37 protein-coding genes (1 of these 37 cut by a window edge) are annotated in these 47,888 nt (G+C 48.5%); 16 read left to right on the forward strand and 21 right to left on the reverse strand.

The genetic code is table 11. From position 1 onward, the window contains the following. The 6 genes in view from D7V92_RS06740 to D7V92_RS06760 are tightly spaced (at most 53 nt apart) and all read right to left on the reverse strand, a layout consistent with a single transcriptional unit that may run on beyond the window. Positions 1-51, reverse strand: partial view of a hypothetical protein gene (locus tag D7V92_RS06740; RefSeq protein WP_233572807.1) — the 5' end (the start) only. It extends 1,050 nt beyond the left edge of the window; only the first 51 of its 1,101 coding nucleotides appear in the window; it begins with the start codon at positions 49-51; the stop codon falls past the left edge of the window. Positions 52-104: 53 nt separating this feature from the next. Further along, on the reverse strand, positions 105-632 hold the full coding sequence (locus tag D7V92_RS22435; RefSeq protein WP_233572808.1) for an MG2 domain-containing protein: 528 nt from the start codon (positions 630-632) through the stop codon (positions 105-107). 10 nt (positions 633-642) lie between these two features. Next, positions 643-1,803, reverse strand: coding sequence for a DUF4249 domain-containing protein (locus D7V92_RS06745; RefSeq protein ID WP_008780321.1), 1,161 nt, complete (start codon positions 1,801-1,803; stop codon positions 643-645). A gap of 12 nt (positions 1,804-1,815) precedes the next feature. Beyond that, positions 1,816-4,569: a TonB-dependent receptor gene (locus D7V92_RS06750; protein WP_121772549.1), complete on the reverse strand. Its 2,754-nt coding sequence runs from the start codon at positions 4,567-4,569 to the stop codon at positions 1,816-1,818. Then, positions 4,566-5,258, reverse strand: coding sequence for a hypothetical protein (locus tag D7V92_RS06755; RefSeq protein WP_005855955.1), 693 nt, complete (start codon positions 5,256-5,258; stop codon positions 4,566-4,568). Before D7V92_RS06755 ends, D7V92_RS06750 begins: the two co-directional genes overlap by 4 nt. A 38-nt stretch (positions 5,259-5,296) precedes the next feature. Then, positions 5,297-7,027, reverse strand: a complete 1,731-nt coding sequence (locus tag D7V92_RS06760; protein WP_121772550.1) for an ATP-binding protein — start codon at positions 7,025-7,027, stop codon at positions 5,297-5,299. A 165-nt stretch (positions 7,028-7,192) separates the two neighbouring features. Here D7V92_RS06760 and D7V92_RS06765 point away from each other — a divergent pair, with 165 nt between their 5' ends. Continuing rightward, the gene (locus D7V92_RS06765) at positions 7,193-7,537 is read left to right on the forward strand and encodes a hypothetical protein (RefSeq protein ID WP_005855952.1); all 345 of its coding nucleotides are present in this window, start codon (positions 7,193-7,195) and stop codon (positions 7,535-7,537) included. A gap of 119 nt (positions 7,538-7,656) precedes the next feature. After that, positions 7,657-9,813 (forward strand): BT4734/BF3469 family protein, encoded by a 2,157-nt coding sequence (locus D7V92_RS06770; protein WP_121772551.1) that lies wholly within the window; start codon positions 7,657-7,659, stop codon positions 9,811-9,813. A gap of 301 nt (positions 9,814-10,114) precedes the next feature. Here the strand turns inward: D7V92_RS06770 and D7V92_RS06775 are convergent, their stop codons facing one another. Next, positions 10,115-10,336 carry a DUF4248 domain-containing protein gene (locus D7V92_RS06775; protein WP_005868065.1) on the reverse strand — a complete coding sequence of 74 codons (222 nt, stop codon included), beginning with the start codon at positions 10,334-10,336 and terminating at the stop codon, positions 10,115-10,117. A 141-nt stretch (positions 10,337-10,477) separates the two neighbouring features. Here D7V92_RS06775 and D7V92_RS06780 point away from each other — a divergent pair, with 141 nt between their 5' ends. Together D7V92_RS06780 and D7V92_RS06785 are read left to right on the forward strand one after the other, a co-directional pair. Beyond that, the gene (locus D7V92_RS06780; protein WP_005855948.1) at positions 10,478-10,936 is read left to right on the forward strand and encodes a hypothetical protein; all 459 of its coding nucleotides are present in this window, start codon (positions 10,478-10,480) and stop codon (positions 10,934-10,936) included. Between the two features lie 41 nt (positions 10,937-10,977). Next, a complete protein-coding gene (locus D7V92_RS06785) occupies positions 10,978-11,475 on the forward strand; it encodes a glucosaminidase domain-containing protein (RefSeq protein ID WP_005868062.1) in 498 nt (165 codons plus the stop codon). A 453-nt stretch (positions 11,476-11,928) separates the two neighbouring features. Here D7V92_RS06785 and D7V92_RS06795 read toward each other — a convergent pair whose 3' ends face one another. The 6 genes from D7V92_RS06795 to D7V92_RS06820 form a co-directional block, all read right to left on the reverse strand. After that, positions 11,929-12,300, reverse strand: coding sequence for a hypothetical protein (locus D7V92_RS06795; protein ID WP_005855944.1), 372 nt, complete (start codon positions 12,298-12,300; stop codon positions 11,929-11,931). 141 nt (positions 12,301-12,441) lie between these two features. Then, entirely contained in the window at positions 12,442-14,220 is a 1,779-nt protein-coding gene (locus tag D7V92_RS06800) for a RagB/SusD family nutrient uptake outer membrane protein (RefSeq protein ID WP_121772552.1), read from the reverse strand. Between the two features lie 39 nt (positions 14,221-14,259). After that, positions 14,260-17,550 carry a TonB-dependent receptor gene (locus D7V92_RS06805; protein WP_121772553.1) on the reverse strand — a complete coding sequence of 1,097 codons (3,291 nt, stop codon included), beginning with the start codon at positions 17,548-17,550 and terminating at the stop codon, positions 14,260-14,262. 381 nt (positions 17,551-17,931) lie between these two features. Further along, positions 17,932-20,238: a beta-galactosidase gene (locus D7V92_RS06810; protein ID WP_370036072.1), complete on the reverse strand. Its 2,307-nt coding sequence runs from the start codon at positions 20,236-20,238 to the stop codon at positions 17,932-17,934. A gap of 120 nt (positions 20,239-20,358) precedes the next feature. Further along, positions 20,359-22,002, reverse strand: coding sequence for a diphosphate--fructose-6-phosphate 1-phosphotransferase (locus D7V92_RS06815; RefSeq protein WP_036650726.1), 1,644 nt, complete (start codon positions 22,000-22,002; stop codon positions 20,359-20,361). A gap of 358 nt (positions 22,003-22,360) precedes the next feature. Beyond that, the gene (locus tag D7V92_RS06820; protein WP_121772554.1) at positions 22,361-27,352 is read right to left on the reverse strand and encodes a type ISP restriction/modification enzyme; all 4,992 of its coding nucleotides are present in this window, start codon (positions 27,350-27,352) and stop codon (positions 22,361-22,363) included. A 421-nt stretch (positions 27,353-27,773) separates the two neighbouring features. Here D7V92_RS06820 and D7V92_RS06825 point away from each other — a divergent pair, with 421 nt between their 5' ends. The 8 genes from D7V92_RS06825 to D7V92_RS22610 all read left to right on the forward strand — a co-directional run bounded on the left by D7V92_RS06825 (position 27,774) and on the right by D7V92_RS22610 (position 34,400). After that, the gene (locus tag D7V92_RS06825; RefSeq protein WP_008771781.1) at positions 27,774-28,898 is read left to right on the forward strand and encodes a TlpA disulfide reductase family protein; all 1,125 of its coding nucleotides are present in this window, start codon (positions 27,774-27,776) and stop codon (positions 28,896-28,898) included. 18 nt (positions 28,899-28,916) lie between these two features. After that, on the forward strand, positions 28,917-29,363 hold the full coding sequence (locus D7V92_RS06830; RefSeq protein WP_121772555.1) for an OsmC family protein: 447 nt from the start codon (positions 28,917-28,919) through the stop codon (positions 29,361-29,363). Then, positions 29,353-31,308: an alkyl/aryl-sulfatase gene (locus D7V92_RS06835; RefSeq protein WP_121772556.1), complete on the forward strand. Its 1,956-nt coding sequence runs from the start codon at positions 29,353-29,355 to the stop codon at positions 31,306-31,308. The genes D7V92_RS06830 and D7V92_RS06835 overlap by 11 nt, the downstream gene beginning before the upstream one ends. A 124-nt stretch (positions 31,309-31,432) precedes the next feature. After that, positions 31,433-32,125 carry an iron-sulfur cluster assembly scaffold protein gene (locus D7V92_RS06840; protein WP_005855907.1) on the forward strand — a complete coding sequence of 231 codons (693 nt, stop codon included), beginning with the start codon at positions 31,433-31,435 and terminating at the stop codon, positions 32,123-32,125. Further along, entirely contained in the window at positions 32,118-32,309 is a 192-nt protein-coding gene (locus tag D7V92_RS06845; protein ID WP_005855905.1) for a hypothetical protein, read from the forward strand. Before D7V92_RS06840 ends, D7V92_RS06845 begins: the two co-directional genes overlap by 8 nt. A gap of 9 nt (positions 32,310-32,318) precedes the next feature. After that, positions 32,319-33,320, forward strand: coding sequence for a GGGtGRT protein (locus D7V92_RS06850; protein ID WP_005855903.1), 1,002 nt, complete (start codon positions 32,319-32,321; stop codon positions 33,318-33,320). 94 nt (positions 33,321-33,414) lie between these two features. Next, complete coding sequence (locus D7V92_RS06855; RefSeq protein WP_121772557.1) at positions 33,415-34,275, forward strand: nitroreductase family protein; 861 nt, start codon at positions 33,415-33,417, stop codon at positions 34,273-34,275. After that, on the forward strand, positions 34,272-34,400 hold the full coding sequence (locus D7V92_RS22610; protein ID WP_255348933.1) for a hypothetical protein: 129 nt from the start codon (positions 34,272-34,274) through the stop codon (positions 34,398-34,400). Before D7V92_RS06855 ends, D7V92_RS22610 begins: the two co-directional genes overlap by 4 nt. 12 nt (positions 34,401-34,412) lie before the next feature. Here the strand turns inward: D7V92_RS22610 and D7V92_RS06860 are convergent, their stop codons facing one another. After that, positions 34,413-34,589, reverse strand: a complete 177-nt coding sequence (locus D7V92_RS06860) for a DUF4250 domain-containing protein (protein WP_070103480.1) — start codon at positions 34,587-34,589, stop codon at positions 34,413-34,415. 163 nt (positions 34,590-34,752) lie between these two features. On the opposite strand from D7V92_RS06860, the gene D7V92_RS06865 reads away from it, so the two are divergent. From D7V92_RS06865 to D7V92_RS06875, 3 genes are all read left to right on the forward strand, one after another. Next, on the forward strand, positions 34,753-35,205 hold the full coding sequence (locus D7V92_RS06865; RefSeq protein ID WP_121772558.1) for a copper resistance protein NlpE: 453 nt from the start codon (positions 34,753-34,755) through the stop codon (positions 35,203-35,205). Positions 35,206-35,505: 300 nt separating this feature from the next. Continuing rightward, complete coding sequence (gene abc-f, locus D7V92_RS06870; protein ID WP_121772559.1) at positions 35,506-37,125, forward strand: ribosomal protection-like ABC-F family protein; 1,620 nt, start codon at positions 35,506-35,508, stop codon at positions 37,123-37,125. Next, positions 37,122-37,832: a phosphatase gene (locus D7V92_RS06875; protein WP_005855893.1), complete on the forward strand. Its 711-nt coding sequence runs from the start codon at positions 37,122-37,124 to the stop codon at positions 37,830-37,832. Before abc-f ends, D7V92_RS06875 begins: the two co-directional genes overlap by 4 nt. 208 nt (positions 37,833-38,040) lie before the next feature. Here the strand turns inward: D7V92_RS06875 and D7V92_RS06880 are convergent, their stop codons facing one another. Beyond that, positions 38,041-39,768 (reverse strand): tetratricopeptide repeat-containing serine protease family protein, encoded by a 1,728-nt coding sequence (locus D7V92_RS06880; protein ID WP_121772560.1) that lies wholly within the window; start codon positions 39,766-39,768, stop codon positions 38,041-38,043. A gap of 125 nt (positions 39,769-39,893) precedes the next feature. On the opposite strand from D7V92_RS06880, the gene D7V92_RS06885 reads away from it, so the two are divergent. Continuing rightward, the gene (locus D7V92_RS06885; protein WP_121772565.1) at positions 39,894-40,619 is read left to right on the forward strand and encodes an MBL fold metallo-hydrolase; all 726 of its coding nucleotides are present in this window, start codon (positions 39,894-39,896) and stop codon (positions 40,617-40,619) included. Here D7V92_RS06885 and D7V92_RS06890 read toward each other — a convergent pair. The 6 genes from D7V92_RS06890 to D7V92_RS06915 all read right to left on the reverse strand — a co-directional run bounded on the left by D7V92_RS06890 (position 40,611) and on the right by D7V92_RS06915 (position 47,707). Further along, positions 40,611-41,819: an ABC transporter permease gene (locus D7V92_RS06890; protein ID WP_005855888.1), complete on the reverse strand. Its 1,209-nt coding sequence runs from the start codon at positions 41,817-41,819 to the stop codon at positions 40,611-40,613. The two genes, D7V92_RS06885 and D7V92_RS06890, sit on opposite strands and share 9 nt — an antisense overlap. Then, positions 41,803-42,978 (reverse strand): ABC transporter permease, encoded by a 1,176-nt coding sequence (locus tag D7V92_RS06895; protein ID WP_005855886.1) that lies wholly within the window; start codon positions 42,976-42,978, stop codon positions 41,803-41,805. The genes D7V92_RS06890 and D7V92_RS06895 overlap by 17 nt, the downstream gene beginning before the upstream one ends. A 125-nt stretch (positions 42,979-43,103) precedes the next feature. Beyond that, positions 43,104-44,090, reverse strand: coding sequence for an HlyD family secretion protein (locus tag D7V92_RS06900; RefSeq protein ID WP_005855884.1), 987 nt, complete (start codon positions 44,088-44,090; stop codon positions 43,104-43,106). A 34-nt stretch (positions 44,091-44,124) separates the two neighbouring features. After that, positions 44,125-45,567, reverse strand: coding sequence for a TolC family protein (locus tag D7V92_RS06905; RefSeq protein WP_005855881.1), 1,443 nt, complete (start codon positions 45,565-45,567; stop codon positions 44,125-44,127). Positions 45,568-45,628: 61 nt separating this feature from the next. Beyond that, complete coding sequence (locus D7V92_RS06910) at positions 45,629-46,828, reverse strand: MFS transporter (protein WP_121772561.1); 1,200 nt, start codon at positions 46,826-46,828, stop codon at positions 45,629-45,631. A gap of 339 nt (positions 46,829-47,167) precedes the next feature. Further along, on the reverse strand, positions 47,168-47,707 hold the full coding sequence (locus D7V92_RS06915; RefSeq protein WP_005868017.1) for an FHA domain-containing protein: 540 nt from the start codon (positions 47,705-47,707) through the stop codon (positions 47,168-47,170). Between the last annotated feature and the right edge of the window lie 181 nt (positions 47,708-47,888).

Raw genomic sequence — 47,888 nt, forward strand, 5'->3', positions numbered from 1 at the left:
CATGCTTTGTTTCCAATCAACGATACCGCTCCGGGCGGAAGGTTTATACAAGTCAATCCCGGCGATAGAGACCGATAGGGTCTGTAGATCCGGGGGCAGGCCGTTTATCCGGATCTCCCCCCTGAACGGGTATCATAGGTCATACGGTCCGGCGATACGGAGACCGTGCCCCCTTGTCTCGTAAAAGAGTAAGTGGGCAATAAAGTATCCGTCAGCAGGGCCTCGTTCGTCACGAAGGTGTTCACCACCGTCAGCGGCTTCTCAAAGAAGACCTCCTCCCCCTCGTTCCGCATATAACGGGTATAGGCAACCAGCCGGTAGTTTCCGGTCGGCAAGGTAGAAGGCAATTGCAGGCAGCCATTCCCTACCCCCTTCTCCAGCACGAGTCGGGCTTGCACGACCGCCGAGGCGCTATCCAGAAGCTCCACATATCCCACCTTGCTCACGTCGGACAACCGTTGGTCCAAATCCGTGGCAATGAATTTCATCCATACAAGCTCGCCCGACAGATAAAATTGCTTATCCGTTTGCAGATAAACCCGCTCTCGCAATTCCCCTGCGAGAACCGTTTGCCCCGCCCATAAGAGGCAGAGGAGCGACAAGATACATTGTTTTATCATAGACTTCTTCATAGCAACTAAATTATAAATGACTGGTAGGCCACCAAGAGGGCTTCTGTTTCGAACCAAAACGGCCGCAATCCATACAACGTTTCAGCGCATACGTATTACTCGCCGCATTCATCGGATTATAGGAAACATATCCGTAATCCGGATTATTATCATATTCCGATCCCTGTACGATCGTGCTTGCGCAGCCCGTAACCTCGGCCTCATATACCTTCTCTATCTCCGGAAAGAAACGCTTGAGGCGAGTCACTGTCGCTACTTCCACGAAACCGATCACCGGAACCTCCGGGTCCGTCACGCAGCGGATATTCCCTTTCATCTCGGAAGGAATAGGGGCAAACAAGCTACCAGACTCCTCTATGTTCTTCTGCAAATTAAAATAGTAGTCGTAAGCCTCCCGGTGCAACGCATATTGTTCCACCTCCGCATGATACAACATCGAGAAACGGCGATCGCTGGGATGATACGAGGCGATACTTTTGTTAGCGATCACGTTCTGCGTCAGCCTATCGGAACTGCCTAGGGAGATCACCTTCGAGCTGTCCTTCCCCCAGCAATAATACCAATTATTCGATGTAAGTAAATCATATATTACGACCGTATTACCCATTTTCTCGGCAGCCATGAAGATCTCCGCCTTCACCTCCCAATTCTCCTTATACATCCAGCGGAAATAAGAGGATCGATCCGGGGCATTATGCGTAGACACACAGAGACGGACCTCCTCTCCCGGCCCCTTCTTCAGCAAGGAGAGAGAGTCGATCGGAGGCGTTATCTCCGGTCCCAGATAGTCCGACTCATACTCCAGCCCATCCAGCGAGATATGTAGCCGGTACCGGCTACCCGGGTCCAGCTCTCCCATATCCACCTTATACTCTCCCTTCCCGGAAGAATTAGCGCAAGTGAAAACAGCTCCATCCTCACGCTCCACCACCACCTTGGCGTTATTCACGAACTCATCCTCCGTGAAATCGTCGGTCAGGCCCACGCTTCTCCGGAGCTTTATCGTAGTCTCGCCATTCGTGATGATACCATCCACGACCAACAAATCCCGTACCTGCTCCAAACCCTTCGGCTCGTAATCCGTGACACAGGCGGACAATAACAACAGCAAAGCCCCCAGCCACCAATGAAAGCCTTTTATAGAATCTTTTATCTTCGCTTCTTTCCTCATCTCAACTCCCCCCTAAAATTTAATATTATAAGAGACAAACGGGATAGGCACCCCGAATATCGCCATCTTATATCCCTTTAATTTCCCGTTCTCCGATATATAATACACCGAGTAGGCGTTCTTTCGCCCCGTCAGGTTATAGACTCCGAAAGAGATCGTGCTATGCGTGAGCAACGTCAGGTGGTGGCTCGGCTCGATGTTGAACGAGGCGTCCATCCGGAAAAAGTCCGGGATACGGTATTGATTACGGTCCGAATAGTAGACAAACTCCCCGCCCCCGTAATGATATTTGGAGACCGGCAAGGTGATCGGCCGTCCCGTGCTATAGTCGCAATTCAGCGAGAAGCTGAAACGATGCGTGAACTTATAGTTGCCCACGAACTTCAGGTCGTGCGGCTTATCGAAGTCGGCGGCGTACCAATCCCCCTTGTTCACGGGAGTGACGATCATCGGGTCGTTCTGCCGCAGTTGCGTGCGAGAGTAGGTATAGCTTACCCAGCCGTTCAACTTCCCTTGCGTTTTCTTCACCATCAGCTCCACGCCATAGGCACGCCCCTCGGTCCTCAGCACGTCCGTCTCGATGTGGTGGTTCATCAGCAGCTCGGCGCCGTTCCGGTAATCTAGGTAATCCTTCATCGTCTTGTAATATCCCTCCAAGGAGACCTCGATCGTATTGCTCAAGAAATTCCGGTATAGCCCGGCGGCCACTTGCATACCCGTCTGCGGCTTGATGTTAGCGTCGCTCAACTTCCACGTATCCGTGGGCGACATGATGGTCGTGTTGGATAGCTTATGGATATTCTGCCGCATCGTATTAAAGCCGGCCTTCACGGAGAAGTCCTCGGTAAAGGCGTAGCGGGCGGATATGCGGAACTCGGGCCCGTGGTAGGTCTTGAACGCCCCGGTCTTATCCACCGTGCCCGTCACGGTAGCCAAGGAAGGCAGCTGGTCGTCGGCATAGAGATTATAGGTACGGGGCCCCAATACGTTAAATATGGAATAACGGACTCCCACGTTCAAGGAGAGTTGGGAGGTGATATCCCAACGATCGCCCACATAGATAGCGGACTCCACCGCTTTCTCCTTCTCCATCCGGTCCTCCTTCACCAACGACTCCTCGCCATAGGGAAGGTATTTCCCCGGCTCCAAGCCGTAGAACAACGAGCTGGCGCCGAAATCCAGCGTATGCTTATCGCTCAGGTAATGCGTGAAGTCCATCTTCCCGTACATCTGGTCGATACGGAAAGCGAGGGAATAAGCGTTCACCGGGTTATCCGTATTACGGGTATTGTAGCCATAATGGTCGTAGCCGGCGGTGAGGACCCCCGTGAAACGATCCGAGAAGATATGCCTCCATTTCACCGAGGCGTTGGCGTTCTCGTAGGCATACCGCTCATCCGCGTTAAAGCGGAAACGGTCGTGGCTGTAGTAGCCATTCAGATAGAGGTTGTTCCGCTCGTCGAATTTATGGTTGATCGTGGCGTTCAGGTCGTAGAACCCGGCGTTGCCATCCTTATAGCCGCTCTTCTCGGGGAGTTTCTTCAAGATCCAGTCCGAGTAAGTGGTACGTCCGCCCACTATAAAGGAGGTCTTCTCGGAGAAGAGAGGCCCCTCCAAGGTAAGGCGGCTGGTCAGCAAGCCGATGCTCGCCGATCCCTTGAACTCCTTCTTGTTACCCTCCCGGCTGTTGATGTCGAGCACGGAGGAGATACGTCCGCCATACTTGGCGGGGATGCTGCTCTTGTACAGCTCCATGTCCTTCACCACGTCGGGGTTGAAGACGGAGAAGAAGCCGAACAGGTGGGTCGGGTTATAGACCGTGCCGTCGTTGAAGAGGATCAAGTTCTGGTCCGTCGCCCCGCCCCTCACGTTAAAGCCGCTAGAGGCCTCGCCCACCGCCTTCACGCCGGGAAGCGACATGACTACCTTCATGATATCCACCTCCCCGAACGCCATCGGGATATTCTTTATATCCTTCACCTTCAGGCGTTCCACTCCCATCGTCGTATTCCGCACGTTGGCGATCTTCTCGGAGGAGATCGTGACCTCCTTCAAGGTGTAGACCTGTTCCTCCAGCTCTATATCCAGCTTGCCGTCGGAATAAAGCATGATCTGCCGCCGGGTGTCCTTCATGCCCATGCCTTGGATGTACAGCTCGTGTCGTCCGGGAGGGAGGCGCAGCGTATAATAGCCGTAAGCGTCGGTAGTGGCCCCGATCATCGGGTCCTTCACGAATACGGCCACGCCCACCATCGGCTCGCCGGTCTTGAAATCGCTGATATTGCCGGTCACCGTGACCCGGTCCGCCGCCTTGCCCGAGGCGTCACCGATCTCGTAGACCTTGTTCTCGGAGGTAGCCTTCTGCTGCTTCCGGCCCGCCATCAGGGAGATACCGGAGCCTTCCTCGTCGCCATCGCCCTCTCTCCGCTTCTCCCGCAGGAAGAAGTTCTCGGGCAGGGAGGTCATCAAGGTGTTATCTCTCAATACAAAGAAGGCGCCGCCATACGAGGATACTTGGAAGGGAGTCCCCTCCAACGCACGCCGCAACGCCACCAAGGGCTCTTCCTTCTCACTGTGTACGCTAACGACCATGGAGTCCGTCTCCAAGGGTTGCCGATAGACAGGCTGGCCGGTCTGCCGCTCGATAGCGTCGAACACGACATTCAAGGTTACTTGCCGGAAATCCAGATCGACCGTCCGCTGCGCCCTCACCGTCCAGCCGGACAGCAGGCACATCATCATAACGATATATAGGCTCTTTTTCATGGGATCTCGTTTAACTGTTCATACTGTCTCACCACGGCTACGATGGCTTCCTCGGGAGCGTGCTTGAAATCCAGCTTTCGCCGCTTGATATACCGGGCCAGCTCTTTTTTCTTGGACTTGAGGACCTTCAACACGGAGCCTTTGCTCCTCACGGTATAGTAAACACCCTCCTTCCGGATATAATATTTTACGGACTGATCGAAGGATTCATCGACCTGCATATCTTTTATCGTCTTAGATAATATACAAGACCATTTCCCCAGCACGGTACACTTCCCTTCATGCAACCGTAGGTAATAGCCTTCCGGCAGGTTACCCGACCGCTCGTCCGGATACCTGTAGAAGATATCGTACCCATGAAACTCAGCGTAGTCTACCCGATCGCTCGGCAAGACGATATTATAGCGATTGTCCGGAGAGAGCAGTAATAACTCATTCTTGTACAGGTCTAAGCGCATTTTCACGCCCTTGTAGAGAATGCCTTCGAAGCTAAGATCCCCGGGTACGTATTTCTCGCTCTTCAAATAGGGGTGATTTCTTATCGAGGTGGGATATTTTAATTGCTCCTTCCCATGGTAGATCACGGATTGGCCGGCGGCGGAAGAGACATAGTCATCCACCGCATCTTGTGCCCTAGCCGTAACGATAGCCAACGCGCATACGCATAAAAACCCCAGAAGCTTTCTCATAAGATCCAGATTTAAAGTTTCATGCCAAATATAGGCATTCAATCACAAGCCACCAAATCCCAGCCTTTAAATATCAGTGTTATCAGGCGAAGTTTCGTATTTCCCTTCGTCTCTCTCACTTTAGGATCTTCGGCATAACGTTTCAATTGCCCGGCAGCCTCAGTCCTCAGCGATTCTATCTCCGGGGCGGAGGCGTCACGACGGGCATATTTTACCTCTACGATATAACTATAGACGATTTCCGGTTGATGCAACAAATCGGGCATCATGTAGAAGTCCGCATATCCCTTATTCGCCTCATACTCCGGATGAATTATATAAGTACGGGTCAAGCCCAAGTAAGCCAACAAAAAGCCCTTTACGTGCGCCTCACCCTCGATAAACTCACGGATAGAGCTTTGTCGCTTCAATTCAGAGGCGAAGTACTCAAAGACAGGTTTCCAGTTTCCCTCGTAGGCCATGCTAGCCACGAGCATCCCCAGCCGATCCATCTCGAGGGAAAATAAATCGGCGCTCCGGTAAGCCTCCACTAAATAGGAGTACAACTGCTCACGAACCGTCAAGTTAGGGATCGCCAGTAGGGTACTCCCCCATTTAGTACCCCGTATGGTAAGCAGCCCGAAATAATAGAGCAGGCTCTTAAAATTATCCGGTTTTGCCAGATCCTCGGCGGGAAAAGCCGTCTTGATGGTACCTATGGTCTCGCCATTCGTCACGATGTCTTGGATGATAGAGGTGTTCATGCCCATTTTCTTGTCCAAGCGAATCAAATGACGGAGCTTATTATAATCCGTACGGATGTTGTTATCGATCATGTTCTCCGGAACTTTTTTCAACGGAAGATAATGATTCAGGAAATACAGCACCATATCCGAGTTATACATCGGCTCGTGGAGCGAATCTCTCGAGAAACAGTAATTATCGTACCATGGCTTCATCACGCCGATCACCTCATCTACCTCTCCGGCCAGCATATCCACGTCTTTATAATAAGACAACATATCACGTACCTCCCGCTCGCTAAACCCGATAATCCCGTTAAACCGGGGATCGGTGCTCATATTGGCACCGATATTGAATCCACTTGTCACGTCATCCATGGTGACCGGAGAGACTCCCGTGATGAACATACGCTTGATCGGTCCGTTTCCCGTGGCACCTTCTTTCAGCTTATTAAAGAAATAGCGGAAGAACCCCGTGCCATGTGTCAATTTACGGTAATGCTCATTCCCCACATTGGCGAGTATGGCGTTCGTGAAATTATCATACTCATCGATGAACAGGTAGATCGGAAGATCCAGTAACGTAGCCTGCCCGATCAGGTAGTTCAATTTCTCGTCCGCGTTCTTGAGCCTTTTCAATTCACTGGCGAAACCGGGATTGAACATATGTCCGTAAAGCCCGGCGAAAAGATCGAAACGCATCGAGCAATTATCATTGAACGAGGCCAGCAATCGATCCGGGTCCGGATTCACGCCGGCGAAATTAAAATCGAGCACAAGGTATTTCCCTTGCTCCGCCGTAGGATGCGAACCGATATACAGCCCCTCGAAGATTTCCTTGAAACGATCCCGCCTATAGATATCGTAATACCATCTAAGCATGTTGATAAACAAAGACTTTCCAAAACGCCTCGGACGGATCAAGAAGAAGAAATTGGCAGATTCCTCCAACCACTCGATATAATGAGTCTTATCCACATAATAATACGGCTCTTTCCTAATCCTCTCAAAATCCGTCAGTCCATAAGGGATCTTCTTTATTGCCATAGCGATCTTTGTTTTTATGAGTAATTACAAATATAGGCATATATATCCGGCAAAGCAACAACTTCCGAGGAATTATCACGCGGATAATGTACCTTTGCGACGTTTTTAACTTTAACAATTAATCATATATGAAAAAAAATCAGTTTCCGGGAAGCGGAAACAAGCGTGAGAAAGCTGCTGGATAGTTTGGAAAATGCCCAAAAGGCATGGGTGGACTTGAAAAAAGACGCGAAAGGGGCGCATAAGTTGTTTAAAGACTACCAGCCGGAGGAGGATCTGGTTAAACGGGAGAAGATCATCTACACGGGCTCCGTGAAAGACTTCGTGCGGCTGACGCTGCCCATCCTCGATGACCAACGTTTCCGGGTGAACGGGCAGACGAACCGGGAAGCCATGATACGGGCGCTGGACGAGGTGTTCGAGATACACCCCAACGGCTGCCCGGAGCCAAGGAGCTTCCGGAGCATCCTCTCGACGGCGCAGGAGGAATACGGGAAAGCGCATGAATAACAAGCTTCCCGTTTTTCACAACAAAAGTTAAAACTTGGGAGGCGTCCCAAAGCGCCTCCCTACCTTAGCGCCATCAAGCCAGAGACACTGGCTCTTTTTTTATCACTTAAAAACATAGTATGATAAACACATCATTATTCGCCCTTTTCGGACGATACAAAGGAGACGCCTCGCTAGCGGGCGTACTGGAAAACATCCAAAGAGGAACGTACAAGCAGTTCATCGACGAGACGCGGGAGGCGCTGGCGTCGGGCGATAAGGAACTGGCCGCCAAACTAAAGAAAAAACTGCCCGCTTTCACCCCACAGGCCACCTACTCCGGGAAACGCCTCGACCCTCACATCACCCGCTATAACCAATTGGTGGTACTCGACATCGACCACGTAGGGGAACGGGAGCTGGAGCGTATCACCCCGCTCGCCACGGAAGCGCCCTACACCGTGGCGTATTTCCGCAGTCCCAGCGGCGACGGGGCGAAACTCATCGCCTACGCCGCCACGGACGAGACCGCCACGCCGGGTAATCACCGGAGGGTCTACGAGGCCATGAGCCGTTGGTACGCCGCCCGGCTCGGCGTGGAGCTGGATACCTCGGGCAGCGACATCGGGCGGCTTTGCTTCGTATCGGACGATCCCGCCCTATACTTCTCGCCTGCCTACCGCCCTTGGCTGGAGGGTACCGGCGAGCTACCGGAGGGCCTCGCCCCGCTACCCCTTACTTGGAAGGAGGAGGTTAGCGAGACGGCTCCCGGGGCGAAGGAAAGGAAGGTGGCCTCGCCACTGGAGAAGGCACGCCGGACCGCCGAGCGGAAAGGCGCCTACGCCGAGGGCAACCGCAATAACTTCATCTTCGTCATGGCCGCACGGGCGAACCGGCTGGGCGTGAAGCGGGCCGAGATGGAGGCTTACGCCGCTACCGCCTTCGCCGACTTGCCGGCGGAGGAACGCCTCGCCGCCATCGAGAGCGCCTACAGCCACGTGGAGGAGCACGCCGCCGAGACGAGCGCCGCCACCTCCCGGAAAAAGGGCGGGGGCCCGCTGGACGTGGTCGCCGTGGAGAATTATATATCCGAGCGTTTCCTCACCCGCAAGAACGCCGTGAGGGGGTACGTGGAGGTAGCCACGAAGAAAAAGCGGAACGGTCAAAAGCCGGTCTTCAAGCCGGTGACCGACTACTGGGTGAACTCGCTCTGGCGGAGTCTCCTGAAGGACGGCCACTACTGCTCGCATAACGACATCCGGGCCATACTGATGTCGGACTTCAGCGAGACGTTCCACCCTTTCCGCTCGTATTTCGAGGGGCTGGCCCCGTGGGACGGGGTGACGGACTGGATCGGGCAGCTGGCCGATACCGTGGACACCACCCGGCCCGCCTTCTGGCGGGGTTGCCTCAAGCGCTGGCTTATCGCGCAAGTGGCCGGCTCCATGGAGCTAGGCGTGGAAAACCATACCATCCTGCTGCTGGCCGGCGGGCAGGGGCTGGGCAAGACCTCGTGGCTGCGGAACCTCGTGCCGCCCGAGTTGCGGGACTATCTTTTCACGGGCAATGTCAATCCGTATAGCAAGGGTTTCCCGCAGATGATGGTGGACTGCCTCTTGATCGTCATCGACGAGATGTCCGGCCAGAGCTACGCCGATCTGAACCGCCTCAAGGCGCTCACCTCCACCGGGGTCATCTACCTGCGCCGCCCATACGGACACTATGCCGAGACGCAGATACGCCACGCCTCCTTCGCCGCCACGGTGAACGACTTGCAATCGCTGCCGGACGATAACGAGTCTCGCCGCTTCCTCTGCTTCGAGGCCACACGGATCGATTACCAGTCGCCCATGCGACACGCCGACATCTACGCCCAAGCTCTCGCCCTCTTCCGCCGGGGCGAGAAATACTGGTTCTCCGGCGAAGACATCCGGAAGATCAACGAGAACAACGAGACCTTCCGCCAGCGAAGCCCCGAGGAGGAATTGTTCTTCACCTATTTCCGCAAACCGGAGCGTTTCGACACGCCACAGTATCTTACGGCGAGCGATATTATGACGAAACTAAGTGTATTTACACGTATCACGCCGACACGTTCCAATATAGTTACGTTGAGCAAGGTGCTGAAAAAACACGGTTTTAAGCTCACGAAAACTAGAGGAAAACTACTGTTTGAGGTCGCCGAGATCACCTCGGAACAGGTAAAAGCCAATTTTTTGCGCCCTAGGCAAGAGGAAGAGGATAGAGCCCAAAAGGAGAATGATATCTTTAAGGGTCAAGAAGATAAGCCGGAATAAAAACTGACTTTATAAAATGAGCAGGGCGCAAAAGGCGCAAAAAACAGTGTCTGGAAAAACATTTTACAAAAAGATAAATATATATCACACTATAGCAGTGTGATGAAAAAATATATTTACAAGAAAAGTTTTATATAGGCACGTAAAGATGCGCCTTTTGCGCCCTAACCCCGGCACCGATATTCGTCGGGATTAAGAAACATGACCGGAAAACCAATGAGATACGGATGCTAAGTCAATGGAATCCGTCTTGCGTTCCATTGACTTAGCGCCCCTATTCCACCCGGATACCATCCGGCTCTCACGGCTCGCCGAGCGACTCGATGATGGCCCGCACCATGGCGGGCGAATAGACCCGCTCGCCCTCGTGATAACCCAGCGAGAGGAGGCGACCGGGCAGGCCGGGATAGATCGTTATCCAATGTTGCAGCTTGCGGTGGGCCGAGCGGGGATGCAGGTCGGGCAGGTAGACCTCGGCCAGCTCCATCCGCCCGTATGCTCGTATCTTGAATGTCGTTTCCATATCCTAAAGATAGTGAATCTCCGGCATATATCCATCATTTTCCGGAGAAATAATTCACCCGAAATCACCCTAAGTCACCCAAAGCGACAAAGCCCCCATGCCCTGCCGTATCTTTGTATCAACATTAAAAAACAACACATTATGATCCGCTACAAGAAGTATCAAAACAAGAACGAGAAGAACGTGACAACCTTCAACAAGTGGTACGCCCGTGCCGTATGCGAAGAGACGGTAGACATCGCCGCCTTGGCCGAGCACATGTCCACCCACAACACCCCCTTCTCCACCGGCGCCATCCACGGCATGCTGAAGGACATGGTGAATTGTATCAAGGAGCTGCTGATGGACGGCAAGAACGTGAAGATAGACGACCTCGGCATCTTCAGCGTGGGCATCCGCTCGAAGGGGGCCGTCACGCCGGAGGATTTCTCCACGCAAGGCAATATCATCGGCGTACGCCTTCGTGCCCGTGCCACGGGCAACCTCTCCAGCGCCTCGCTCAAGCTGACGGCCAAGCTCCGTGAGTACACCGAGTACTCGAACGGAGAGGTGACCCCGGGAGGTGGCGGAGGCGATTCCGAGAGCCCGGACGAGATTTAGGGAATTGAAAATTGAGAATTGAGAATTGAAAATTAAGTGGTATGGAGATTTCTGTTTTTATACGTGAATACGCTCCGCTGGCTGGGGAGGCCGGGCGGGCGTTCCGGATCGATCCGGTGGTGATCTTGGCACAGGCGGCCATCGAGACGGGTTGGGGCGAGAGTACGCTCTGCCGGGAGTATCATAACTTTTTCGGCATCACGGCCTACGGGCTGCCCAACGTATGGTGGACCGGCCGGTGGACGGAGCTGTCGCCCCGCTCGCTACGTTTCCGGATCTACCCGGACGATAAGTGCTCGTTCATGGATTACTGCCGCCTGCTTCGCTCGGCCTATCCCCGGGCGGCCGACATGAGCGCCAACCCTACGGCCTTCGCCAAGGAGATCGCCTACAGCCCCTACATCAGCGAGGTGAACGGCGACAACCGGGAAGCCTATCGTAAGCTGATCGTCCAGCTTTGCCGAAAAATCAGCTCGCAACTATCAATCGTTAATCAAAAGGGCGGGCAGATGCCGTCCCTATCATCAACTGTCAACTAAAATGAAATACCTTGAACTCATCCTCCGTTGCCTCACGGCGCTCCTCCGGGTCATCTTCCCGCAGCATCCCCCTGTTCCCGAAACGACAGACGCTACCGGCGCTGTTCCTTCTCCTGCTAGCCCTCCTCTCTCTCCTCATGCGGGAGACGGAGGTGACGCTAGCGGCGATCGGCGCCTCGCTGACGCTCTTCCGCCACCACGATCCCCCTCCTCCCCACCGCCCCCGGGGCGGACTGGCTGGGTATCTCCGGCTACACCCTCCTCATAGCGGGGTGCACAGGGTGCCTCTTGAAGTACTGGGGTTATTAGAGGAAATGGGAATTTGAAGAATACTATTTTCTTCAAGCAAAAAGGGTATGCCGTGATGCATACCCTTTAACTTTTATTAAACCATCTATTCCTTTTGTGGTTATAAAAGAACATATAACCATCAATTATTCAAGACAAACTCTTCTATGGCATAACCGTTATATAAGTTGTCACTCCATCTACCCTAACTCCATTAACATATACATCACAAACTAGTCGATAAGAACCCGGAGAATATACGTTAATCGAACAATAATCACCATTCGGATAACAATAACAATTCCCAGAACCTACAATACTCCATCTAAATTCAGCACCACTAGGAGCATTGAACAGTTGGTAAGACGACCCTGCGTAACCACCACTAAACTTCAAAGAAGTTTCCCCCTTAATATACATAGCAGCAGCAACTGCCATTATATCTACATTATCGTTTTCCACTTCTACAGCTTGAATTGTAGAAAAAGAACACACAGAAAGGCACAAAATAATAAAACAGCATAATAACTTCTTCATAATTTTAAAATTTAATTGAGTTTCAATAAAAAAGAATTCTAAAATATAAGAAGACAAACTCTTTAAGAGCAAGAATCTGTAAGCACCATTCAAAATAAAAACGATAAGGAAGTCCCCTGCCTTCCTTATCGCCATAAACCTTTAGTTTCTCCAAGCTTCCGGCTGTACCAAGTACGGAGTACCTGTTTCCGGATCTGTACCCAAAGTCAAGATCTCATCGTCAGGAACGGGCAACATTGTCTTTTTCGATGACAGATAAGAAGCTCCCGCAAACTTAGAGATATACTGTTTCTCATAGTCCACATAGGCTTTCAACTCACTAGCCATCACATCACCACCCCAACGGGACAAATCGAACCAGCGCTCACCTTCCATAGCCAACTCTAACTTACGCTCCATGCGAATCGCCTTGATACAAACATCTTTGTTTGAGAATGCGGCATGTGAAGAAGGATATTCGGCAATCTTATAATTAGCGGCTGGAGTCCCATCATCTAACTTAACAATATTAACATCCAAAGCCGCACGACGACGAATCTTGTTAACCTGCTCCATCGCACCTTTCAGATTCCCAACGTTAGCCAAGCATTCAGCATATAATAAAGTTAAGTCACGAACACTTAAATATTGCAAGTTCATAGCAGAACCCGGTGCCCAACCACCATATAACGCTTTCATACCAGCCGCATCCTCAGCCTTGCTATATACATGCTTTTTCGGCATGAAGATACCGCCATTCGTAGCATCTCGTACCCAACCATTCTCTGGGAATCCCCAATCCTTATAAGGAATACCAAAACGACCTACAGCAAAATCCAATCGAGGATCGACCGCAATGTTATTATCGTTAACGGCTAGCACAGCATCTTGGGAACTATCGGAGTTACGAACAGATACACTTTTCTTCGTACGATATTCACCGTTCAAGTAAGGAAGGCCATTCGCATCTACTTGGAACGAATTCACCAACTCAAAAGAAGGCTGGTAGAAACCACAACATCCACCGGGGCCTGTATTATGCGGATAAGCTAAACAGAAGGGAGCACCCCCCATATTCTCTGCCGCATTTGAGTATTGTACCGCAAAAACGGATTCCTTACCATTTTCTGTCAAAGCATTGAAGTTATTGTCCAGATCATCTTCCAGTCCATAAGCCATACCCTTAGACGTAACACCATTTGTCAACACATCCGCTAAGATAGGTTGCGCTTCCGCCAAATCACCATGCCACATCAAGATCTTAGCCTTCAAAGCCTTCGCTGCGGATTTATTCGCCCGACCAACCTCACCAACAACCTTAGGATCATCCGATAAATTTGCTATAGCATCATCCACGTCGGCAACGACCAAGCTATAGATATCTTTGTCATTATGCACCTTTGGGTCATTCTCTTGATTAGTCTCATCAATATAGGGGAGATAAACACCAAACACACGCATTCCCTCGAAATAAGCCAAGGCTCGTAAGAATTTCAACTCGCCTTTACGCATTTGGCGAATTTCTTCCTTCATATCCTCCGCATTTTCCAAGACCTGAAGAGCCAAGTTAACACGTTTGCTCATTTGATACACCCAAACCCATTTTTGCTTGATATAGCCATTGGTCGACAATGTATTATACAATTCTATCTCATTCACCGTAGATTGGTCGTTAGGGTCTGATCCCTTGTTGGCATCACCCCCATAAATACCACCCCATACCCAGTTAAACGGAGAAGCTTGATAGGGATCGTATCCTTCCACAGGAGAGGCTAAACCCGCATAAGCACTAGTAACCAGCAACTCCACACCTTGAGCATTCGCCAAAGCCTCCGGGGTCAAAACTCCTTGCGGCTCCTTTCCCAAGAAATCATCGCCACAAGACCCTAAAGTCAGCATACTGGCAAAAGCCAACGCTAATATATATTTGTTGTGTTTCATAATAAAATTCATTTTAAAAGTTAATCAAATCCCTAAACATTAGAAAGCGAAATTTACACCGAACAAGAAACGCATCGTTGAAGGCCATCCACCCATATCAACACCTCTCTGTAGGTCTCCCCCACTTTCTTTGCCCATATCCGCATTCGTATATTCCGGATCCAATCCAGAGTAACCGGTAATAGTCAGCAAATTCTCGGCTTGTACATACAAACGTAAGTTTTGGATACCCACCTTAGATAACACGCTCTTCGGAAGCGTATAACCCAAAACCACATTCTTCAAACGCAAGAACGAAGCATTCTCTACGTAATAAGAGTTCGAGAATTTACCAGAATAACCATCGTTCGAATCCAAGATCGGCAAAATGGCATTGCTATTATCAGCACCGGGAGTCCAAGATTGATCACGCATACGCTCAGACTTGTTACCGTTGAACATCCAGAAGTCCGTAAAATATTTCGTATTGTTAAACAGGTCATTGCCGATAGTTGAATACCAGAACATCGTGAAGTCCCAGTTTTTCCAAGTAACCGTAGCGTTTAAGCCAGCGATCAAATCAGGATGGGGAGAACCGATGAATGTACGGTCTCTTTCCGTCAACTTACCATCCTTATCCACATCATCAAACTTAAATTTACCGACCCAAGCCTTGGCGGACTCAGCGTTCAATCCGGATTGTCCTAGAGGCGGCAAGGCCAAAACCTCGTCAACGTTCTCATAGAAACCATTCACCTTGTAACCATAGAACTCAGAGATAGCATGTCCTTTCGTCGTACGGGTCACGTTTCCATCCAAGCGAGTTCCCGCTCCCCACAAGGAGGCATCATCCGACTCCGAGATACGCAGTACCTCGTTCTTATAATGGGAAAGGTTCAAACTTACGTCCCAAGACCAATCACCTTTTGAATCTCTATAATTCAAGTTCAAATCGACACCCGTATTCTTGATATCACCGAAATTGATATATGGTTTCTTGATCTCCGGGTTAGCAAACGCTGAATATTGAGCCTCGATCAACATATCCGTTGTCTTCTTCCAATACCACTCAGCACCAATATTGAATTTACCATTTAAGAAAGTAGCGTCCACTCCGACGTTCCACATCTCTGTAGACTCCCACTTGGTATCCTCGTTTCCATATTTATCTAAGATGAAACCTGTTGTAGTAGAATTATTCTGTCCGTTCAAATCGTAGTCAGAACGTTTCGGGTAAGTTGCAAGTTCCATAGCATAGTTCGTAATACGAGGAACCTCAGAGTTTCCTGTCTGTCCATAACCGACACGCAACTTCAAATCGTCCAACCAATCTCTCGTACTTTCCATGAAATCCTCTTGGGAAATACGCCAACCTAAAGAAGCGGATGGGAACACACCATAACGATTAGATTTTGAGAAACGAGATACACCATCCCGACGGATGATACCTGTGAACAGGTATTTATCATTGAAAGAATAATCTACACGGCCGAACAAGCCAAACAAAGCAAACTCACCCTTATATTCGGAATTCGCCAAACGCTGGTTGTTATTCTCACCCATATTCAGCACCCAACTATTCGTATTATCCTCAAACAAATAATTGTAACGACGACCGGTCAACTTGCGTCCCAGACCGTCACGGATAGCCTCCGTACCCAACAGAACGGTAAGTTTATGGATATCATTAAAAGTCTTGTTATAGGTCAACGTATTCGTCCATACCCAACGATAATTAAACTCACTTTGTTCCTCAAAGTTATTCTGTCCCATAGACTCTGAGAACTCCGGATTTTTCTTTTCCATGCGATAATAATATCGGTTCGTATAGTCAATACCGAAATTCGTACGGAATGTCAAGCCCTTGATAATATCAGCCTCAGCCCATAAGTTACCAAAGATACGATTACGAGTATAATAATTTTCCTTATTACGGACTTGATTGGCTATCGGATTTTGGAAGTTACCCGTACCGGAGAACTTTGATCCAGCGAAATTACCAGCGATATCATATACCGGAACCCAAGGAGAAGCACGATATGTCCACGAATAAGGATTAGATTCCGCCCCATTAGCACTCAAGCCGTTATCTTTCGTAAAAGCATATGTTAAGTTCTCACCCACACGTAACCAGTCACGTACATCGAAAGAAGTATTCGCACGCACTTGATAACGCTGATAGTAAGAATCAATTACCGTACCGTCTTGTTTGAAATAGTTTGCGCTTAAGTTATACTGTCCCTTTTCCGTACCACCGGACAAGCCGACTTGATGATTTTGAATCATGGCGGCACGATCTAACTCATCCCACCAGTCCGTATCTGAGAATGGTGCGTAAGTTGTAGTAGGATAATCATAGTCACTCGGATCTATTGTTGTAGAACCCTGAGCACCTGATTGTGTCAAGTAATTCGGGATAGAAGGTCTATCCCCCGTACCAAATTGAGGATTACTTGGATAACCTCCGATATCACGCATAGCAATATTATTCTTCTGCGCCTCCCAATCTAGGTTCAAGCGATCCATAGAATTCAACACGTCATATTTCTTACCCGTCTTCTGGACACCAATATAACCGTCGTACGTTAATCTCGGTTGCCCGCTCTTCGTACCTTTCTTCGTCGTGATCAAGATAACACCGTTCGCGGCCTGCGCACCATAGATAGCGGCAGAAGAGGCATCCTTCAATACCTGCATACTCTCAATATCGTTCGGATTCAAAGTACTTAGATCCTGATTACGTGTTGACACGCCGTCAATTACGTATAATGGGCCGTTATCATTAACCGTATTGATACCACGAATACGAACCATTGAAGGAGAACCCGGAGAACCGGTCTGACCGATATATACACCGGCAGCCTTACCTTGCAACTGCTGGGTAGCGGAAGATCCGGAAGATGCCAAAAGGTCTTTCGTATCGACTACCGCCACGGAGCCTGTGATATCTTTCTTCTGCTGCGTACCGTAACCTACTACTACGACCTCATCAAGGTTTTGCGTATCTTCTTTCAATGTCACATTTACCACTTCTCCCGAAGCAGGAATTTGCTGGGATACATAACCAATGTAGGAAACGACTAAAATGGAGTTGGGCTCAACTTCCAAGGAATACTTACCGTCAAGGTCGGTAATCGTACCGTTTGTAGTACCTTTTACTACAACATTTACACCCAAAAGGGGTTCACCCTTTGCGTCAGTTACCGTACCGGTAACTTTCTTAGCTTGTTGGGAGATGGACACATTCGCATTAGACGCATGGATTGGAGGGGTTACACCCGCACCGACCATAAGGAAACAAAGTGCCAAACCCAGCCCGCTTTTAACAAAAGCCAACTGTTTGTTCATCATAACACAAAAATAGGTTAACATTAATATTTGTACCCACTCTTCGGATACCGGGACAAATATAAATTATTATTTTCATAAAAAACAATATTATGCATGTTTTTTTTACATTTTCTTATTTTTCCTAGACATATGCGCACGCAAACAAGCATTGAATATCTAAGAAGAGTTGTTCTTATTAACAAAAAGACAGCAGCACAAAAAGCGACAAAATGTTAAATAATATATTTAAAATACATCATCTATTCCTAATTTTTCCAAATCCATTTTACAGAATTATCAATATCTACCCCGAATAATGAGCTGACAGCCCCCTATAAAACAAAAGAGGACGCCGTTTTACCGACATCCTCCTAAGCTCTTATCGCATTAGATCCATGAGCCTTACCGGCTGCCGGCTATCGATTTACTCACGATATTCGTTACGGCCTCTTGCATCTTCTCGATGACGCCGCTGTTTTCCATCCCGTATTCGGAGGCGATCGTCTCCAGATTCGGGGAACCGATCCAAACCTTGCCGTCCGCATCTTCCCAAACGGAGATACGTAGCGGCAGCTCCAAAGAGATAGACGGATCTTGCTGCATCAATAAAGTCCCGACTTTCGGCGAGCCGAAGACGATCACCTTATTCGGAGGCAGCTTCATCCCTACCTCGCTAGCGTTTCGCCCATGATCGAACACGGCGAACACGGAACCTCCTTGAGACTTGATAATCTCCTCGATCCGCCGCATCGTCTCATCCACGCTAAACGGGCTTACCGCTTTATCCATCAAACGATTCTTTTTCTCCATGGCTGTAATTTTCTTTAGTTTTGTCAGGACAGGAGTCTTGACCGTCCGTACACTCGACTTCCGGTCATTATTCAGCTGCTCATAAATAACGATTTTATTCTCTCCTTTGTTCAGCCATACGCCCGGTATGTAAAGCGTTTGCTGAGGGCCGGCGTACCAATAGCGACCGATATTGATACCATTGATGAAAATAATGCCCTTTCCCCAATCCTCCATATCGATAAACGTATCGCCGGTATCAGACAGGTGGAAGGTTCCCTCGTAGAGAACCGGCTTATTCCCCAACGCCGCTACCTCGGGCGAGCCATTCTTATAGACATAAGGCTCGCCGGAGGCCAAAGCCGGCATCCGGTCCATCGGGAGCTTGTACATCTTCCAGTCCGATATCTCGCTGCCGTTAATCTTGACCGGGCTGATGATCCCCTTCGTATTGCGGACGATCTCCTCGCCATAATTGATACGCCCCATGTTCTCCACCAAGATGTCCAAGGTAGCGTTGAACGGGATATCGATCTCCATCGCATATTGGTTGAAACAACGGTTTAACTCGCCGACACGCTCGCCATCCACGTAGATCGTAGCGTAATCACGCAAGCCCGGTATCTCCAGACGGCCTTTCAGGGGTTGGTTGAAATGGGTTGAGTACAAGACGTAGCCGTATCCTTGGTTCAATTGCTCGAACGTGAGAGGTGTCGTGGACGCTACCGGTTCCCCTTCTTTCGCCAAGGCCAACACATCGGCTACCTTCGTCAAGGAGATCGACGGGACCTCGATCAGCGGTATAGGAGCCGGAGCCTCGGGGACGTCATAGGTGACGTATTTCCGGATCACGTTGCGGATCGAGTCGAACTTCGGGGTCACCCAACCCGCCTCGCTGATCGGGGCGTCGTAATCGTAGCTGGTCAAGTCCGGCTGGATATCATGCTTCTTGTCGTAATTGGCGCCACTGGTGAAGCCGAAATTCGTACCGCCATGAACCATATAGAAATTGAAAGAGACATCGTTTTGGAGGTACGTCTCCGTCTGCCTCGCTATGCCGGAATCGCTTATATCGGGGAATGGTTCCGCCCAGTGCATCAGCCAGCCGGGATAAAACTCGGCTACCATATACGGGCCTACCCCCCCGTGATACTCGTTCACCACCTTTTTCAAGTTCTCCACGTTACTCTCCCCGTTCGCCGTAGGCAGCGCTCCCGGGGTGGAACCGCCCTCGAACAACCAGCTTCCGTCCGAGGTGAACAGAGGCACGTTGAAACCGGCGTCCGCCAATTGCCGCTTGATCTTGGCGTTGTAGCGGCGATGCTCCTCCAAGGGGATATCCTTACGTTGCGCCACGTAAGAACCGAACTCGTTCTCGGCCTGCACCATGATGATAGGGCCGCCTTTCGATACCTGCAAGTCGCCGACCTGCTCGTAAAGCTTATCGATATAAAGCTTCGTGCGTTTCAAGAACTCCGGGTTATCCCGGCGGATCTCCATGCCCGGTATATTCTGCAACCACCACGGATAACCGCCGAACTCCCACTCGGCGCATACATAGGGGCCGGGACGGAGGATCACCATCAATCCCTCCTCTCCCGCTATCCGGATATACTCGGCCAGATTCTTGTCTCCCTCGAAATCCCATTTACCCGGCTCCGTCTCGTGCAGGTTCCAGAAGACATAGGTAGCGACCGTATTCAAGCCCATCGCTCGCATCATCCGAAGGCGATGCCGCCAATATTGGTGGGGGATACGAGGATAATGCATCTCACCCGAAAGGATCGGGGTTACCTTCCCGTTTACATAAAAATGACCGTCCTTGATCTCGAACGTACGTTTCTCCTTGGCGAACGAGCCGACAGGTATCAGCATCAAAAGGAGCAATAGATAGGCGATTTTCTTTTTCATGGAATCCATGTGTTATAAAGATTTATTTTTAGGTTTAAGATCTCGTGGCAAATGTATGTAAATAAAAAGAGGATGCCAAATAAATGACATCCTCCCTAGCTTATATATTATATAATGTATAAGTCTGTATTAAGCTTGCTCCAACTGCAAAGTCTTAGTCGGCTGGTCGCAAACCTCCGTCGGGCCGAAGTACTGGATCGGACCCGGATATACATAGCTAGTAGTCAAAGCCCACTCGTCACGGTTAGCGGCGAACGCCTTGAAAGGAGCGCCGTCAAGCTTAACCAAAGCCTTCTGGATAACCGGCTTCATCTCGCCATGACGTTTTTCCATGTTCATCATCATAGTAACAGGGATACCACCGGCGATCCATTGATCAGCGGGAGCGGTCGTGTTACGTACGGAAGACATATAACCTGTCTTACCGGCGGCGATCAAGCAAGATGCCGTGTAACCCAAAGAGTAGCAGTAGTCCGCATCGTAGTTAGACGGAGCGGCGCAACGACCCTCGTAACCGAAGAAGTGGTGTTGTGCGGCGAACTTGCCTACGTACTTGCCCTCGGCTTTCCACTCAGCCAATTTCTTGCCAACCATCTCGGACAATAACTTCTCGGTCTCGATCAAAGAAACCTGTACGTTTCCGTGCGGGTCACGGTCCAAAGACAACTGACGAGCTACGCCCTCCGGAAGAGAAGCGTACAGATCAGAGTTCTCCTTCGTCAACTTGCTGATGATATAAGCACGTTGCTCGCTCTTCTTGATCATCTTGAACTCAGCGTCGTGCTTAGCCAAGAAGTCGTTCAACTCGGCGATCAAGCGTTTCATAGCCGGAACGAACTCGATCAAGCCCTCAGGGATCAATACCGTACCGAAGTTATTACCCTCGGCGGCACGTTTAGCCACGATACCAGCCACGTAAGTAACGATATCGTCCAAAGACATATTCTTCTCCTCAACCTCCTCGGAAATGATACAAACGTTCGGTTGAGTCTGCAAAGCGCACTCCAAAGCGATATGAGAAGCGGAGCGACCCATCAATTTGATGAAGTGCCAGTATTTCTGAGCGGAGTTACAGTCACGTTGGATGTTACCGATTACCTCGGAGTAAACCTTACAAGCCGTGTCGAAACCGAAAGAGGTCTCGATCTGGGCGTTCTTCAAGTCGCCGTCGATCGTCTTCGGGCAACCGATTACCTGTACGCCGGCGCCAATAGCCTTGTAATACTCAGCCAATACGCAAGCGTTCGTGTTAGAATCGTCACCGCCGATAATAACCAAAGCCTTGATATCAAGTTCTTTCAAGATCTGAAGACCTTTATCGAATTGTTCCGTAGTCTCTAATTTCGTACGTCCGGAACCGATCATATCGAAACCGCCCGTGTTACGGTACTCGTCGATAATATCAGCCGTCAATTCCATATATTTATGATCGATCAAACCGCCCGGGCCCAAGATGAAACCATACAGACGAGAATCTGCGTTGTGAGCCTTGATACCGTCGAACAAACCAGCGATCACGTTGTGACCACCGGGAGCCTGACCACCGGAAAGGATCACACCAACGTTCATGACAGGCATAGCCTTCTCCTCGTTACTCTTCTCGAATGTAACGATCGGCATTCCGTAAGTGTTCGGGAACAATTTCTTGATTTCTTCCTGATCGGCTACTGATTGAGTATACTCGCCGTCAACGGCTTTCACTGCACCTTTCAACGCAGCGGGTACCTTCGGTTGGTAAGCTGCTCTTGCGATTTGTAATGCACTCTTTGTCATTTCTTAATTGATTTATTTAGAAATTATTTGATACGTGTTCAAAAGTGACGCGAATATAAGGAAAAAAATCCGTATTAATAAAAGAGAAGGGGGATATGTTAATTGAAAAATCACCCTAAAATTGGTTCCGAAGGAATGATTAACACTTTACAAGCCGATTTCCTAAAACAGGTCTGACAATATAGATCAACTCCTTCATCGTCCGCCCCAAATACATAATACTTTATCGTATAAACACACCTTTTTAGCTCCTTTACATAAAGACTTTATATGCATGCAAGCTTTATCCCTAGGTGTATCTCTAGATTATAAAATAATAAATATCAATTCCTCACAAGAAGCCCCTTTTACTATTTTCTTATTCCAACTTTAAATCCGGTAACTTTTTGACTATCTCCATGGTTTGTACGCTCACGTTGATTACGGAGAGTAGCAAGTCCAAGATATAACGGGGGTTATCATGCTCACGGCTCCAGTCATTCGGATCGTTCTTGATCAAGCTACTTGGATCGGTTTTCACTTGATAGCGCTCCATGATCCATTCGATAGCGGATTTACCGTTCACGATGTACTCATACGCCTCATCGGGTATGTTCTCTATACGAATCGAGCTGTTATAGATAATCGTATCCTTTTGCCCCTTTTTCGGGAATCGCATTTTCTCTACCTCATAGTATTTATAATCCACCTTGACCGCATATAGATCCGTAGTTCCGGCAATCATACGACCATCCGGGGCCTCCTCCTTTTGCCTGTCGCCAATGACAGTCACGCCCTCATACGCAGGTATTTCCTCATAATTCAGATGCAGATTAGCCAGTTGCTTACCCGCATAGGAGAAATCGAGGAAAGCGTCTATATCTTCCACGATCGGGATACGTGGTAAGGATTTCTTCAGATCGGCCGCGAAGGCTTCCCGGTATTTCGGGGAATGAAGCAAGCCATACACATAGTAGAAGATGGTTTCTTTCGTGATCTTCCGGGCATTACCGAAACGGGTACGGACTTCTTTCAGTATCCAGTCGGTGATTCCGTCTCGACGGATGTAATCATCGTTTGATTCGGTATCGAATAAGGACAAGGTTTGCTGCTTGTTCTTGTTTTCTTCGTACCAGTAGAGAGGGAAGCATTGACCATTAAAAATAACCTGAAGATCAGGAATGCAATCAACAATTAGACAAGAGAAATCTTTATCTCCGATTCCTTTCACGCAAATCACTAAATTCTGATGAATAGAAGTCGGAAACATATTAAAAACAGGTCCTACATCATTTAAAACAGTCTTATCAAAATATAAATTTTGCTTTGAAAATGGGCGATACAACCCTATAGAGGCATATTTAACATCATAAAAATGCTCTCTATTTTTTTCTACATCTTGTCTATAAGCTCTACTCCAACTTATTTTTAATGGGTCATTGTCAATAAAACTCACAACATCAATATTCGGATTATACCTTTTATACTCTTGATATTTTAATCTTTGCTCATTATAAAACTCATTTGATCGTTTCATTGACTCAAGCATTTTTTGTCTCGAATAGTTATAAGCCCATGAATCGCGGGAAGAACCTATGCCTCTTGCATAAACAGCATTAAATAGAGTCTGCTTATTAGCTTTATTATCCTTATCACCCAAAAGTATCAAAGAATCAAACACATCCCCTCTCTGATTAATCCAATCCCCTTTCTCATTCGGAGCAACAATCTCCCATTGTAATTTACTAGAATCAACGGAACCAAACTCACTTATCTTTTTAAGCTTCTGCTCACGAGATAAATAATCACCAATATCATGATACAGAATCGTCGCTTTTCCTTTCTTTTCCGGGTTCTTTATTAAAAAGGTAATTGATATAGGCGTACGAGAACCTGAACCAAATATTTTACCGCCTTCTTTACGAGATAACTCACCACTCGTACGTTGGTTCCCTCTCAAATTCAATACATATACACTCGAATATTCGTCCTCAAGACATTTCCTAAATCCTTCTTGAGCATTTCCATCAATCCAAGCCCCATTACTAATGAAAGCTACCACACCCCCATCCTTGCAATCCGCAATACGATCACTCGCCCAACGAAACGCCTTAATATAACTATCATAAAGAGAGTTCTTATTAGTCGCTTGAGCGGCTTTGGCATACGTCTCGGCAATCCGTTTATCCAAATGAGCGTAACTCAAATTCTGCGCATTATCATTCGCCGATTTCTGTCCGACCGAGTACGGAGGATTACCCATTATAACCCGTACCGGAGCTTTCTTTTGCTTATCCACATTCGCCGCATTCTCGGGAAACCAAGTCTGATCCAAGACATTCTCCTCGTTCTCGGTTGTCTGGAAAGTGTCCGTTAAGCAAATGCCCTCGAACGGCAAATAAGTATCTCGCTTTACGAGACTATGAAAGACGCTCTCGATATTGACATCAGCGATATAATAAGCGAGCAAGACCAACTCATTGCAATGAATCTCATTCTTATATTTACGTTCCAGATCTTCCGGACGGATCAAACCGCTTTGTAACAAACGGGTAATGAAAGTACCCGTCCCCGTGAAAGGATCTAAGATATGTACATTCTCATCCGAAAGGCTGCAATCAAATTCCTTGCGCAAGATATCGTCAACGGAATGAATAATAAAATCCACGCATTCCACGGGTGTATAAACGATACCCAGCTTATCCACGGTCTTCGGGAAAGCACCCTTGAAGAACTTCTCATACAGATTTTTGATAAGCATCTGCTTTCCTTCCAGATTGTCAATATCGCCCACGTTCATGCGCACGTTCTCATAGAATTTATTCAATACCTCCGTATCCTTTTCCATGGCCTCGCTCTCCAGTAGCTCCAACATACGTTGCATACTACGGCTGACCGCATTATTCTTGACAAACTGATAGTCCTTAAACAAGGCATCGAATACCGGACGTGTAATCATATGCTGCGCCAGCATCTCCACCGCTTGTCCCTCGTCAATGGAAGGGTTCAAGTTCTTTTGCAAGCCATTCAAGAATTCAACGAAAGCCTCTTTGTGCAATCCCTCTTTCACGACACGGGCGATGCGCTCTATAAATTTCTGGGCGATCAAACCGATCTCCCTCGCCCAGTTCTCCCAATACAGGCGATCTCCGACCTTCTCGACCATCTTCGCGTAGATCCCATCTTGCAAAGAACCGAAACGAAGTTCCAACTGGCGAGCGATCTCCTCATTACTTAGCTCGGTCGCCCCCATCTGTTGATCCTGCGGATCGGGCATCCAATCCTTCCCGTGCATCCGGCCCGAGCCTTGCGGTATCCCGGCGACAACCACCTTGGGAGGCTTCACCTTATTCAAATGTATCTTATTGACCGTAGCGTTAAACTCATCGTCGTGGGCACGCAAGGCATTCAAGATTTTCCAGACCACGGAAAAACGCTCGTTATCCTCCATCGCCTTCTCCGGCTCCACATCCGCCGGAACGACTACCGGGACAATGATATAACCATATTTCTTCTCATCCGAAGCCCCCTTGTGGAACGTACGCATCACACGCCCCACGCTCTGCACGACATCCACCTCGCTATTACGGGCGGCTACAAAAAGAACAGCGTCCAAAGCCGGCACATCCACCCCTTCGGACAAGCAACGCACGTTCGATAGAATACGACACTCGTGCGGATTGCCGGTCTCCTCCTTCAGCCAAGCGATCTTCTCCTCCCGTGTAGCGGCATTCATCGCCCCGTCGATATGTTGGACCTCGATATCCACGACCTCTTCCCGTACTTCCTCCGACAAGGATTCCTTATATTTTCTCACCATCGTAGGCATCACGGCAGCAAACCCCTTGGAAGAGATACCGCTCCCCCGCTCACTCGGATTAATGGTCGAGCAAAACGCCACGGCCCTCCGCATCAATACCGGGTCCGCCTCCTTCGTAACCCCCTTATCTCCTTTTATACGTTTGGACAAGCCATTGATACAACCGATGAGCTTACTGGCGTCGTCCATCTTTATTTCCTTTTGTTGCTTATCCTTGACATCCTCTAGGATAGAATCCGGGATATCATCCTCGCTAATCGTCAGCACCAATACCTTATAGTCCGTCAGCAGTCCCTCACGCACGGCACGTCCGAATCCGATCCGGAAAAACTCCTCGCCATAATAGTCCGGGTTATTCATGCTCCACAACACTAAATCCTTGTCTTTAGCCGTCGCCTTGGCATTGTCATTATAATAACGTGGGGTAGCCGTCATGTAAAGACGCTTTTTCCCCCGGATCAAGTCATTGTCATGTATTTTAGTAAAATGACTCTCATCACGACCTTTTTGCTTAAAACCGGTTGTCCGATGCGCCTCGTCGCAAACGATATAATCGAATATACCATAAGACGGATCAGCCTCCAATAGCGCTCGCTGCGCCTCGGCCAAGACATCTATACTTTGATAGGTCGAGAATACGACAACCAGTCCGTCCGTATCCTTATAGCCTAATAATTGCCGTTTTATCGAGTTGATATTTGTCGTGGCGGGCAATGGGTTATCGATGATACTCGTCTCGTCATTATCGAAATCGTTCCTTTTGGAAGCCTTGGAATCCGAGCAAATACAAACAGCCTTCATCCTGTATTTCGTATCTGTCATCCAAGCATTCAGCGATTGTCCTAAAAGAGCGATACTGGGGACCATGAATAAAATCAGTCCCTTGCCCCCGGTCTCTTGCTCTATGATCTCCAAGGAGGTGTACGTTTTTCCCGTTCCACAAGCCATGATTAGTTTTCCCCGGTCATGTACCCTGAAATATTCATGAGCCGCTTTCATCGCTTCCAACTGATGCTTGCGAGGCTGTTTACCTTCCCGTAAAGCCGCTTTTCCCGTATCCCCTTTCAAGAGTTTATCCCAATCAACCGGAGAAGCCTCCAACTCATGCATATTGATACGAGTCACCGAAATGTCTTGACCTTTCAACGTCTCTTCCGCATTCGCTCCCCAGCGCAAGGTGGTAGAAACCCAGATCAGGTTACTGAAATACGTGGTCTTCAAGGTTAAATCATCTATAAACGCACGATGAGCGGTGGATATAAAGGAGTCTACGACCGCCTTGCTTATGACGGCCTTCTCGTCATAGCATTTACACTGGATGGCCCAATAATCACCCAAATCAGTTTTCGCCACCAAGTCTATACCTAGATCTTTCCCGCCGAAATCCTTTTTTCCCGGAAATTCCTCCCAAAGCCAAACCTCCTGCAATTTATCCGCATAGCGAGGGTCCGTTTGGAACCATCTCTTCATCAGTTTCTCAAACTTCGCTCCCTTTTCTCTTTCGGTAAAAGATCCGGTACGGAATCTTTGAAGTACTTCTTTAAATGTCATTGTCTCAATCGTCCGTTGTTTAGTCCTCAAAAGTACATAAAACTCCACTTATTTCAATAACTCGGACAGATTTTCATTGGAGACATAGCCGACCTTCTAAAAGAAACATCTGTTTCTTCCGATAGAAACAAGAGTTTTATACGGGAGAAACTCTTGTTTATTCATAGGAAAACTTTTGTTTTCCCTAGAAGAAACTAAAGTTTCCTAAGCATAAAAAACAACAAAACTGCAATAAATTGAAAAACAACACTATACTTAAAAATTCACTCTTCTACAGATAAGATAAGCGAGAATATTTCTTTTTTCGGAGCAAAGCCTTATGTAAATGTCATCGGGCAACGTTTTTTCCCAAAAGACTTCGTATATTCGCGAAGTCAATATTCCATATTTTAATACATTACTTACATAACACAAATACAAAATGAAAAAGTATCTTACTCTTGCCGCATCAGCTCTGCTCCTAGCCGCATGCAGCGAAAAACCGGGTTACGAGATCAACGGTACCGTAGCGAACACCGATCTAAACGGAAAATACGTTTACCTGTATGAATATGGCGTACAAGACGCCGCCCCAATGGATAGCGCATTGGTGCAGAACGGCACGTTCACGTTCAAAGGAACACAGAACGCCCCTGCCCTACGCAAACTCGCCTTCGCCGAGGATGTCGTGGAACCCAAACGTGCCGCTTCCGGCGAGAACGCTCCTTTTACAAGCGTATTCGTACTGGAGAACGGTAAATTACAGGCTGTTCTTGACGAGGCCGCTTCCGCCGTTTCTGGAACACCGGAGAATGACGGATTGAAAGCCCTGCAAGCACAAATGAAGACTTTGCGTGCGGATTTGGAGAAGCTTTCCGCCGACATGAAATCTGAGGACAAGGAAGTCGTAAGCGCCGCCGAGAAGAAATATGACGAGATCGACCAAAAGGTAACCGATGCCGTCAAGACTTACATATTGAATAATACGACCAAGCAATCCGCCGCCAAGTTATTATACGATTTCCGTTATAGCTTGGACGAGGCGGCCCAGAACGAGATTATCGCCAAGGCGGACTCCGCTTTCAAGGCCGTTCCGAACATCGATAAGCTCATGGCTCACCTAGATGTACTGAAAACCGTAGCCGTAGGCAAGAAGTTCGTGGACTTCGAGATGGCCGACCCGAACGGTAAGACGCACAAGCTATCCGAGTTCGTAGGCAATGGCAAGAACATCGTGTTGATCGATTTTTGGGCAAGCTGGTGTCCTCCTTGCCGCCGGGATATGCCGAATTTGGTAGCCGCTTACAAGAAATACAAGAACAAAGGTTTCGAGATCGTTGGTATCTCCTTGGATAGCAAGGCTGACGCATGGGCGAAAGGCGTAAAGGACCTGAATATCACATGGACCCAACTCTCCGACTTGCAAGGCTGGAAAAACTCCGGTGCTCAACTATACGGGGTAAACAGCATCCCTCACACCGTATTGGTGGATAAGGACGGAACGATCATCGCCAAGAACCTACATGGCGAGGAGATCGACGCTAAACTTCAAGAAATATTGAAATAATAATAACAATAACACGATATGTCCGCCCAAATCACGTTAAACTGGACGAAGGACTCGACTTTCGAGACCTTGCTGGACGGCCATAAGGTTACGATCGACACAACTGCCGAGAACGGGGGTAATAATGAAGGCCCCCGTCCCAAGGCTTTTATGCTGGTCGCCTTGGCCGGATGCAGCGCAATGGACGTAATCTCCCTTTTCCTTAAAATGAGAGTACGTTTCGACAAAATCTCTATCGACGTAACCGCAGAGACTTCGGATACGATCCCGATGGTATATACCGCATTCCACGCTACATACCATATCGACGGGAACATCGGGGACGCCGCCAAAATAGAGAAAGCGATTCGCCTTTCACAGGAAAAATACTGTGGCGTAGGACTTATGATGAAAAAGATAGGCCCGATTACCTACGATATCTTACTGAACGGTGAACCGCTTAAACCACAAAAACATGAAGATTAGAAAACAGTTCTTACTTTTATTTATCTCTACCAGTCACTTGTTCGTATATGCGCAAAACACGGAACCTTCAATGTTTACGAAAGAGGCTAACGAACAAGTGGTGAAATCACTCCCATTTGATAACAAACAAGATTTTGAAGACGCTACCCGTGGCTTTATCGCCACGATAGACGAATCTTCCATTACCGACGAGACAGGAAAAGAGGTGTATGGATTAACCGTCTGGGATTTCCTGCGTCAAGAGGCTCCGGCATCCGCCAACCCTAGTCTTTGGCGACAAGGGCAACTCAACCGCATACACGGCTTATTTGAGGTATTACCCGGTAAAATATACCAGATACGAGGATTCGACCTCGCGAATATGACGTTTATCCGTAGCGATAACGGTTGGATCGTCATAGATGTATTGCTCTCGAAAGAGACGGCCCTAGCAGGTTATAATCTTCTGAAGAAACATGTAGAAGATCTTCCGGTCAAGGCGGTTATCTATACGCATCCTCATGTGGACCATTTCGCAGGAATAGACGCCATATTGGAGAACGCCCCCAATAAGCCCGAAGCGATCGAGATCATTGGCCCCAAGGGTTTCTTTGAAGATGCCGTCAGCGAGAACCTGATGGCGGGTGTAGCCATGGGGCGAAGAGCGACCTATATGTATGGCCGCAGTCTACCTAAAAATGAGAAAGGAAATATAGGTACTGGTTTAGGACAAACTACCGCGGCAGGAACTACGGGCTTGGTCCCTCCTACCCGTGAGATATCCGAGGAGGGCGAGACTTTACGAATTGATGGTGTCGAGATCGTATTCATGTCCGTACCCGGCGCCGAGGCTCCCTCGGAAATCATGATGTACTTCCCTGGGATGAAAGCTTTCTGCGTAGCCGAGGAAATCAACCGTACCCTGCACAACCTGCTGACCTTACGAGGGGCGAAGGTCCGGAACGGCCAATTATGGAGCAAATATATCGACCGGGCGATCACGGAGTGCGGCGATCAGGTAGAGGTATCCTTCTCTACCCACCATTGGCCGACTTGGGGCAATAAGAACATCGTCGCTTACTGGGAAAAGCAGCGGGATTTGTATCGCTACTTACACGACCAGACACTTCACCTCGCCAATCGAGGATATACACCTCGAGAAATAGCAGAGATGATTAAATTACCAAGCTCTATCGCCAACGAGTTCGCCAACCGGGGATATTATGGAACCGTTAGCCATAACGTAAAAGCCCAATATCAAATGTATTTCGGCTGGTTCGACGGCATCCCCGCCCATCTGAACCCACTCCCGCCGGTAGAAGAAGGTAAAAAATACGTAGAGGCTATCGGAGGAGAGGACGAGATAATGAAAAAGGCACGAGAGGCATACAATCAAGGAGAATACCGTTGGACGGCTACTTTGCTGAACCATCTCGTTTTCGCTAATCCAAAGCATAAACCCGCCCGCCAATTACTTGCGGACACGTACGCTCAATTGGGCTACCAAGCGGAAAGCGGTCCGTGGCGTAATTTCTACCTGACCGGAGCTATGGAACTGACCGAAGGCATCGCTGGTAAAGGCAAGGCCAACTCAAACCGGGCACGTATGTCCCAGAACCTAAGTCCCGAAATGCTATTCGATTTGCTCGCTATCCAAATAAATGGAGAAAAAGCGGCCGATAAAGACTTAATAATAAATATTATCTTAACCGATACGAACGAACAGGCCACCTTGATCTTAAAGAACGGCGCCTTATCGAACCGTATCGGCAGGCTCCATCCGGCCCCTACCGTAACTTTGGAAGGAGACAAACAAGTCATCTACGCAAGTCTCATGCAGCCGGAGAATATAGCGGCAAATCTGCAAGCCCATAAGTTATCGGTAACCGGGAAACTTGAAAGCCTAAAAGAGCTATTCTCCACTTTTGAGGCTCCGGACGCTTATTTTAATATCATCGAGCCTTAAACCTTTCCCGCCTCTTGCATGGCTGGATTAAAAAATTTATCTTTGTGCGATCTTTAGAGAAAGCGATATTACTATAAAATTAGCATAAAGTTTTATTACACTTTAATATAATAAATTAGCGATTATGATTTATTCACATGAAGTTCAACACATGTGTGTTGTAAAGAAGGGAGCTAACCACCAGTGCGCTCCGATTCCTGAAGAAGGAAAGTGGGTTAGAGCAACTCAGATCACTGATATCTCTGGTTTGACTCACGGTATCGGTTGGTGCGCGCCGAAACAAGGTGGATGTAAGCTGACATTAAACGTTAAAGAAGGAATCATCCAAGAGGCTCTTGTAGAGACAATCGGTTGTTCCGGTATGACTCACTCAGCGGCTATGGCTTCTGAGATCCTTCCGGGTAAAACTCTTTTGGAAGCATTGAACACAGACCTTGTTTGTGACGCTATCAACACCGCTATGCGCGAGTTGTTCTTGCAGATCGTCTACGGTCGTACACAGTCCGCTTTCTCAGAGGGAGGTCTGCCTGTAGGCGCTGGCTTGGAAGACCTTGGTAAAGGTTTGCGTAGCCAAGTGGGTACGATGTTCGGTACATTGGCTAAAGGTCCCCGCTACTTGGAGATGGCCGAGGGATATTGCACGCGCATGGCATTAGACGCTGATGACGAAGTAATCGGTTATGAATTCATCCACTTGGGTAAATTCATGGATATGGTTAAGAAGGGTATGGACGCTAACGAGGCACTGGAAAAGGCGAAAGGCTCTTACGGTCGTTTCAAAGAAGCTGTAAAATATATCGATCCTCGTAATGAATAAGAAAACATTTACACGTGTCCTCATCGGGCTGAGTGTTATCACGGCTGTGGCTACGCTTATCACGTATTTCGTGATGAAGCCGGAGAAACCGTGGTTGGCGTTTTACGTGGCTTGTTGTGGCGGTGTATTGGTTTTCAACTTTCTGATATCTTTATTCCTAGTAAATAAGAATTTTAAAAAGTAAAAAAATAATATGGCTTTATTTGAAAGTTATGACCGTCGTATTGATCATATCAACGCGGTATTAAACGAATATGGTATCAACGGTATCGAAGACGCAAAGGCTATCTGCGATGCTAAGGGTATCGACCCTTATACAATGTGTAAGGAAACTCAACCGATCTGTTTCGAGAACGCTTGCTGGGCTTACGTAGTAGGTGCCGCTATCGCTATCAAGAAAGGTTGTACGAACGCTGCCGAGGCTGCCGAGGCTATCGGTATCGGTTTGCAGGCATTCTGTATCGCTGGTTCTGTTGCGGATGACCGTAAGGTGGGTATCGGCCACGGTAACTTGGCCGCTCGTTTGCTTCGTGAGGAGACGAAGTGTTTCGCTTTCTTGGCTGGACACGAGTCTTTCGCCGCAGCTGAGGGCGCTATCAAGATCGCCGAGATGGCAAACAAGGTTCGTAAAGAGCCGTTGCGTGTTATCTTGAACGGTTTAGGTAAGGATGCCGCTAAGATCATCTCTCGTATCAACGGTTTCACGTATGTACAGACTCAGTTCGACTACATGACAGGTGAGGTGAACGTTATCGAGGAGAAAGCTTACTCTAACGGTCTTCGTGCGAAAGTTAAGTGCTACGGCGCTGACGACGTTCGCGAGGGTGTGGCTATCATGCGTAAGGAAGGTGTTGACGTATCTATCACGGGTAACTCTACGAACCCGACTCGTTTCCAACACCCGGTAGCCGGTACTTATAAGAAAGAATGTATGGAGAACGGTCACCCGTATTTCTCTGTTGCTTCTGGTGGTGGTACGGGCCGTACTTTGCACCCGGACAACATGGCCGCTGGTCCTGCTTCTTATGGTATGACGGACACAATGGGCCGTATGCACGGTGACGCTCAGTTCGCTGGTTCTTCTTCCGTACCTGCTCACGTAGAAATGATGGGATTCCTAGGTATGGGTAACAACCCGATGGTAGGTGCTACGGTTGCCGTAGCGGTTGCTATCGAGGAAGCTATGAAGAAGTAATCAACTAAACAATAAAATAATTGTTTATATATAGACTCCTGTAATCTTGATGGTTGCAGGAGTTTTTATTTTACTTATCAAAAGGAGGAAAAGGATGACACTAAACATAGACCAAGAGAGTTGCATCAAATGCGGGAAATGCGTACGGGTATGCCCTTCGGATATATTCACGCAAGAAAGGGCCGGAGAGACGATCGGGCTGGTACGTGTGGAAAGCTGCATCGTTTGCGGGCATTGCGTGGACGTATGTCCGACCGGTTCCGTGCTACACAGCGAATTCCCGCCGGAGAAAACGCATACGATCGATTACAGCCAGATGCCTACGCCGGAGCAGGTGATGTTGCTGATCAAGTCACGCCGTTCCAACCGGACATTGACCTCGAGGCCCGTACCCAAGGAGATGCTGGACAAGATCGTGGAGGCCGCTCATTCTGCGCCGACGGCTACAAACTCCCAAAGTCTCTCGTTCACCGTCGTCACCGATCCGCGAAAGCTACGGCAGGTGAGCAATTATACGATAGGCGTGTTCGACTCCTTGGCGAAGCTATTATTGAATCCCGTCGTGAAATGTGTGGTCAAGCCGTTTATGAAGGATGTCTATAAATACGTACCGGTATTCAATCGGTTGAAAGAGGAACACAAGGCGGGTAAAGATCCGATTCTCCGGAAAGCCACCGCCCTGCTACTGATCCATACACCGAAGTCCAACCGATTCGGAAGTGAGGACGCTAACCTCGCTTATCAAAACGCCTCCTTGATGGCGCAATCGCTTGGGGTAAGCCAGATCTATATGGGCTTTGTGCTCACCGCCATCCGGCAGGAAGGAAAAGATACGCTCGCCAAGACTCTAGGGATCGACGGCAAGATACAAGCGATCATGGCGCTCGGCATACCGGCTTTTAAGTATCCGAAGTATACGGACCGGAAAGAGATCGTCAAGAACTATATCGAATGAGACTTGATGGAGACAACCTTGTCGACCGGGGTATGCGATCCATTGGATTACGCATCGTAAGTCAATGGATTACGATACGTAAGTCATTGACTTATGGTTCGGATCTCATAGGTTTACCGGGCTAGGATCACTCCCGATCACCAGAACTTATTATGCTCCGGGCTGTATTCAAAACCAGCGTCTTTAAGCTTTGTAAGAAGGGATTTCTTGTTCACTTGCAAATCCTCGCATAAATCGTCGAGGGAAGAATAATTGTCACGAAGTTTCATATTGACGAAGCTGAATAGCATCATCGGATCGTTTGGTAATGACATAATCTTACGAATAAAAATGTTATCTATGTTTTACAACACAAAGATAATGCTTTTTCGCCAGATGGAACCCAGACACGATCCTTATTATTTGAATATCGGTACGCAACAAAACAACCTACAAACTGGTTTTAAATAACGAGAACTTATAATTCAATTGAATGACATGAAAAAATATGTATTAGTAGTAGCGGTAGCCGCAGCCCTATTCAGCTGTAGCGGCAACCCAAAGGCAGACGCCACGCAAACAGACAAGAACAAGCAGGAAACCGCCCAAGTACCGGATATGCACAACGCAGAGACTTCCTTGGATTACTGGGGTGTTTACGAAGGGACATTACCGGCCGCCAGCTCGCCGGGTATTAAAACGACCTTGACATTGAACAAGGATAAAACCTTTATCCTCCGCTCCGAATATATTGACGAGAAAGACGGTATTTTTAATGATAAAGGAACTTACACGCTGGACGGTAACGTCTTGACAACGAAACAAGAAGGGGGAGATATCACGTATTATAAGGTAGAGGAAGGCCAACTGAAAATGCTGGACCAGCAGAAGCAACCCATCACGGGCGACTTAGCCAAGTTCTATATCCTTAAGCAAACAAAGAAATTCTAGGCTTTATCCCCATAAGTATATACTTTCAAGGGCAAAAGCATACCCTTTTGTACATGAAAGTATATACTCATTTGCCTAAACCCAAAACTATTCCTACCTTTGCGTCCCTATATAACTATATAATTACTCCAATGAGAATAGCCGCTTAATTTATCTCAAGATGTCGTTCTTTCCATCCGGAAAGCCCTCTATCCGTATAGGGCTGATTTCGTGACGACAGATTCGAGGCTATAGTGAAACCGATCATCATCGGTATTTCTTATCCATTTTAGTATCTCACATTTTAAATCAGTTCACACTATGAGTATCGTAGCGCAAAAAATCACGTATATACATCCGGACAATCAAGTCTTATTCAAGGAGATCGACTTGACGATCAACAAGGGGCAAAAGGTAGCCTTAGTCGGGAACAACGGATCGGGAAAATCTACCTTCCTCCGTATCTTGGCTGGAACCTTGCAAGCGCAGGAAGGGGAGATTATCTATCCGACCCCACCCTATTACGTACCCCAGCATTTCGGGCAATATGATAACCTGACGGTGGCCCAGGCCCTACGTATCGACGGCAAACTAGAAGCCTTGCGGGCGATCACTGAGGGCGACGCCTCCCTCTCTAATTTCAATACGCTGGCGGATGACTGGACGATCGAGGAACGGAGCCTCGCCGCCCTGCACGCTTGGGGTTTGGAGCATATCCTCCTCTCCCAACCGATGCGCACATTAAGTGGCGGCGAGAAAACCAAGGTTTTCCTCTCCGGAATCGAGATCCACCAACCCTCGATCCTACTATTGGATGAGCCGACTAACCATCTGGATAAGCGTAGCCGGGAGAAGTTATACGATTTCATCACGTCTTGCCGTATCACCTTGTTGGTCGTCAGCCACGATCGTACCTTATTGAACCTATTAGCTTCCATAGCGGAATTATCCATCGGGGGGATCACCCTTTACGGGGGTAATTATGATTTCTACAAGGAACAAAAAGAACAGGAACAGGCTTCCATGCAAGAGAAACTGGAAGCGAAGGAGAAAGAGCTTCGCAGGGTCAGGAAAACCGCCCGTGAGGTAGCCGAGCGAAAACAAAAGCATGAATCCCGGGGAGAGAAGCAAAGCGTCCGGAAAGGAATCCCCCGGATCATGATGGGCGGATTGAAGGAGAACGCCGAGAAAAGCGCCTCCAAACTAAAAGAGGTTCACGAGGACAAGATGGAGAACCTTGCCAACGAGCTAAAGCGAATGCGCTCCTCCCTACCCGACCTTCAAGGCATGAAACTGGATTTCAGCGCATCCGGCTTACACGAAGGCAAGATATTGGTTACCGCCAAGGAGATCAATTTCGGTTACGCCGAGGCTGGCGATCTATGGCCCTCCCCGATGAGCTTCCAGATCAAGAGTGGGGAACGGTGGCTGATACAAGGCGATAACGGTTCCGGCAAGACGACTTTGCTGAAGTTGATTACCGGCCAGTTACCGCCTCGTAGCGGTTCCTTGATCCGTGCGGATTTCTCCTCTATCTATATCGACCAAGAGTACTCGATCGTCCGGAACGACCGGACGGTGTACGAGCAAGCGCAAGCCTTCAACGAGCGTCATTTCCAAGAGCACGAGATCAAGACCTTGCTAAACCGTTTCCTCTTCCCGCACGACACGTGGGAGAAGAGCTGCGGGAAGCTGAGCGGAGGCGAGAAAATGAGGTTGGCTTTCTGCTGCCTGATGATCAGCAACCAGACTCCGGACCTGTTTATCCTAGATGAGCCGACCAATAATCTCGACATCCAAAGCATCGAGATTATCACCTCCATGGTCCGTGCGTACAGGGGCACGATCTTGCTGATCTCGCACGACGCTTATTTTATTCGGGAATTGGGTATCCACCAAATAATAACTACCTTTGCGGGTAGGTTAAAGACGAATTTATGAAGACGTTACTTGACGTGCATACCCATACGGTAGCCAGTGGGCATGCCTTTAGCACCCTGCAAGAAATGGCAGTGGCCGCCTCCGAGAAAGGACTGAAGTTACTAGGTATAACAGAGCATGCCCCCGGCATACCGGGGACGTGCTCCCCGATTTACTTCCGCAACCTGCACGTGGTTCCCCGCCGGATATACGGTGTCGAGTTATTGCTCGGGGCGGAATTGAACATCATCGATTATAAGGGTACGATCGATCTGGGCGAGGAGTACTTCCCTATGCTGGATATCCGGATAGCGGGCATCCACTCGCTTTGCTACAAACCGGGAACGGTCGAGCAGAACACGGAGGCGATGATCGGGGCGATCCGCAACCCGCATGTCCACATCATCAGTCACCCGGGAGACGGTACGGCCGAGGTGGATTTCGAGCCTATCGTATTAGCGTCCAAAGAGCATCACACGTTGCTGGAGATCAACAACAGCTCTCTCAACCCGGTCCGCAAGAAACTCACCGCCAGAGATAATAACCTCACGATCTTGCGCCTATGCAAGAAATACGAGGTTCCTGTGATTTTAGGTAGCGACGCGCATATATCTTTCGATATAGCCCGGTACGATCATATCTACGAGTTATTGCAAGAGACACGATTTCCGGAGGAATTGATATTGAACGACAAGGTAGAGGCGTTCAAGAAGTTCATAGGGAGATAAGCGGTGCCTTACATCCGGGCAGATACATTCCTGCAACCGCGTAGATACGGACCTGCAGCGGGGTAGATACGGACGTGCATCCGTGCAGATACATACCTGCAACCGGACAGATACGTACCTGCAACCGGACAGATACGTACCTGCAACCGGACAGATACGTACCTGCAGCCGGGTAGATACGGACGTGCGTACCTGCCCGGATATCTCGTCACTTACAATGTTCCTTTATTAATTTGTCCACGACAGGATCACCCAACTCCTTCGCCTTGTTGAAAGCCTCGCACGCTTCCGCCTTCTTACCCTGACGGACGTAGCAGATGCCTCGCAAACGATAGCAAGAGGCGAAATCCGGAGCGATCCGTAAGGCATTCTCTAAGCTCCTCAACGCCTGATCATAGTTTTCCATACGGATATATACGGACGCTTCCTCCGCCGGATAAGTCGGGTCGCCCGGATTCAAGCGGATCGCGGATTGGATATCGGCCAAGACGCCGGGGAAATCGTTCATGCGGAACTTCGCTTGCTCGCGGTAATAGAAGAAGCGGTCGCCAACCTGTCCTTTCAAGAGATCGTAGTATAAATCATAATCGTCCACGGCCTCCTTGTATTGCATCAGTTTCAAGCGGAGATCCACCCGTTCCAAGATATAGGGAGCGGCCTCGTTCGTTGGCGGGTTCCCGCATTTGGCGATGGCGCTATCCAGCAAGGCGATGATATCCCCGAAGTTAGCGCCCCGGATATTCGCCTTCGCCTTCGCCGCCCAATACCAAGAGGTAGAAGATGCCATATCGCTATCGTTCACCTTCATATAATCATCGAACGCCTGCTCGAAATCTCCTTTATAAAAATGGATGTCCCCTTCCAATTGGCGATAGACCGGCAAGTCCTCCTCCCCAATCGCCTTTTGTATCGCCTCGGTAGCGGCATCGACAGTCCACCGCTCCTTATTCAAGGTCGTATCCGCGACGGCCACGCCGTAGATCAGCTTGGCTCGGTTGAACCAGATATCCCCTTTCCGCTCGCTGAAGCGGGAAGCCGTGTTTATATCTTCCAACGCCTTATCCAGATAAGCCCCCTGCTCGGCCTCCGTAGGAGCCAGATCCGCACGGTGGTAAGCGTAATGATTGGCACGGTTCAAATACCCGTCGGGAGAATCCGGGAAAGTGGCGATGAAATCATTCAAGGTAGCCAGATACGTCTTCGGGTCTTGCGAACTTGCCATCAGGTATAAGGAGACCTGCGCTTGGCTTGCGTCCGACGGCCACGCCTTCCGGATACCAATCCGGCTATAGGTGGAATTAAAGGCGTCCGCCGACTGAATCGTCAAGCTATTCGCGTATCCCGCCGAGACCGCGTAGGAATCTTCCTTCTTCCCCGACGCGTCTTCCTGCGCCAAGCCGAACACCTCGCCGTCCGCCGTCAATACAGGAGCGTTTACCTGCCCGCTCTCCAGCGCCATCGACAATTTATAATAGCTGAACGGCTCCTTCAACTTACTGACCTCCGAGACTGGTCCTTCCCCGAACTTCGTGATCTTACCGGTCGAGTAAGGCATCAGATAAGCGGTAACTCCTCGCGAGATCGGCTCACGGGCGATCGGCAAGAACACAGCTTTCTTCGGAACCTCTACCTTGAACTTGATCACGTCATATAATTCATCAGCCCCCAAGATGCGGCTTACCGGATATTCTTTTCCGTCGGCGTCGGTCACGGTCGCCCTCGCCGCGTCCTTAAACAAGGAATAGCCGGACAACGCCTCACCGGTCTCGGTAATGAAAAATCCCGTACCGGACGCTTTCTTCTGGTTATCTTTTCCATAAGTAGTGACGGTAACCACCGCCTTTCGTTGCTTATCCATCCATTTGGGCGCTTTCTTTTGCGCCGCCACCCAAAATACTTGGCAACAAATCGTAATCAACAGAACAATTCTTCTCATTTCGTTTTCATGTTATCAGAATATACGTCGCAAATGTAAATATTTATACCGGATAGGCGAACAAATTAGGGAATTAATCTATTATGAGTATATTCGCGGAAACACTTATAAAAAACCGCGAGATTATGAGACTAAAATCATGTATGCTTATGTGTAGTTTATTCATGGCGAGCTTAGCCTCCGCTAGTAACTTCGCCTCGGATTCTTTCAAGACCAAGAGCGGAAAAGAACTGATCATCACGTTCATCAAGCACGGCAGCTTGATGCTTACGTACGACAATCATTCGATACAGGTAGATCCTGTCTCCGAATACGCCGATTATACGACTTTCCCGAAAGCCGATATCATCTTGATCACCCACGAGCATGGCGACCATCTGGACCCGAAAGCGATACAAGCCGTCGAGAAAAGCGGTACGGAAATCATCGCCAACGAGAACAGCCAAAAGAAGCTGGGAAAAGGGAAGGTCCTAAAAAACGGCGATACGGATACCTCCATCAGCTATATAAAGATAGAGGCCGTCCCCGCCTATAACACCACGCCCGGCCGGGATAAATATCACCCCCGCCACCGGGATAATGGCTATATCCTCACGTTCGACGGACTAAGAGTCTATATAGCCGGCGATACGGAAGACATCCCGGAGATGAAAGACCTGAAAGACATCGATATCGCTTTCCTTCCCGTCAACCAGCCTTATACCATGACCGTCCCGCAAGCGGCGAAAGCGGCCAAGATGTTCTCGCCTAAAATCCTATACCCTTACCATTACGGGGATACGAAGATCGGCGAGTTGAAAGATGCCTTGAAAGATAGCGGCATCGACGTCAGGATACGGGAGCTACAATGACGACAAGGCACGGCTAGCCTTTAAGATATTCCGCCGGTACACCCAGCAAGCCAAGAGGAAATAAACGACACATTGCACCCACAACGTCACGTACTCCACACCGACTTGCTCAATCGACGCTCCCATCGAGTTGAGCTGTACATAGGCCAGCGTAGCGGGAGCCGCCGGAATGATATAATGGGCCATTTGCCAATACCAAGGCATCAATTCCAAGGGATAAGAGACTCCGGAAAGGAAGATCAAGCCTACCGAGAAGAAGGCGATCATCAATAACGGAGCCTCCGAGTCCGTAAAGAAATAAGAGGCGGCCAGCCCAAAGAAGCTGGTAGCCAGCAAGAAAGGTATCAGCAGGATCAAGGTGTTCAGATAATTACCGATATCCGGCAGGCCAAACAATAGCGGTATCAAGCCCAACAAGAACAAAGCGAAAATCGTATACAATACGCAATACACAAAGGTCTTGCTGATTATCACCCTAGCGATCCGGCCAAAGGATAATCCCTCGGAGGCGAAACGAACGATGGTACCCGAATCCCGTTCTTCCCCGCTTATCATACCGATCACCATCAACAAGGTCTGGAACATAATGACGATCAATACCGCCGGGATCAAATAGGTTCCATATCCTTCCGTAAAATTATACAACGCCGTCCCGACCACTGATATGGGTTGCGCCGAAACGATCTTGGAAGCGTCTTGCTGGGGCAAGAACACCAACATCTCCGGACGATACCGATCGTTCAACGCCAACATGGCACCGCTGGACGCCTCCTGCATCGCCATATAATATAGGAAAGCGCTTGTCGTCTGGTACATGATAAACAGGGACTCATTCCCTCGTGCCACCCGGGTCTCGAAATCAGAGGGAAGATACAAGATACCTACGGCATCCCCCTCCTTCATCCACTCCTGCGCCTCGGCGTAATCCAAACCATCGGCGATTACCGAGACTTGCGGAGTGGCGTTCAGCAAACGGATGTACTCCCGGCTCAAGTCGGTCTTTGAGTCATCGACGACTACCACCGGGGCGTTACGCACCAGATCCGGGGCATACATATAATTATATAGCAGGCCATAGAGAAATATACCTCCTACCAAGACGAGCAAGATAGCGTAGCTCGTGGAGATCGTCTTAAACTCGTCCTTGACCAAGGAAGCGATATCCGCCAAGGTTCCTTTCATATTATCGGATGTTCTCATATTTATGACTTAAAATAGCGGTTTTCAAATGTGGCAACAGCACCAATGCCAATAACATAAACGCAAACAACGAACTTACGTTTACCCATGTATAAGGGAATCCGTAATCGCCATACAATAAGTTCTGGTTGATCTCCACGAAATGCCGTACCGGAAACAGGTACGAGGCGTAATGTACGGGAGCGTACATGGAATCGACCGGGAAAGTAACGCCGCATAAAGTAGCCCCCAGCGAACCGACCATAGACACCACGCTAATCACGATCGCTATAGCGGGAAACAACGAGAACAGGAATACCGCCAACGCTTGCGTAGCGACCACGAACAAGATCGCCGTCAAGTTCAATGGCCAGAAACCGCAAGCGAAAGGAATATGCATGACCCCGAACATGATATAGTTAGCGAAGACGCTCATGATACAAAAGATAATTGTATAAGGGAGCAGCTTGCCCACCACCGCCACGAACATATTCATTCGTGCCGCCTCCAGCCATTCATCGCCTGTCCGGAACTTGATCTCACTACCGATAGCGTACACCGTAACCAGCAAAATGATCACTTGGAAAAAGACAAAGAAAAAAGGATTGCTCAGATAAACGGAATAATCCAGATCCGGGTTGAACAGCGGGTGGCTACTGGATCGTACCGGTAATAGGAAGGTGGTTATCTGATTCTCCCCCAGCCCCATCGCCGTAGCTTGCACAACCACCGGGGCGAGGGAAAGCGTACGCAGCAGGGTCTCGAAGGCCCCACGTACCTCACCGCCCACGCTCAACAAGGCATAGTGGTAATAATACGATAAAGTAGCGTCACGCCCCGCCGTGGCATCCGCCTCAAACTGATTGGGGATCACTAAATAACCGTAGATTTCTTTTGCTTGGGTAGCATGGCGAGCGGTCTCTTGGTCCGTATAATGCCGGGTTACCCGGAAAGTCGGTACCGCCTCTACCTGCCGGATGATCTCCCGGGACATGGAGGTGTTGTCTTGGTCCACTACCGCTACCGGTATGTTCTCCATCTGCCCGCTTCCGAAAATCGTAGACATGAAGAATATACAGAACAGAGGCAGCACGATACACACCCCGAAGTATAACTTCCGGGAAACCATGCGATCCAGTTCCCGACGTAAAACCATATAGAAAGGACTCTTCTTTAGCATAGCGACAATAAATTATTTAGTTGTAGAGACGGGGCGTGCCCCGTCTCCCACCGTCCGACAGTAACTTTAAATACTATTTCGAGGGGATGAGACGGGGCACGCCCCGTCTCTACAACCGGATAGTATCAAGGGAGTTGATAGAGTACGGACATACCGGGACGTAATCCCTCCACCTTCTCCACCGGTAAGGCATGTATCTCGAAGGTCCGCAAGTCATAGCTACCTGTCTGCTTGGTAGATTTCCAAGTAGCGAAACTGCCCAACGGACTGATATAATTGATCTTGAATTCAATATCCTTCTTATCGATCGCCGGTACATCGGCGACAAACGTTCCTCCCATCTTAAATAAAGGCAAACGATCCTCACGTACGTTCAATACCACATGCACGTCATCTAATACGACTAAGTTCATGATTGGCATCCCGGCCCCAACCAACTCTCCCCGTTTCGGGAAAATAGCTGAGATTTGTCCGGATTCCGGAGCCGTCAACCGAGCGTCCTGTAAGAGAGCCGCCACCTCCTCCACGGTTCCTTGCGCCGCCGTCACCAACGAGCGGGCGCTCTCCTTATCTTGTATCTGCGCCCCGTCTACCGCCATTTGATATTGGCTATAAGCGGCACGTTCGGCGGCCTCAGCCGCTTTATACATGGCCTCCACCTCATCTTTACGCTGTGAGGTTACCACGCTATCTTTATACAAGGCATTGACCCGATCATAGGTAATCTTCGCCAATTGTAAATCCGATTTGGATTTATTCCACAATTGTTGCAAGGAAGCGATGATTTGCTTTCGTGTACCCTCATCCACTTTCTGGTGCTGATACTTCGCTATGTTCTCCATGGCGTTCACCTGTTGATATTTAGCCAATGCCTCCGGACTATTGATGACTACCAAGGTATCGCCTTGGCGTACATTCTGTCCCTCTTTTACCAGAAAGGTATCGATACGCCCCGGTAACTTACCGGAGATACGTATTTCCGTTGCCTCGATCTGCCCTTGCAAGATCACCGGCTTCTTTTTCAACAAGATCATCCCGATCAACGAGACAACGATAACAATCGCCAAGACCACGACAAAGGCCACACTCAAATATCTCTTAGTTTTATCCATAACCCCTAAATTTTCAATTTTCAATTCTCAATTTTCAATTCCCCAAAAGCTCCTCGGTCTTTCCCTCCATCTTGTACTGGTGGAACTGCTCCGGCGTACCGCAGACAGACAGCAGATTAATCAAGGCTACATCATACTGATAATAAGCCAAAAGAAAAGCGGTCTTCACCTTCGCCAGCATAACCTCGGCATCGACTACCTCCGTAGAAGTAGCCATTCCCTCTTGGAAGGATTTCTTCCGCACCCGGACCAGTTCCCGGCTCATCTCGATCGTCGTATCCAAAGCTTTTACATTGTCCAAGGCATTTTGTAGCTGGCTGTAGAATTTATCGATACCGACCTCCAGATCCGTAATCGCCTTCTCCTTACCCAAACGAAGCGACTGACTAGCGATCTTTGCCTGCCGGATGGTTTTCTCCCGATTCAAGCCGTCAAAGATATTCCACGTAAAACCAACTCCCACCATCGTACGAGGCAGCAAATATTTATCCAATCCGTCAGCGTACAAAGTCTGTTTGCCGAATAAAGCGATATTCGGGACATAAGCGGACCGGCCGATCTTTAGTTGATTATCGGCTACAACCTGCTGCAATTTCAATTGATTGACTATATAATTATTCATCGGAACCAGATCCTTGAAGTATTGGGCCGGAGGAAGCGCCTCATTAATGAATAAAGGAGTCGTGGTACGTACGTCACTCCCCTCCTCCATATTAATCAAGCTTTTAAACGCCTGTTGAGCGACCGCTAAATCCTTACGGGCCGATTCCAGTTCTCGTTTCGCCTCGTCCATACTTACCTGAGCGAACAGACGCTCGGCCCGATTGATCATCCCGTTTTGCTCTAATTTAAGGGCTTGGTCATAATGGGTTTTCAAAGAATTGTACACTTCCGTTTTTACGTCCACCACACTTTGTCCCAGACGAAGCCCGAAATAAGCCTCAATCAGTAAGGATTGTTGGTTGGCATCCACTTGATTCCTATTCACCTCCGCTATAGAGACCATCGTCTTTCCGATCTTGTTCGCGTAGATACGTTTTCCTCCCGTGAAAACAGGCCACGTCACCGTAGCGTCTATAGAAGTGATGTTTTGGGAGATCAGCGGAAGCGAGAAAGTACCTTGCCCGATCTTATCCAATACCGACATGATCAACTCATTATCCGGGATATAATTATGGACAAACTCCTTCGCCGGTTCCGTATATTTACTCAGCGACTGCCGTACCTCTATCGGATTCGACATATGTACGAAAGCACCCGCGGCGTTCACCGACGGATACCAAAAAGCGTTTAGCTTTTGATGCTCATTCCGAGCCCATTCCACTTCTTTCCCGGCTATTTTCAAGCTTTTATTTTCCTTATGAAGCAGGTCGAGAGATTGTTCCAAGCTTAAATCCACATCGTTCCCTTGGCTCCATGAAGCGCATGGAAGAAGATACAGCAAAAGAATACTGTAAGATACTATATTACTCACCATAAACTCATTTAGTAATTGACGTTCAGTTGGAGTAATAACAACGAAAAAGGGAGGATTGTTTTTACTTCTTTTTCAAGTTGGGAAGGAACCAAGTAACCAGTCCTAAAAGAGGCATGAAGCCACATACGTTGTAGACAGCCTCTATTCCATAATGATCCGCCATATTTCCTAATACGGCCGAGGCTATACCCGCCACACCGAAAGCAAATCCAAAGAAAAGTCCCGAGATAAGACCTAATTTATAAGGAAGCAACTCTTGCGCATACAACAAAATAGCCGGGAACGCCGATGATAAGACCAAACCCACGCAAAAACTAAGCACGATCGTCCAAGCGAATCCCACATGCGGCATCAACAAGCTAAATGGGGCTGCCCCTAGAATCGATCCCCAAATCACATATTTCCGTCCTATCTTATCACCGATAGGACCACCCGCCAAGGTTCCTATGGCCGTAGCGATCAGGAAGACGAACAAACAGATCTGCGAAGTCTGTACACTCACCCCGAATTTATGGATCAAGTAAAAGGTATAGTAGCTATTCAAACTAGCCATATAGATATATTTAGAGAAAATCAAGGTCAGCAATATCGAGATCGAAAAGACTGTTTTTCCCAAAGAAAGAGGCATCTCCACATGCGTCTCACCCGACTTCTTCTGCCATTTCACCCGACTCAAATACGCCTTATACCAACGGCAGATAGGAATCATCACCAAAATAGCGACGAATGCCAGTATAGAAAACAAAGCGATATGAGTCCGTCCATAAGGCGCCACCAATAAAGCAACCAGTAGCGGACCTAACGATCCGCCCAAATTACCACCCACTTGAAAAAGCGATTGTGCCAATCCCCTACGCCCTCCCGACGCTAGCGAGGTAATCCGGGACGCTTCCGGATGCAAAACCGAAGACCCGATACCTATCAAGAATACGGAGATCAAGACCCAATGGAGCGTAGAGGAAAAAGCGAGATTCAACAAGCCGACCAACGTAAAACTCATACCAATAGGTAACGACCAAGCCACGGGACGCTTATCAAAAACCAAACCGATTATAGGCTGGAAAACAGAAGCGGATAATTGATAAACAAGCGTAATCAACCCGATTTGGGCGAAGCTCAACGCTAAATCATCCTTGAAAAGTGGATAAACCGCCGAGATAACGGATTGCAACGAATCATTCAAACAATGCGTAACGCTTAACGCCACCAATACCCGGAATGCTGTTTTATTTACCGGCTGCTGTTTAGAAACCTGCTCCATGACTGTCCATATTTCTATTTAACCTCATGCTCATTAACATTTCAAAAATCGCACAAAAAGTTAGCTAATTTCTAGAAAAACAAACCCTAAGAGCCTATTTTAACCATAGTTAATACAACTATTCTTTCGGTTCTTTTCATTTCTTTATGTTAATCGGCTTAATCTTAATACCTATGAGCCTTGTTTTCTCAGTGATACTTCAGAGCTGTATCCCGGAATGAGCATATATCTTATAACTCACTCCCAAAACAAACGCCAAAATCCCTTATCTGCCATCATTCCGACCCGAAGTTAAAGATCGAGATCATAAACGGGAACAGCCTCTGAAGTTTTTTATATTTATTCCTCTTCTTCTCCCTCGTTCGCCGAATGTAAGATAAAAGTAGTAGCGCCAATCGTTACGATCGAACCTTCCCCGATACGTACTTGTTCTTTTTTACCGACCAATACATTTTTCACAAAAGTCCCGGTCAAGCTAGGAAAGTCACGCACCATATAAACGAACTTGCCATTAGTGTCTTTCTTTACATTAATCACACAATGCTTACGCCCCATACTTGGATCGCTCGTGATAATAGGGACATCTACACCTTCCGTATCCTTATTACGGCGACCAATCACATTATCTCCCATCACTAATGGTAGATCTTGCTTAAAAGCAAAACCATTCTCGATAATGGTAATATAACCGCAAGAGAAATCCGGTTCCTTCACCTCTTTTTCCTCACCGGTAGCCGTCTTCACCACCTTTCGGCCCAATTTAATCTTAAATTGCGCTCCACACTGCGGACAGACGAAGGCTAATACCTTCCCTTCCGGATATTTGGTCTCATCAAAAGACAACTGATTATCACATTTTGGACAGAATACTCTTTTCATACACTTAAATACAGGATCTAGTATTACAAACGGAGCGCAAATTTACGAAAAAACCTTCAGCTACACTCCTAAAATCTCATGGTTATGATTTTTTGAAACAAAAAAGGCTATCCATCACGGACAGCCAATCTCAATTGTTAACCTTAAATCTAATACCATGAAAAACACAGTGCAAATATAG

Source organism: Parabacteroides sp. CH2-D42-20 (assembly GCF_003670185.1).
Taxonomy (GTDB): Bacteria; Bacteroidota; Bacteroidia; order Bacteroidales; family Tannerellaceae; genus Parabacteroides; species Parabacteroides distasonis.

What these genes read in the sequence shown, in the direction of transcription:
- D7V92_RS06835 (WP_121772556.1), top strand. Translation starts at nt 29,353, where the DNA reads ATGAAGATTAGAAAACAGTTCTTACTTTTATTTATCTCTACCAGTCAC.
- D7V92_RS06800 (WP_121772552.1), bottom strand. Translation starts at nt 14,220, where the DNA reads ATGAAACACAACAAATATATATTAGCGTTGGCTTTTGCCAGTATGCTG.
- D7V92_RS06780 (WP_005855948.1), top strand. Translation starts at nt 10,478, where the DNA reads ATGATCCGCTACAAGAAGTATCAAAACAAGAACGAGAAGAACGTGACA.
- D7V92_RS06860 (WP_070103480.1), bottom strand. Translation starts at nt 34,589, where the DNA reads ATGTCATTACCAAACGATCCGATGATGCTATTCAGCTTCGTCAATATG.
- D7V92_RS06795 (WP_005855944.1), bottom strand. Translation starts at nt 12,300, where the DNA reads ATGAAGAAGTTATTATGCTGTTTTATTATTTTGTGCCTTTCTGTGTGT.
- D7V92_RS06750 (WP_121772549.1), bottom strand. Translation starts at nt 4,569, where the DNA reads ATGAAAAAGAGCCTATATATCGTTATGATGATGTGCCTGCTGTCCGGC.
- D7V92_RS22435 (WP_233572808.1), bottom strand. Translation starts at nt 632, where the DNA reads ATGAAGAAGTCTATGATAAAACAATGTATCTTGTCGCTCCTCTGCCTC.
- D7V92_RS22610 (WP_255348933.1), top strand. Translation starts at nt 34,272, where the DNA reads ATGAGACTTGATGGAGACAACCTTGTCGACCGGGGTATGCGATCCATT.
- D7V92_RS06895 (WP_005855886.1), bottom strand. Translation starts at nt 42,978, where the DNA reads ATGCTAAAGAAGAGTCCTTTCTATATGGTTTTACGTCGGGAACTGGAT.
- D7V92_RS06850 (WP_005855903.1), top strand. Translation starts at nt 32,319, where the DNA reads ATGGCTTTATTTGAAAGTTATGACCGTCGTATTGATCATATCAACGCG.
- D7V92_RS06885 (WP_121772565.1), top strand. Translation starts at nt 39,894, where the DNA reads ATGAGACTAAAATCATGTATGCTTATGTGTAGTTTATTCATGGCGAGC.
- D7V92_RS06900 (WP_005855884.1), bottom strand. Translation starts at nt 44,090, where the DNA reads ATGGATAAAACTAAGAGATATTTGAGTGTGGCCTTTGTCGTGGTCTTG.
- D7V92_RS06810 (WP_370036072.1), bottom strand. Translation starts at nt 20,238, where the DNA reads ATGGATTCCATGAAAAAGAAAATCGCCTATCTATTGCTCCTTTTGATG.
- D7V92_RS06815 (WP_036650726.1), bottom strand. Translation starts at nt 22,002, where the DNA reads ATGACAAAGAGTGCATTACAAATCGCAAGAGCAGCTTACCAACCGAAG.
- abc-f (WP_121772559.1), top strand. Translation starts at nt 35,506, where the DNA reads ATGAGTATCGTAGCGCAAAAAATCACGTATATACATCCGGACAATCAA.
- D7V92_RS06770 (WP_121772551.1), top strand. Translation starts at nt 7,657, where the DNA reads ATGATAAACACATCATTATTCGCCCTTTTCGGACGATACAAAGGAGAC.
- D7V92_RS06805 (WP_121772553.1), bottom strand. Translation starts at nt 17,550, where the DNA reads ATGATGAACAAACAGTTGGCTTTTGTTAAAAGCGGGCTGGGTTTGGCA.
- D7V92_RS06745 (WP_008780321.1), bottom strand. Translation starts at nt 1,803, where the DNA reads ATGAGGAAAGAAGCGAAGATAAAAGATTCTATAAAAGGCTTTCATTGG.
- D7V92_RS06915 (WP_005868017.1), bottom strand. Translation starts at nt 47,707, where the DNA reads ATGAAAAGAGTATTCTGTCCAAAATGTGATAATCAGTTGTCTTTTGAT.
- D7V92_RS06865 (WP_121772558.1), top strand. Translation starts at nt 34,753, where the DNA reads ATGAAAAAATATGTATTAGTAGTAGCGGTAGCCGCAGCCCTATTCAGC.
- D7V92_RS06755 (WP_005855955.1), bottom strand. Translation starts at nt 5,258, where the DNA reads ATGAGAAAGCTTCTGGGGTTTTTATGCGTATGCGCGTTGGCTATCGTT.
- D7V92_RS06840 (WP_005855907.1), top strand. Translation starts at nt 31,433, where the DNA reads ATGATTTATTCACATGAAGTTCAACACATGTGTGTTGTAAAGAAGGGA.
- D7V92_RS06785 (WP_005868062.1), top strand. Translation starts at nt 10,978, where the DNA reads ATGGAGATTTCTGTTTTTATACGTGAATACGCTCCGCTGGCTGGGGAG.
- D7V92_RS06830 (WP_121772555.1), top strand. Translation starts at nt 28,917, where the DNA reads ATGTCCGCCCAAATCACGTTAAACTGGACGAAGGACTCGACTTTCGAG.
- D7V92_RS06825 (WP_008771781.1), top strand. Translation starts at nt 27,774, where the DNA reads ATGAAAAAGTATCTTACTCTTGCCGCATCAGCTCTGCTCCTAGCCGCA.
- D7V92_RS06760 (WP_121772550.1), bottom strand. Translation starts at nt 7,027, where the DNA reads ATGGCAATAAAGAAGATCCCTTATGGACTGACGGATTTTGAGAGGATT.
- D7V92_RS06845 (WP_005855905.1), top strand. Translation starts at nt 32,118, where the DNA reads ATGAATAAGAAAACATTTACACGTGTCCTCATCGGGCTGAGTGTTATC.
- D7V92_RS06775 (WP_005868065.1), bottom strand. Translation starts at nt 10,336, where the DNA reads ATGGAAACGACATTCAAGATACGAGCATACGGGCGGATGGAGCTGGCC.
- D7V92_RS06910 (WP_121772561.1), bottom strand. Translation starts at nt 46,828, where the DNA reads ATGGAGCAGGTTTCTAAACAGCAGCCGGTAAATAAAACAGCATTCCGG.
- D7V92_RS06855 (WP_121772557.1), top strand. Translation starts at nt 33,415, where the DNA reads ATGACACTAAACATAGACCAAGAGAGTTGCATCAAATGCGGGAAATGC.
- D7V92_RS06890 (WP_005855888.1), bottom strand. Translation starts at nt 41,819, where the DNA reads ATGAGAACATCCGATAATATGAAAGGAACCTTGGCGGATATCGCTTCC.
- D7V92_RS06880 (WP_121772560.1), bottom strand. Translation starts at nt 39,768, where the DNA reads ATGAGAAGAATTGTTCTGTTGATTACGATTTGTTGCCAAGTATTTTGG.
- D7V92_RS06875 (WP_005855893.1), top strand. Translation starts at nt 37,122, where the DNA reads ATGAAGACGTTACTTGACGTGCATACCCATACGGTAGCCAGTGGGCAT.
- D7V92_RS06905 (WP_005855881.1), bottom strand. Translation starts at nt 45,567, where the DNA reads ATGGTGAGTAATATAGTATCTTACAGTATTCTTTTGCTGTATCTTCTT.
- D7V92_RS06820 (WP_121772554.1), bottom strand. Translation starts at nt 27,352, where the DNA reads ATGACATTTAAAGAAGTACTTCAAAGATTCCGTACCGGATCTTTTACC.